Here is a 50,272-nt window from a genome sequence, read left to right as displayed (position 1 = left end):
GACCTCTCATAATGTCCGATCATGCGGCAGCCCTTTTATTTCAACTGGTTACGTCGATAAGTCGCGTTTTTGTCGCGTCGAACGTAGCTGCGACGGCGTGCGCAGCGGTCGAAATCCGGTCGTCATCCGGGAAAAGATGGGCGTAGATATCAAGCGTTGTGCTCACCCGCGTATGCCCGATCATCTTGGATACGTTCATCACCGGCAAGCCCGCGTCGATCAGGAGGCTTACCGCCGCGTGGCGCAGCGCGTGCGGCGTGAACATGCGTCTGCCTGTCTCGCCATCCACCAGCTTCGCCTTTTTCATCATGTTGTCGAATGCTGTGCGCATATAGTGTTCGCGGTGGCGCTCCTGCCCCTTGTCGTTAGCCCAAACCCATCCGTTAACTTCATCCATCGACCATCGGAAATCGGGGTTCTTCCACCAGCGGGCAATCCGCGACATGACGGTGGCCTCGACGTAGGATTTATGGCCCGGTGCTCGCGCTTGGTTGACAATGGCGCGGTGGCGAGCCGCGTTCATGAGGGCCGCGCGGATCGGGTGAGTTATCGGAATTTCGCGCTCACCCGCTTCGGTCTTGGGACACTTCAATCCGTCGAAACGGCTGAGTGTGTGGCGGATGGAGATGCTACCGCAATCAAGGTCCACGTCTTCCCATCTCAGGCCAAGTATCTCACCCGGCCGCAGCCCGCCGAACGCGCCAAGCGTCAAGATGATCTGCTGGTTGATGCGCGTGCTGATCGCCTGATTATCGAGACTCTCGTCAAACGCCTGCTTCAGAAGCAGCGTCAGGTTCTCGCGCGATGGTATCTCCTTCCGCTTTTCGAGCTTCGGCAGCCGGGCCGGATCGTCTCTCAGAATGTTCCGCTTGAGCCACTTCTTTTTGACCGCGAACGAAAGCAACATGTTGAGACTGATGTACACCCACCGGATGGTTCTCGGTTTCATGGTGGAACGCAGGCTGTCGATCCACTCCTGCGCGGCATCAGTCGTGATTGAGTGCGCCTGACGGTCTCCAAGGTCGGCTACAACCCTGCGAACACCGCCGCGATAGGATCGAAGCGTATTGCCCGCCAGATCGCCTATATGGTGGCGAAACTCGCATTGTTGCATGAACTGTTCGGCTACCTCGCGGATGCTCGCGCCCTCCATCCGGGCGACGTGCACGCCGCTATCAAGTTCGGCCTCGATTTCCCTCCGAAGTTTGTCGGCATCCTTTTTCAGTCCGCTCTTAGGTGTAGCGCGGCGGCGTTTGCCGTCTGCATCGGTGTATTCAACAACCCATGGGCTGTTGGGGTCGTTCGGTTTCAGTTTACGGACACTTGCCATAACTCTGGCCTCCTTCTCATAGGGGAAAGCCCGGCCGCCGGAGCAGCCGGGCCGGTTTGTCAGCCTGCCATGAGGCGCTGCGCGAGAAGCCCCGCGCTGATGGTGACGAGGAAAAGCACGTCGAAGTCGGTCATGTCCGCACCGTCCGGCGGGGCAGCTCAAGCTTTTCGTGGCAGATGCGGTAGACGCCATGGAGCGACATGCCGACCTGCGCCGCTATCTCCCGATACGGTGTGCCGGAGTTGTAAAGCGTCTCGATCCGGTCGTTTCTCGCGCGGTCCTGCCGCGCCTTCTCTTGCGCGGTCATGTCAGTGCACCGTCCGAAGTTCGGGGATAAGGACGACAGGCTCGTATCCCTCCTGCCGAATGACTGTCTTGGCGGCGCTGATCGTATGCGCGGCGAGAAGATGATCGGCTATGCGATGGCCTGATCCGTCGCCCGGCCATTCGGCAAAGAAGCCCTCTTCATAGGTGTGCATGGCATCACTGTCGCAGATGCCATGTTCCGTTGCGCCGCCGTCAACGCTGTCACTTCGGCCGTGCTCGTTCTCGTCCTCGCGGTCGTCGGTTTCCTCGCCCGCGCGCCAGCCGGTTCCGTGACCGACAAAGCCAAGGTCAGGCTCGCCGTCGCTGCACTTCCAGCCTTCTGAAACCTCGATCCGCCGAACTTGATCTAGGTCTTCGGTCGTCCCAAGGCCGGCCTCGTACTCACCCCACATATTCAGGGTCTCTTGACTGCCCTCATCCTGCCAGCCGAGCGAATATTCCTCGTCGCCCGAAACTGCACCCTCATCCTCGGAGACAAGTTCACGCTCGTCGTCGTCCTCGCGGTCCTCGCCGCTACTGTCACCGCAAGCCCAATCTTCCTGAGAGTGTTCGCGGCGCGCGGCCCCTGTCTCGTGTCCGAAGCCCCATCCGACGCCGGGATGCCGTTCGGCGGCGGCAAGCGCCGGCTCGTCGTCTCCCGTTTCCTCGAAGTCCTCGTCAAACCAACTGTCTGCCGAGTCCTCAAGATCGGGGTCCGGCTCCATCGCGTCGAGCATGTCGATAAGGCGCTGGATGGTATAGGCGACGGTTGCCCGGTCGTTGCTGAGCGTCAGGAAGAACACTCCATTCGCCTCTGCGAGGCGTGGCAGTTCTGTCATGTGTTCCATTGTAGTTCTCGCGGTTGGAACCGGCTTGCTACGGCCGGCGGCCGGCGATCCTTGCTACGGGACGGCGAGCCTGATCCGGGGTCGGCCCGGAGCCGGGGGTTAGCAACCTGCCGCGAGACAGGCCGAACGGTTTTAAGGTTTCCCTCTGGACATAGCGTTCGCCCCCGGCCATAAAAGCCGAGTTGGAACGCCCGCCAAGGCGTCACCTATGCGCATTGAGACCCGCCAAGGTCTCTCAGCGCGTCAGCAGCGCACATGACGCCAATCATGTCCTGCCTATCGCGGTCCGGGTTGCTAAGCCCACGGACACATTGCCCTGATTTGCTAAACAGTTCAATAACCCTGCCCTCCGGGGCGAAGGCTTGCCTATGGCTATCCTTTGCGTCACGTTACCGAAGTATGGGGTATGTTTATGGACAGTCGGCTACGATACACCGCAGACAAAATGAACGCGTCCACTCTGCGGAGGGCATACCTGAAATGGCGCAGTGCTAACTCTATGCCGGAGCGATGCGACAACGAGGAATGCGTTTTCCATTCCGAGCCGCTACTTTGGAATGGTCAGCCGCTTCCCTTAATTCTAGACCACATCGATGGGGTCAACAGTGACAATCGACCGGAGAAACTCCGGCTCCTTTGCCCGAATTGTGACTCACAACTCATTACTCGCGGTGGCAAAAATAGAGGCGTCGTAGAGAAATCACCGGGTGGATACGCGCATATGGATCGCGAAACGGGAAATCGGCATTATACTCTGCCTGCCGAAACGGCGCTTTTCTCAGTAGGAAAGAAGGGAAGATGATCTTCGGAGATTGGTCTGATCGCCATGACCGCAGTGTCGATAGGGCCTACCAGAGTGCCGCCGATCACAACGAGAAGCTTAGCGATCAGCAGGTCACGAACTTCCATCTCGTCGGCATTCGCCGCCGCCTCAACAATATCGAAGTGGGCGTTTGGCTGATCGTTATTCTGCTGGCGGCGGACATCTACCGCAACTGGTAGCGCTCCTAGACCAATCCAGCCAGGACGGCGAGGATGAAGGCGACGGACGCGGCTGAGACGATATAGGCGATCAATGGCGGCTCGCCTCCGTCGAGAACTCGCGGGCGTTTTCACCGGTCACGATTTCCAGCGCGCCCATTGCCCTTTTGAGCAGGGAAAGGGTCGCATACTGGATTTCTGTCGAGTACGGACCGCCGTTGAGATGGAACGCGTTGAGAAGCGCATGCGCCGTCGTGACAAGCGCCAGCGCGTCTACCGCGTCGTTCGCCTCGCTCTCCAGCAGGCGGCAGAAGGCATCCCATACAACCTCATCACCGATTGCCGTATTCGGTCCCCGTGACCGGATCATGGCCGCGATTTCCCGCCCTACGTCCGATGCGGTAATCTCTGTCATGCTCGACCCTTCGCTACTGGCGTCTTCGTCCGGGGGTGACGGTAAGCTCAAGCGGTGCTGACCGCTCGTTCATCTGCGCGGCCTGCGCGGCAAGAAGCGCCTCAACGACACGTTGCCGGATCGCCTCCGAAGTCTGGGGAACGATCTGAGAACCGTTGCGCGCCAGTAGCTCGGCAATCGAGGCGCTGCGCTTGCTGATATGATTGGCGGCCTCACGCGCCGCGAGGCCCGTTCCCATGGTGGCGGCGCTGAGTGTGGCACCAAGGCCGGGGCCGCCGAAGGAGTTGCCGATCATGTAGGGCACGCCCGCGCTGAGGCCCGTGCTGACAACACCCCTTGGGGCGAACTTCCCGAATCTCTCCGCAAGGCGCGATGCCGTCGTTCCCGTGGCGGCGCGCTTGATGGCCGCCTGCTGCTCGGGAGACCATCCGCCATCTTCGCCCCTGATTATGCGGCGATGTAGGTCCGCATACGCGGCACTCAGCGCATGGTCGCCTTTTCGCGTATCCGCAACCTCGCGTAGAGTTTCAAGTTGCCGGCCCTTGATGGCCCGCTGGGAAATGGCGCGGGCCTGCTGCAATTCCGGCGCAAGGGGCGTCGTAAACTCATCGAAGGCGTCGAGCATCATGCTCGCGATGCGCCGTTCCTTGCCCTCCGTCGCGTTCCTCGCATCCGCCAGCGTGTCGCGGATCACCTGCATCTGCGTCGGGTTCATGGAATAGCCGGCATAGTCGTCCAGCAGGTTCATCGCTTCCGAGGCGCGGGGATAGGCACCCGAGACGCGGCCCGTGGGCGTGATAAGCTCGTTGGTGCGGGCGATCTGCCGGATGCGCGTAGCAAGCGCCGTGGTATCGTCGGGAGAGGCTACCACGCCCCTCGCCTCTGCGGCGTCGTACAACTGCGATGCCTGTGTGCGCAGGTCTTCCACCGTGGGCACGGCCCGCTCCGCCGACAAGCGCGCGGAACGGTTGGCAAAGCCGCTGATAGCCGCGCCCGCCCCGAGACCGCCAAGCATCTCGCCGGCAATCTCGGCACCGATATTGTCAGGAAACATCTGCTGCGCAGCCGCCCCGCCGAGGCCGCCGGCCGCCGCTGTTCCGATACCGGCCGCGAACTGGCCCAACGATCCTGCCCCGGCCGCAGCCGGGAGAACCGCGCCGCCTACGGACTGCCCCACGCGCCGGGCGAACTGATGGCCCGTCTGATCGGACTCAGGCGCTATGGCAAGACCGCGGCGAAGACCGGCCGAGCCGCCAAGAGGTTCCTGAGAAGGCTGGAAATCGGTTCCGAACACCGCATTGACGCCCTGCATGGCGGGCGAGACGACGAAGTTGTTCATCATGTCCACGGGCGCGCCCAGAAGGCCCGTAGCGCCTTCCAGCATCCCCGAGAATATCTGAGACCCGTAGCCACCGGCCTCCGGGCGTTCGGCCTGCTGGGGCGCGGCCTCCTGCACGACAGGATCAGCCTCCCACCATTTGCGCCCACCGGATGCCGGCGCGGCGTCGTCCACAACCGGATCGTTCTCCCACCAGTTCGCCATCAGGGCTTTCTCCGAATACTGCCATCGGGCGCGATGTATTCCGCGCCTGTCGGCAGGTTCATGTAATCTTCTTCCTTGGCGATCCGGCGCGGGAACAGCGGGTTCCGCTCTGCCCAGCGGGAAAGATGATCATCGAAGCCGACGTCGATCCTGCCCTCATTGCCGGCGGCGTACTCACGTGCCTGCGTGGCGATATCGAGCTTGCGCCGGTTCAACCTGCGCTGCACGTCGATCAGGCGCTTGTTTCCCTGTGGCGTGTTGCCGAGGTTCGGAACCTGCTCCACCACGAAATCGCGGTCGGCATTCGAGAAGCCCGTGCCGAGCGAGCCGCCCATCACGTCGAGCGCGGCCTGTTTCGACATGGCGTTGAAGGTCTCGATGGACGTGATGCCGTCCGGGTCCATGCCGAGCGATGCCCCGATCCGCTTCAAGGACTGGACCGTCTCCCCGCCTGCGCCCGAATAGAAGCCGGGATCGGAAAGCTGCTGCTCCATGATATCCAGCGCCCCGAGCGCGCGCTGTGCCGCCTGCGCCTCGTTCCGTATGTCCAGGAAGACCTTGCCGTAGCCCTCGCCTATGGTCTTGTCGAAGCCCTTTTCCGCACCGCCGACGCTGATGCTGGTTGCGCCGGAACTGCGCAGCGCCTGTTCGTATTCCAGCGGGCCAAGCGGCTCCCGGCCGGCGGAACGCTCGTGCTGGGCATAACGGTCGTATTCCTGCATTCCCGAAGTCGGGCGCTGACCGTAATCCTGAATGACCTGTCCCGTCTGAGAATCGATCAGGCGGCCGTCCATCGTCGTCGTGCTGCGCTCGCCCACTTCGCGCTGAAGCTTCTGGATTTCAAGCTGGCGCTTCGGATCGTTCTGCTGCATCTGCTGGCGATACAGCATTTCCGCGACGGCCTTCACCTGTGGCGAGGCGGCGGGGTTCGTCATGGCCTCCATGATGGCCGGTGGCATTCCGCCGCTGGCGTCCGCGACCTGCATGGGACTGGCGGCAGACATCGGCATGCTTTCGCCTACAGCAAGGCCTTCCAACGTCTGTTGCGGCCCCTGTGCCGGTGCTGTCTCTAGGTCGGCTACAATCTGGCGCATCTGTGCATCAGGGACGTTCTTGAAGCCCGCCCACTCGGAACGCAGCGCGGAAATCTTGCCATCCATCGTGGAAGCACCAGCAATGCGTCGGCGGGCAAGATGGCCGGCGATTTGATCCTGGGTCTGTGCATTGAACGGAGTGGAAGGATCGATCCCCATCTCGCTTACGGCATTGCGCAGCGTCGAGCCAACGATCTGATATCGGCCCATCGGGGTTGCCACATGTCCGACCTTGCCCTTGACGTGCTGACTATACCGGCCATTCGGATCGGCAAATGCCAGCACATCGCTAATGGGCATTTCAGAGATGCGCGTACCAGCGAATTGGCCGCCGTCACGCTGGGCATGCCCAAAAAGCGTATCGTAAGCTCCTGCGCCCTCAGTCCTGTCCACTGCCGAGAGGAAGGAAGTGGGGAGAGCGCCGCCGCCCTGCGTGGTCGCCCCGGTCGCCCCGGTCGCTTGTGCCGGTGCTGACCGCACGCCGCCGCCCATAAGCCCCTGAAGACCCCGCATAAGGCCGGCGTTCGTTTCGTTGTTCGCCGTTTCGGCTTTATCAAGCCGCCCACGCCTGACCGACCCGGCGAGCGCGTTGGCAACGCGCGCCATACCCTGTGTCCAGTGTCCGACAGGCGAGGTATCGACGCCCTGCGCGAGTAAGGCATCTTCGATCTGTCGCCGCTGCGCGATCTGTTCGGGCGTGAGCGCCGCGCCGCCGGCTCCCCAGATAAACGGGGACATAGGCGATCTGGAAGACTGCAAGGCCATTATGCCGCCTCCGTTGCCATGAGGTAATTGACCGTCTTGAAGCCGTCAGGACGTTCCCCGACTGCCTCCGGCGCGATCTGCTCAACCTCGTCGGCCATGAGACCGATCTGGAAGCGGGGATCGCCCTTCATCCGGTAGCGATAGACCGTGAGACCGTTGTCGAGCTTGCCGACCGGCTCGATGTCTTCCTTGAGCCGGCGGTCGGACGTGAAGTTGAACATTCCGAACGGGGCTGACAGCAGCCCGAAGATGCCCCCCATCTTCGCCTGATGATTGGCTACTTCCGCTTGGTACTGCTGGTTTACCAGGCCTGTATAATCGACGCCGGCAACGCCTGTCTGAGGTGTATTGGTGAAATTCGGCTGGCTGACCTGAGAGCCAGACAATAGAGCCGTAATCTCGTTAATCGGCTGGTTTCGCAGTGCGAACTGCTGCTGCAAATATGCGTTCTGCGCCTGCTGCTGCGCCGATAGCCGCGCCTGCTGTTCGGTCATCTGGTTGCCGAACTGCTGTTGCGCAAGCTGGTTGTTCGCGCCCGTCACCTGAAACTGGTTAGCGAAATTCTGCTGGGTGGCGGCATTGCCGAATGTCGCCCGGCCAAGCAACTGATCGTAATTCTGCTGCTGCGCCTGATTGCCGAGCATCTGCCCCTGATGCCCGAACTGCGCCCGGCCAAGCAACTGATCGTAATTCTGCTGCTGGGCTGCGTTGCCTGCCATGAGCGCCTGATTGTAGAAGGCGGCATCGTTGGCGTTCTGGCCGTATTGCTGCGCCTGTGCGGCGTTCTCGAATACCGCCCGGTCGCGCTCCATGCCGACAAGGCGCGATTGCTCCTGACCGGCCGCGAGGATGTTGCCGAGAACGGCATCGTTGACCTGACGCCCGAAATCAGCCTGCCCAGAGCTATAGGCGTCGGAGCCGAGACGGATGCCCTGATTGGCAAGCGTGGTCTCAATGCCTCGCCGCTGGCGGTCCAGTTGGGGCTGCATCCGCGCCATAAGCGCATCTTCGACCCGCTGCCGGTCTTCCGAGAAATCGCCGTTGTAGGACGTGGTGATATCGCCAGCGTCGTCTATGCCGGTGCGGAAATTGCGATTGATCGAGCCAGCATCCCCGAAGCCCGTGGCGAAGTTCTGGTTGATCGCACCGGCATCACCGAAAGACGTAGCAAGCTGGGGAGCGTCAGCGAACTGCTGGAAGCCCGGCAGCCCAACCTGCTGCCACGAGTCAACCCCCGGCATGCCGGAAAGGTTGAACGGCGTCCCAAGCAGGCCGTCCAGCCGGTCAATCTGACTATTGGCGAACTTCGACAGCCCGAGAGACGCGGCGTCTTGCTGATCCTTGATTGCCTGCTGCTGGGGCGAAAGCGTCTGTGTCGAGGTATATTGCGGAACCTCAACCCATTTTCCTGATGAGTCGGTAAATCCGCCTGTCCCTGTTTGCTCATAGGTCAACGATCCATCAGGCGTGACCTGATTGACCATATTCACCATCTGCTGCGTGATGGCTGTATCCCGGTTCATGCCGGACTGAGCCTGAGCTGTCTTGTACGGATCGGGAGCTTTTGGCGAAGAAACCATCAGAATTTCCAATCGTCTCTGAGAATACCGATAACGAGGCCGTCGCGACCGCGACCGAAGTGGTTGCGCAGCCGGCCCTCGACCTTCCCGCCGAGGCGCTGCGCGATCCTGACAACCTTTTCCTGATGCGTGATCGCCGTCACCCGCTCTACCTTCAACTGGTTGAACAGGTACTCACCAACGTCCGCGAGGAAGCCGCGTGTCCAGACATGGCCGGCGATGGTCGCGTGCACGTCCGCACCGGTAAAGCAGTTGAAAACCGCGCCCGCGACGATCTTGCCGCGCCGGTCCAGCCCCATGGCGGTAAAGGGCGGGTAGATGATGCTGCCCACTGCCGTTCCGACGAACACCGGCACGCGGGCGTCGGTGACGGTGCGGTAATTGACGCCGGGGTAGGCAAGCGCCGCGAAGATGCCGGCATGCTCGGGCGGCAGATCAAGGATGGTTGTGTCCTGCGTATCCATGGCTACCGCGACCTCTCAATCGCAATGCGGATAGCTTCGCTTGCAGACATGGATCGCCCCTTGGCCGGCTTGAGATTGTCGGCGGATGGAGCGCCGCCGATGGATTTCTTTCCTGCTGAGACAGCGGGAGATTTTGGGGTTTCCACCGCTTGCGTCTTGCCGCTCAAACGCTCTGCGCGGTCATAGGCTGTTTGCAGATCGTAGCCGGCCGACAACTCACGTAGGATGTCCTCGTGCAGTTCCTCGAAGCGCGGATGCTTTTCTGCGAACGCCTGGACCTGCTGTTCCACGGTCATTCTCCGCATGCCATCTACCGCCTGCGCAATGTACGCCTCACTCTGCGCCATGCGGTTTGCGAGGCCGGCGACATGCTGCTGGGAACGCATCTGCTGCAACTGCCCCGGCCCCATGCGCGCGATCTGCGTTGCAAGACTGTGCATATCGATACCGAAGTGTCGGCAAATTCGGTCAAGACCATCGACGGGGTTCTGGTGAAACGCCCGTTCCAGTTCGACAACCTGCGAAAGCGACTGCTGCAAGCTGCCGCCATTCTGACGGGCTACGGCATCGAACTGGCGAACTCCCTCCCATGCCTGAGCGCCGGAACGGTATTTCTCGATACCGGCCTCAAGCTCGCGGGTGGCGCGAGTTACTTCAGCCCGAACGGCGGCGGGGGTGGTAGCCCATTCAGCCTTCGCGTCATCAGAAAACCGGCGCGGGGCTTCCGAGAAATGCTCATCGGTAGAAAGCCTGCCCGCCTCCTTATCTTTGATCTGAGCCGTTGCCTGTTTCAGCGCCCGCATTCGGTCTTCAGGACCGGATAGTTTGCCGAGCTTTCTGTTCTTGGCATATCGATCCTCAAGCCCATCCAACTCCTGCTTCTCGCGCGCCTTTTCGCGAGTAGTGCGTTCGGGCGCATGGGTTTTGATGGCTTTGTCGATAGCGTTGCTGAGCGACTTCGTATCCGTGCCGAGCGTTTTGGTCTCGGAACCATTCGCGGCGGTATGGGCCGGCGTTCCAAGCTGGTCCAGGGGCCCACCATCATCGCTCCTAAGCGCGGCTCCGGCCGGCTGCGTGATTGCTGCGTCAACCATCCGATGATTTCTCCTATCCGATCTCTATCCGGCCCCTGCGCTCGCGCGCATCCGGCAAGGGGGGCATCAGCCAGCATCCGGGCGGGATTTCCTGCTGCTTCCTGGACATGAACTCCGCGAAGGAAGTAGTATTTCGGGCCGCGATAGCGACCGCACCGGCGACCGCGTTTGCAATGTCGTCATGCCCGCCGCGTGGGTGATCAACGGAGTCACGGGAGCCGCGTTGCGAGCGCCGCTCAAGCGCGGTGAACTGGTTCACCATCTTCTTGTGATCCAGCAGCGCCACGGCCCCCGAGTTGGCGATGGGCAGGAAATCGAGGTAAAGGGCGGACTTCGCCCTGCCCGCCAGCTCATAGGCGCAACCGATCTTGCGGAACGCCTCCTGCACCCACTGCGCGCCGTAGTTGTCACCGAACACCATGGACAACTGATAATCGCGCAACGTCGCAACGAACTCGATCACCGCCGCCTGCGGCGAGAACGGCGGCGTGATCTCCCTGATGCAGTCCAGCACCACCGTCTTGCCTTCGATATGGGCGACCGCAAGCGTCATGCTGTCGCTCGATCCGCCCGAGGGGTCCACGAACCCGATGTAGCGCTTGTTGCGATCCGGCAGGCGCTCCCGCACGCCCTGATCAACGCACGCCTCGATAACCTCGCGGCTCAGGAATGCCTCGATATCGGTACGGAACTCCGCGCCATACTCTGCCGATGCCCAAGCCGGATCGGCGTCGAAAGCTTCCCCGATGATCTCGCTGTCACGCGGCACGGTCGGGTTCATGACCCATGTCGGGGCCTTGATGACGAGGGTGTTGCCGTCCTTGCCGTAGCTGTCCCGGTACTTGCGATACAGCAGCCCCGAACGGGCATGGGGCGAACTGATGCCGATCAGCATGGCTCCAGGCAGCATCGTCGCCATGGCCGGCTTGACGGCCTGATAGACCGCCTCATCGGGGTTGGCGGCATCATCGCCCCGCCAGTGCGCCACCTCATCGAAGATCACGGCCACGACAGTGCGGCCGCGCACCCGGCGCTGATCGTTCGTCGTGATCTCGACCGCCAGACCGTTCGTCAACTCTACGCTATCGGCGGAACTGGATTTCACCATCTGCTTGAGCAAGGGCAGTTCAAAGAACGCCAGCAGGTAGCCCATGCAGACCTTGGCCTGATCGCGGTCCACCGCCAGCACCTGCACGACACCGCGTTCGCCGGGCTTCAGGCGGCGCAGGAAGCCCAAGGGGCCGGCGGCGATGGTGGCGAGGTAGGCGGCGACGGATGCAGTCTTGATGTCCTTGCCGGAGCGGCGGCCGGCGATGATCCAGACCTCGCGGGCCTGCTGCGTCGGGGCAGCATCCCGGCCGGTCAGTTCGGTGAAGATGGCAAGCTCGGCATCGTCCAGCGGTTCCCCGAACATGGCCTTGTCGATCACACGCCACGTCGCCCAGCTATCGCCGGCAAACCATTCCCCGAACAGGTTCGGGTCACGGCAGGCTTGGGAATAGCTGATCGCGGGCATCGTCATCAGACGCGCTCCTGTGCCTTGGCATGGGCGGCAAGGTAGGCGTCCAGCGTCGGGGTGATGTCTCGCTGTCTGCGCTGAAGCCCGAGGCTTTCGAGGATGCGGCGCAGGTTGCCGGCCGTGCGCTGGTATAGCTCAAGGTCTTTCGGATCAGCCTCGCCCTTGACCGCGAATACGGCCTCCATGCGTTCAAGCTCTACCGTCATTGTAGCGGCGCGGCGAACAAGCGAGCGCTCGGCTTCGGAGATAGCTTCGTCCCCGCCAAGGTCGATAATGTGAAGCGCTACCAGATCGCGAAGGCGGCGAACCCAAGTCGAGCGCCCGTCCACTCCGGGCAGCACAACGGAACCGTTGGTTACTCGGCTGCGAGTTGTTGGCTTCCCATCAGCAATAGTGCTGCTTTCGACACTCAAGAGGCGGGCCTTTCCGCAGAATTTTTCCTGCGGGTAATATGGCCCTATTCGGCGTAAAACTCAACAATATCAATTAGTTGTGCGACGCTATGCGCAGCGGTGCGGATATGTGCGGGCCTGACTACGCCGACCGTTGCAGGACACGCGAAACCTGCTTGGCTGTCCATCGCCCGCCGCGCGCGGTTGCCACAGACATATCGTTGAGTGTGTCCGCAATGGAGTTGACCGATTGTCCGGCACCCCGGAGCGGGGCGATCACTTTCATAACGCGCTGCGCGTCGGCGTCCGCCTTGGCCTTAAGCGCCGCATTGCGAGCCATGGTCTTGTCGCGAGCGCCACCAAGCTTGACGCCGCGTTCCTTTGCGGCCCGGAGAGCGGCGCGCGTGCGCTCGCTGATGAATGTGCGCTCTTGCTCGGCAAGCGCAGCGTATATGTGAAGCTGGAACTTGTCGGCGTAGGGCATCTGCGCCACACGCAGCGAAAGCCGCTTGTCGTCCATCAGGGCCGCGATAAATGCCACCTTGCGGCTCAAACGATCCAGCTTCGCCACAAGAAGCTCAGCCCCCGTTTCCCGCGCCATCCTGAGCGCCTTCGCCAGTTCCGGGCGATCATCGTCCTTGCCCGACTGCACGTCGCGGAACCGGCCTATGACCTCGTATGGAACTTCGGAGAAGTTGGCGAGGAAGATGGCAATATCCCGCTCCTGAGCTTCAAGCCCAAGGCTGCTCTTGCCCTGATCTTCAGTCGAAACACGGGTGTAGATGACGTAGCGCTTCATCGCATCGGCTCCATATCGACCCGATAATAGGAGCCTTGTGTCAAATGTCAACGTTCGTTGTGCATGACAATTTGTTCAAGATTGAACAGTATGTATGCTCACTTTTTACCGTTTTCGCCGCGACGCAGCGATGAACGTTCCGCGAACCATTCCTCTACCTCCTGCATGATCCACCCCACTCTGCCCCTCGTAATCTGGATTGGCTTCGGAAACTCGTCAGCCCGGATCATGGCGTAGAGGGTCGAGCGGCTGACGCCGAGCCTGTCCATCACCTGTCTTGCCGTAAGCAGGGACACATGAGAGTCGGTCATGCCTTTTCCCTCCTGTGTACCTGCCGATGATGCAGCCGGCATAGCCACCGCACGCGCATAGGCTGGTCGTAATCGTCGTGGTGGCCGTGGATCACTTCTCCATCTACACCATGGACAGCTCCGCATACTTCGCAGGGTCCGCGTTCTATCAGCCCCTTCTTGATCGCGGATCGCAATGCCTGGTGCGCCCACATGGCTTTCGGGTGTTCCATGTTCCATTTCGCTTGGGAAGAAAGCGGCTTTGGATCGGACACGGCTTCGCCATCCGAGTTGATCGGTTCTGTCATGCTGATGGTCCTCGTGAATATTTCGACGTGGCAGATTTAGGTGCTGCCGGTAGTGACAGGCTCCATCCTCAAGAGCCTCGGAACATCGCCGCCGCGATGCCCTGCGCGATTTTCGATTTCGCGCCGTTTCAGTTTTCTTTTTTTTTTGAGTTTCGGTGTGCTTTTCCGTCTACGTTTCCGTTTGTGTTTACGTTTCCTTATATCGATAGGGTCGGCATACTGTATCGATAGGGTATCGAAACCCTATGGCCTGCCGCCCCGGAAAAAGGCCGTGTCGGTCAAGCCGTTTCCGCCACGATGCGACGGGTGATTGTCGAGCGGGTTCGGCTGCCACGCATCGCGGAAGTCGGCTTCTAGCTTCTCGCGCAGACGGTCGCTTTCGATGCCGTAGATCAGGTTGCGGATGCCGGTCGCGTGCTTCTGGTTCCGCGGCGGATTGTTCGCCAGCCACTTCTCGACATAGATCTCGTCCGTCTCCGGGTCGTGATCGATCAGGCCAGCCCCAAGCACCGCCGCGCGGGCCGCGAGGTAGTCTTCCATCGTCCACGCAAGGTCGGCTATGGCGTAGCCGTCAGGGAGCCGGTAGCAGCCCGTGGCGGTCATGTGCTCGCACGTCAGGTAGTAGAAGTAGGCGAGCTTGTCCCGGTGCGCCGTCAGGGTGCCGAAGCGAGTAGATCGCCAGATGGTTCTAGAGACCATGCTGAACTTCCCTCCTTTGCTCATTCCAAACCTACCGATCTCGCGACCTCGTTGGCGGCGCGGATCGCATCGCAGGCGTCCTTGGCGGTAAGATCGAACCTGCGCTGCAATTCAGGAACAAGCGGATGGGGGCGTTCGGCGGTGTCGATCAGCCATTGCGCGGCCAACATCACCTTGCCATCAGGGTCGCGATCCTCGCTCATTTCATCCATCCCTGCGCCTTGGCCTGCATCAGCCCGGTCGTAACCGCCTCGGCAAATTCCTCCATCTTGTCGAGCTTGAAGGCGATGCCGGCTTTGCCCGGACGCATCTGCCCGTCTTCGGCCTCAAACCACACGCGGGCGTTGAACAGGCGATGGCCGTTGAAGGTGGAAAGCACCACGCGGATTTCTTCGCGCTGGTTCTTCTTGATGGTGGCGATATGCAGGTCACTCATCAGCACCGCCCTCCACCGCTTTCCGGGCGGCATGATTGAGCCAGTCGTCTAGAGCCGAGCGCTTTGCACACACCGACCGGCCGATGTGGAATGTTGGGATCAATCCCTGCTCATGCATATGGAAGCCTTGCCGGATCGTAATGCCGAGATGCTCGGAAATCGCCTTCATGCCCTTTGCAAGATCGCCCGCACGGCCTTGATTCTTCGTCATGTTTGCTCGCTCCTGAATGTCGCATTTATGTCGCATCGAATGTCGCACGGACTTGCGGTGCCGTGATGTAAGCTATTGATTCTATTGATAGTCTGCGGAATGAATGGACAAAGAAAAGCCACCCCGAAGGATGGCTAGAAAAATCCTCTATCGCGTTGATTATGTTGATCTTTCTTGCCGGAAAATCACAAATACCGGCGCTATGTCCGAGAGGCCCATGATCTGGTAGACGTCTTCGATGATCTGCCGGCGAAGCTCGACAAGCTGGGCAATCGTGGTAGCGATCATATCGACCGGAAGCCAGACAATCGTATCTTTCGCCGCACCGCTGCCGAAAGCAGCCCAGTTTGCCACCGGGACCATAACCTGCCGGTTGTCCTGCGATTTCAGGGCTGTCTCAATCGCATCCCCAATCTCGCCCGCGCCGGCCGGATAGAAGCCCCGCGCCTGAACAGCCTCGGAAAGCGCATGAATGCGACCCGTAAGCTCGTTGATTTCCTCAAGCTGGTCCTTGTAAAACAGCACGTCAGGCACGGGGACAAGAGAACCCCGCCGGACCGTGGCGTAAGCCGGCTGGGGACAGGGGAAAAAGCCCTCAAGCTTCAGGTGCGGCTCACCATCGTCAAGAAGATCGTCAACGCCCTCCGTAACCCACACAACGCGGTTTTCGCTCTTGCACCAGATTTCCCAAACAGCGGCCTTCTGCTGGCTGTTGGCTGCGCCCCTGTCGCGCTCGGTGCGCTGGACCTCATAGGCGGCCTGCGCCCATACCTCGCCAAACCGCTCCTTCATTTCAATGCGCGTCAGGTAGGCCCTGCGCGCAACCCAGTCCACATCGCACCATTTGCGCGCCGGATCGTGCAGAAAATCGCGCCGGTCGATATGCTCGACCACAATGCGCTCGGATTCGCTCTCGCTCTCGCCCTTGGTTTCGTAGCGCACCCATGCGCAGCCGCGCCCGACAACCGCCAGATCGTCACGCAGTAGCAGCATGACCGAGTTGATGTCCGCCAGGTCGAAGGCGGTATTCGATGCCCGCTCCAGAAGTTCGGAAGTCACCCGATAGAGCGGACGGCGATCCTTGAACTTCGGCACGACAACCGGGACAGGCGGCCGCGCGTAGATCGACGGCTTCAATACCTCGACGTTGGCCCAGAAAAGCTGAAACCTCCTGTCACGAGCGCTATTGGCGAGCGTGGACAGGTCAGCGTAGAGCCGGTCGATATCATCGGCCTTGCGGTGATAGTCGGCAAAGGCCTTCTCGGCATCCTTGATGAGGTTGAGCCAGACCTTGGAGCTTTTCGGCTCTGCGGCCGGCTCGAAATCCTGATCGAACTGGACAGGGTTTTCAGCCATAAACTACCCGATCTTTATCCGGCCTGAACGCTGTCCATGGTCCAGCGGCGGCAACTGCCAATACCCGGGGGGCAGTTCGGCAGGTTTGTCATCGTTCCCATCCTTGCGGACCCACGGGCGAGACATGCAGGCATATCGCGTCTCATCCGCGGCGTGGTCTTCGCCGTCCGTATCAAGGTCTTCGGGTTTGTCTTCGTCGTGTTGCAACGCCGGAATTGTTCGGATCGAATGAACGCACGTCGAGAAGAAGAACAGCATAGGAAGCCCTTCTTCATTGCCACGCAGTCTTGCGCGCATCTGGTCCCAACCGCCCATTGCGCCACGCTGCGTAACGCGCTTGTTGTCAGCGGGCCTGAACACGATGCCACTGGCGCTCATGATCCGCTCGGCAATCGATGGTCCGCCATCAGAGGCGAAGGCGGCCGGGTCGAGAACGCCATAGGAAATCTTGTCGCCAAGATCACGCGTCCTGATCCCCTTGCCGACCGCCGCCGCATCAAGCTTCAGGCCAACGTTCGGCATGAACTTTCCATGCTGGTCTTTCTTGACGCCGTACCACTCGCGATACTTGACCATCGCGCCGCGAGGGATCACCGCGCCATCTGGCGTTACAAACCTATCACTGGCTACGGCATACCAGCCGAAGCAAAACGGCCTCGCACTACCCCAGTCACCCGCCCTGAACATCAGCCAATCGTCGGGGAACTCGAATGGCCGCAGGACATGCCTCTTTGGATCGAAGTTGTCGAAGAATGCACCCTCGACAACATCCCAGTCTCCCCAGCGCATGGCGCGCACAAGGCTTTCGCTGCCAAGACCCGCGAGTCTCTTTTCATAACCGGGATCATTCGCGGCCATGGACGGGTTGTCTTCAAGACGCGCCGGAATGTACTGCCGGCGCATGCCACCCTCGCTGTCGGGTGCAGTAACAACCGCCAGCGGAACCACGCCGTCAATAAACGTCGTCTTGACGAACTGATGGCCGATGCCGCCGGGGTTCGCTCCACAAACAATGCGCGGAAACTTGCCTCTGTACTTTTCCGGTAATCTGATGCCGACCATGCGCACGCGGTTGCGCAGGAATCGATAGATTACCTCGCTGAAGTGCGTAAGCTCGTCAATGAGAAGGACATGGATTTCAGCGCCCTGGTATTTGAATCGGTCCTTCTCGTCCTTGCAGTGGCAAAGATAAATCTTCGACCCGTTCCAGAAGCGAATTTCGTCCTCAACGATGGTGACGAAGCCGCATTCAACCCAGCCGGCGAGGAACTCGCGGAATCCGCTCGGGCCTTCCATGTGGTTCTTGACAAGATCGTCCCGAATGCGCCGGAACAGATAAACCTGAAGGCCGGGGATTTCTGAGCACCAGATTATCGCAGCCATTCGCATGAGATGGCTCTTTCCGCCACCCGCCGCGCCGCCGTACAATATCTCTGTCGCCTCGCTCCAAAACGCTACCTGCTGCTTTTCGTGCAGGTTTATGTCGAGCGCGGCGTCATTCGGCCTTGGCATTGAAGTTTATGACAGGGGTCAGCGTCATCTGACCTTTGATCTCGTGCTCCTGCTTGTCGCGCCACTTGTCTGGCTGACGGTTTTTCAGCCAATTCATCGCGGCTGACGGGTCGGGAGCAACATGCTCAAGCATAGGAGCACGGACAATCGAGCCATCGCGCATAACCTGTATCTTCTCACTTTCGAACGTATATCCAACGGCGCGGTTATAGAGCGCCCTAGCAACTCGCTCGTCAGCCTTTTCCTTTCCGCACGTGACTGCCTCGCAAAATTCAGGATGAACATTGCGCCAACGATAGATTGTTGCGGTGTTCACCTGAAAGAAATCGGCAAGCTCGAAATCAGTCGCGCCGAGGGCGCACAGCTTTGCTGCCTGCTCCGCAAATTCCTCGCGGTAGGCTGTCGGCCTGCCAATGTCTGCCATGATTTCCTCGGCTGTCTGAGAGCCTGTGATTAGCGCGGCTCGCGATCCATTAGCCCTTTAGCACCATGACTGGCCCACCACAGGCTGCGCATGGATCGCTATTCGACATGCTTCCAAGTTTCTCGGCGAAAAACCCGAGCTACCGTTGTTGGGTCGCAGCCAAAACTCCGTCCAATCCGACGCGCACCCATACCGCTTTCATGCATCGCTCGGATTTGGCGAACGTCATCTTCTGAAAAACGGGCCGTGAACACCATCGCGCCCACCCGGCGCTTACCAGTCGCGCGCTTTCTCACGCGCTTTTTGGGTTCTCGTGCGGTGCCGTGCAGTATCATATCTGCGCGGTTCTCTTCCTGCGTCGCCCACCTGAGATGTTTGGGGTTAACGCACCCGAGATGCCCCTTCCCGCAGGAGTGAGCGGCTTCATATTCGGGGGATGGAGCGCGCCCATGGGCCAATTCGCAAACAACGCGGCTCGCCACCTGTTTGCGGCCATCCACGATCACTCTTCCATACCCGTTAGGTGTGCGCCCGTAAGGCCACGCGATGCATTGGTCTTCGTGAGGGCCGCTGGCAAGCGTCTCCAGGAACGCTATCGCCTCCCCCGGCGCATGGCGGGTGGCGTCCAACGTTCCGTGACGCTTGTTCCTGTAGTAGTGCGCCAAGCAATATCCCTTTGCATAAAAGGGCTTGGTGCACCCCTGCGCCTCACATATACGTTGAGCAGCCATTCGAGCCTCCAGTAAGGTTCGTTTCGGTTAGGGCCTCGCGGTGGTGCAAACACCGTTTGAGGCCCGATCTATTTGTACCTCATCTTTGCCCGAAAGTGAATCGTGCCGCTTCGGCTTGAAAGGTGTGGTGGCTTGGAATCAAAAAGCCCGCCGCGATGACGCAAGACGGGCAGCATAATCAGATGTCACAAAATATGGGTGATTTGCGAATGCTTGTCAAATGCGAAAGAACCGACCCAGCGCATTCGTCAACAGCCTTAGATCGCCTACCATATGGTACATCGCCTGATCTTGGTGGATGCAAAGATCAAGCGCAGCCCATAGGTTCGCGGACCTGTTCTCGCTCTGCGCGTCTTGGATGGCCTTTCGGCAGTCGGCATAGACCTCCTTGGTGTCCATCACCCATTCTTCGTAGGCGTCGGTCACGTCCGAGGCGGGAATTCCCGTTTCGCCATCAACCAAACAGCCTGGCGCTTTGATGGCCCGTAGGTATGCCTGCCGAAGGTTGAGGTAGTTCGTTGCCGCTTCGTATTGCCGATCCGACAGGCCGTCATCCGGGCCGATAAGGTTGAGGTAGCCGATGAAGCTGCCAGCCTTCTGGTCCTTTGCCTGATCTTGTTTCAAGCCGAGGTGGCGGGCGCGAGCATCAAGCGCCACCTTGTCCGCCGGCCCGTGGTCAATACCGGATCGGCTCACCCTTCCGCTTGGCTCCCTCGCAACACCTTCCATCTTCGGCCTCCCTCGTTTCAGTTTTCGTTTCGCCGCCGCTGTTCTCGCCTTCGCCATGCCGCCTACCTCGTGTTGCCGCTACCTGAATTTCGGATGCGTGATCGCGGTCAGAATCATGTCTTCCGCGATCATTTTGTTGACGTGCTGGGAGCGACCGATGTTGACGATGGCGGTGATGCCGGAAGGCTCGTGAATGGCCCTGACACCGCCGTGCGTGCCTACCATCTGCCCGCCCACGCGGTTGCGCCCGCCGTCCGGCCATGCCTCGAATTTGATCGGCCCGAGGTCGCTCATTCGCCTTCCTCGCTTAGTGCTGTGTCGATCATTTCGTGGTATGTTTCGAGTGGGCGTCCAAAGCAGTATCCCTTGTGCGCATTTTTGAGCATGGATTCGGTCGGCTCTCGCATTTCATGGATCGCGTTCAGCGCATCCAGCCTGTACGGCTCACGATGGGCCTTCGGCAGGCGCGACCATGCCTTGCAGCCTGTTCCGTTGCGGCCCTCGTAGATCGCCCGAGCAACGTCCTCGACCTTGCTCATGCCGCGCCCCTTTCCTGAATCGTAATCTCGTATCCGAGGACGTGAGCCACATTCTCGAAGTCCACCCAGCGAGGCGCGTTCTTGCCGTGCTTCCAGTAGGAAAGCGTCACGACGCTGACCCCGGCCTTCTTCGCGATCTGGCCGTATGAAAGCCCGCTCCTGTCGATGGCATCGAACAAGGCGCGAACCAGCGGAGAGGCGGCGCGGGTTGGTTTCTTGATGGCGACCCGGCTCATGCTGCTTCTCCTCGGGCTGCCTTTCGCACCACATGCAAGATGCTGGAATGGTCGCGCCGGAATATGTGGCCGACTTTCGGGTAGCTGAGGGCCGGGTATGCTTCGATGACGGCGAGGATCACAGCATGCCGCACCTTCACGAGCGGCTGCCCACGACCGTCAGAGATAATCTCATCCCACAGAAAGCCATGTCGGGCCGCGAGCCTGACGGCAAAGTCCTTCGGCGTGATGACTTCCATTGAAGCCAGCCGCGCCAGCTTCTTGTCGCGCTCGCTAACGAGAACGGTGATCGCCTCGTTGGCTTCCGCCTTCGCAATCGAGCGTTCTTCCTTCTCGCGAGCTAGGTTCTCGCTATGGGTTGGCCGATCGCGCCTTGCATGTTCCTTCGCCTGTATCAGCGCCATCTGGCGCACCTGCTCTCGCTTCTCACGAACGCGGCGGACAAAGGCTGGATTGTAGCCACGATAAATTCGGTGCATGTCTTCGTTATCTACGAACATTGCTCACTCACTCGCTGCTTTGCGCCGCTCGAACTCGCGGAGAAATGCCGTTTGTCCGCGCTGCGGCGTGATGCTGACGACGTTCTCGGCCGGCCGCTCGTTGAGCCGGGCCTGATAGGCGCGCTCCTGTTCGCAATCGTCGGCCCAGCGTTCGGAGCGAAGCCACGACGCAGCGAGAGGAATGTATGGGGCGTCGCGCTCCGACAGGTTGCGGAGATACCATCGCGCACCGTCGAGCATATCCGCCGGCTCTACACCAGCATCGAGCATCTGCTGATAGGCAGGCCGCGCCTTGCCTCGGCCGTCCGTCTTGCGCATGTGCTTGCGCCATAAGGTCCAGAACTCGAGAAAGGCGGCTTCCGCGTCCTCGCGGGCGAAGCGGTGTGATAGGCTCATGCCACACCTGCCAATCTGTCGGCAGTCAGTTTCGCGTAGCCGGAAATGTCCCTCCAATGGTCATCGAAGTTCGGGTCGCCAGCGAGGATGCGCCCAATTTTGTGGGCGATCATCTCCAGTGTCTCCTTCTGGTGATCCTGCAAAGAAGACCAGTTATCCGACGAACGGCAGAGCGACTTAATCGCCTGCGTGTAAGCAGCGTGATCGCGGTATTCGCCATGCGTCGACTTCCGCTCGGCAAGAAGCTGCTCCAACGGGGCAAAAGTGGTAGAAATCGTCCCTGCGTCTATCATGCTGCCAAACTCTCCTGCGCCTCTTGAACGATGACGACGACAGCCGGGCCGCCAAGGTCATCCGCCCATTGCGCAGTGACGCGCTCAGCAAGGCTGTCATCTGTGACGACCCCGGCCTTGACCAATGCGTCGGAGACCGGCTTGATGATGTTGTCGATGTCTCTGGCGCGCTTAGTGCGCCAGTTGCGTTGGGCCGCAATGGAAAGGCTGTAAGGGCCATCTATCCGCCCTGCCCGCTGACTGGCTATTTCCCAGATTGCAGCTTCACGCCATGCCGAATACGCATCGGTCTTGGCGCTCACCACCTTGCCATTGCGGACGAAGCTCTTGCGCAGGCTGTTCGCGGAAGGCGGCATGTCGGCAAGCTCGATGCGCACCGCCGCCCTCGCCTCTTGTCTGGTGAGGGAGGTCATGATGGCCTCCTGATTTTCAGCATGCCGGTTGGAACATTGGTTCCAGCCTCAGCAAAGGAACCGACAGGCAGGTCGCGCCATTCTCCATCCAGCTCGCCATGATCGTAATGCGCTGTAGCAGGCAGGATCGAAACGAGCGTGCCTCCCGGCTTTAGGAAATGGAGCGCATGCCGAACATGCTTGACGTAGTGGCGCCCGTAGAAAGGCGGGTTCATCACCACGATGTCGAAATCCGGCTTGGCTGGCTGTTCGAGGAAATTGGCCGTCAGGACATTGTGGCCCTTGGCCCGCGCCTCGGCAGCGCGTCCGGCGTGATACTCAATGCCGAACACCTGATGCCCGCGCGCTCGAATGGCGTCCATGATCCGGCCATCGCCGCACGACGGCTCCAGAATGCGCATCGGATCAGGCGGGTTGTGCCGCCATCCCTTGAGATTGTAGACGCCGGCAAACTCCATGGCACGGTCAATAACGGCGTCTGGCGTCCAGTAGAACTGGAGGTCTTTGGAGACTGCCGTGCTTTGGCGCGGCTTGGCGTCGTCTTCCTCTGCGTCCGGCAGCACGTCCCCGTAGAACTCGGCCAGCGCCATGTTGATGTCGCGAAGCGTGTCAGGACCGAAATACAGGTGCCCATTGCCGTTACCGTACCGTTTCAGCCAGACATCGCGGCCAATGATGGTTTCGGTTTCGTCGCTCGCTGCGCGCTGGCGTGCCGTGTCGCCTTTCGGAACTTCGCGGGTGACGCGCAGAGCGTCGCCGTCTTCGAGGATCAGCGATAGCTCATGATATTCAATCAGCGGCTTGCCCTGATAGGCAGCCAGCGCGTTGAGAATATCGCGCAGGCGGTCGCGACCATACCCGTGAAGACTGCCAAGCCCTGATATAATCACGCGCTTCGGCAGGCCCTTGACGCCGATTTTGACCTTTGAATGAGACTTATAAGCCGGGTCGAGATCCGCAAACGTCTCAGCGAGGCCGCGCAAGATATGTGCGCGCGGGTTCTCCAAGTAAGGGCCGAACGTCGCCTTGGCATTGTCGAAGGTCAGTTCCGGCGGATCAGCCAGCGTGCGCTCGAATAGTCGCTTGTCTTTAGCGCTGGCAATGCGGTCGATCTGACAACGATTGTATAGCGCCTTCCAACCAGATGCGCGCAGGTTTGTTCGCATGTCGCGGGCGCTGACGGTAGCGCGGCCCCGCAGCACCGGATTGACGAAAGTGCCCATGATCGTGCCCGCCATTTCAACAGCGGTGCAGGCGTCCTCATAGGCCTTGATGGCCGCCTCGACGTTTTCAGATTTGCGCTCGTATTCCGCGATAATATCGAGAACCGTGCTTTGTCTGGCGAGTGTGTGCGCCGTCATCTCCACACCACCCACGTAAACACGCCGATAGCCGCCACCTCGATTGCAGCGAGAGCGATTATCAGACGCCAGTTGAAAGGACGGGCGGCAGGCTCCACGTCATCAACACCCGGATCGTCGGGCTGGCGAAGGTAGTAGTCATCACCGCGAAGCCGTTTGTGCTCGATGGCGGCATAGTATGATCGCACTCCATCGTCGGCCGCGTCGTAATCGAGAGGGGCGCGGTTCATTCCGCCACCAGCCTTGACAGCGCCAGTTCGGCGGAATCCCGCAGCCGCTTATCGGCGGCGATCTGCCGTGCCGCATGATCCTTCGATGCCAAAATCTCCCGCGACAGCCGCGCCATTTCCGCGTCATGCCTGTCCCGTTCGGCCTGCATGTTCGCCTCGATGCTGGCGATGGTGGCCTCCCGACTGCGCACCGTGTCGCTGATGCGCTGGTCATGCCGGGCGATGGAACGGCGGTAGACGCCCGCGAGCCGGTCGGCCTCAGCCTCCGCGTCCGTCATGGCGAACGGCGTCACCTTGCCGTTCAATTCCGCGTCCAGCGCGGTCGCCAGCTTCCGCTCCAGGTTCATGTCAATCGCGTTCATTGTGTCCTCCTTTTCGCGCCTTCTGGCGCTTCCTCCACGCGCGCCAGAGTTGGCGCAGCGCCTTTATCAACCGCATGGGATGCCTCGATTTCCTGCGCCTCCCGCTCCATGGCGTCGGCAGCGTTTTCAATTTTGATGCAGGCTGCCTCATAGGCATTGCGGAGCGCGCGATAGACATCGCCATTGACCGTCCGCATCGACTGCCAGCGCTTCCAAACCCGCTCGGCTTGAGCCGGTGTGATCCCGGCTTTACGCGCCACCCTGTCACGCGCGGCAGTGGCGGTGTCACCCCAGCCGCGATACTCGACTTTCTGCAACTCGTTCAGGTAGCTGAACGCTTCCTGCGCTGCGGTACTCATGCACTCGTCCTCAAATGGGGCGGATTTGCCCCGAACGGGGTCCGACATGACCGATCCTCTCGTCTATCCTTCGTTTTATGGAAGGATCGACCGATGGAGGTCAGGAAATGGAAAGTTTGGGCGCTGCGGCTGTGAGACTTTTGGCGAAGCTGGACGCGCGCAGAGCCAAGGAAATTGATCGGGACAGGCTGTCCGTGGTTTGTCCTTCTGCACCCCCGTGCAGCAGTGATGCCCAGCCTGCCCCTGACGCGGTAACCAGCATCACCCACAAGATCGCGAGCGGCGAACCGACGCCCCGCGTGTTTGAAGATCGGAATAGCGCCGCGTCCCCGGCGCTCGGCCGGGAGGGGCTGTTTCCTCGTCGCCTCTCCCGGCCTTCTGGCGCTCAGGTTGCCGCCGCGAACTGTAACCGCCGTCATGCCGACACCTTGTCGTCAAGCACGGCGGGCACGAGGCTGGCCCGTGCGATTTTAGAGAGCAGCAGCGCAGACAGTTCGGCTACAGTTACGCCACGCGCCTCCGCGTCTGGACGCAGCGCGTCCGCGACATGATGATCGAGGACCAGCCGGCACTTTCTGCGGCCCGTCCTTCGGGCAAGGCTTATGCCGTTGCGGCGGAAAGTCGCTCTGACATATTCGGGCATGCAGTCGAGCGCAGCGCCAATCTCTACGGAGGTCGCGAGCGGATTTGCGCGATGATAGGCGAGAACCTTGTCTTTAAGGCCGACACGCATCTAAACAGCCCCCGCTTCGCGCTTCGGATAGCCGCGACCTTCATCGCGTCTCAGGAATGCGAGTATCGTCAGGTCGATGTCATCGGAATGGCGCGCCGGGGAAGCTGGAGAGGAGGACGGGGCTCCCCCGGCGCTGTTCGCCGCGCCAAGGGGGATGGCATCGGGCGAATTGGAATGGACGGGGCCGCCGACCGGGAACGAACCCCGATCCTTATCCCCTTGCTTATCTGCCGCCAGATCGCCAGCGGGCTTATGAGCGGTTGCGGAATTGGTGGACGACGCAGTGGCCCCTACGTCGTCCTGCTCGCCGTCGTCTTCGGCGGGCCATTCGGCATCGCACTTCGGACAGCGGTAATATTCGCCAGCGGGCGCACGGTCGGCGCAGTAGTCGCACCTGTCGTCCTCGTCTGGCTGTTCCTGGTTGTCTGTGAGTTCGCCGCCAACGAGGATCGAGTTGACGAAGGCGGCGTCTATGCCCCTGCCCTTCGCTTCGGAGTAGCTGACAGAAAAACAATTGTTTTCGTTCATCTTCGCGGAGCCGTAGCCGAGCATTTCCGCATAGGCGGCGGTGCAATCCAGCCGATCCATGATCTTCGCAACGCGCTTGCCGTCGCCGCTCTCGTCGCGGTCATCCTCGACGCGCGCCTTCTGGAGCGACTTGAACGCCATCCAGTCCAGACCGGCATCGGAGAACTTCTTTCGCCAAGCAGCGTATATTTCGCGCTTGTCGATATCGTCTTCGATCATCGGGCGGATGGCGGTGGCAGCTTCGCGGAGAAGGGAGGCGTGGTCGGTCATGGCCTATTCGCTCTCCCCTGCTTCGGAGAAGATGGCGGCGGCCATTTCTTCCGCTCGCCGGTTCCCGCCTTTGAGTTCGTCGTCAACGCGCCCCCACTGAGACGCGGAATAGATATGCTCTCGCGCTATCTCAGCCGCGCGCTTCATGCCTTCACGCTCGAAGTCGGCCAAGGCGATTGCGATCAATTCGCCAGCATCCGGTGTTCCGTCGTTGAGGCAGATTTCCCAAAGCTTGCGGCCTGCCTCGCGGTGTTTCTCTGTCGGGGTCATGGGCTACTCGCCTCCCTTCTCTTGAGGGGCGGGAGAACGCCAGCATTCTTCACGCCGCACCATTTCTGCGGCATGTTTCGCGCGGTACTCAATCCAGACAGAACGGGGGATGACGAAATGAACGGGACCGGACGAGAGCAAGAACTGGAAAGCGTCGTGGGCGCTCTCAGGATCGCGCTTCAGAAGACCATCGCCCGGATTTATGTACTCAACCCGGACGTAGCGGGTCGGGAGATCGAAGCGTTGCGCGACGATCTGATTGATAAATTCAAGAACTCGGACGTGCCCGCTGAAGCCGATATGCGTCACGCAGAGCTGAATGCCCCCGCCATCAACGCAATCGAAGTGATCTTCAACGGGGCGCTCGCTCGACGGGGAGAATACTAGATCATAGCGATCAAGGGTTTTGCGGCTCATGAGCGTGTCGCCAACAAGCCAGCAATCCTCGTATCTGATGGAGGGGATCATGCTGCTTCCTCAGGGTTGGGATGGACTCCCGATCCGCCTGCGCGCATGATTTCTCCCGCAGTCATGTTCAGAAGGGAGGGATGATCTTGGCCGATGAAGACGGTGGAGTTCCGGCGCAGGTCGCTATCAAGAGCGGCAAGATACTCGCCGTAGGAGACAGGCGGTTCGACATTCGCGACGATGGCGTTCAGCCCCTTTTCATTGATCTGGTCACGGAACACCGGCACAATCTCGGCGTCGTGTACCTGAGTTTCGCCAGCCTCACGGCGGACGCCGCAAACCCGGCAGAAGCCACCATCTGCTCCCGTATCCGGATGAGCATGGTCATGGCGCAGAACCTTCGCGACCTGCTTACGAACATCATCGATGATGCGATGAAGCCGGTCGACAAATCGCAGGCGAACTGAATGGTAGCGCGTCATGCCGTCTTCTCCTGCTGGGGAGAGGGTCGGGGGAGGAAGTCGGGACGAGAGCGCACGCTTTCGATAACCTTGATCGCAGGGCCGCGCGGTCTGGTTTCTCCCTTCTCCCAATTGGAGACTGTGCTTTGATCTACACCGACGAGTTGCCCGAACTGAGCCTGTGTCAGCCCGAGGTCTTCCCGGATCGTCTTAACGTCGATTACCTGTTCCATCTCATGATTATGGGAAACTCATAGGTCATTGTCAATGAGTTTCTCATAGCTGTTTATGGCAAAATCAGAACCATGGAACTGCATGAGAGATTGGTGGCCGCTCGCGAGCATGCCGGCTACAAGACCGCAACCGAGGCCGCCGCAGCAATCGGTGTGCCCTACGGTACGTATTCAGGTCATGAAAACGGAGCTTCGGGCTTTCGGGCGGACAAGGGCGAGCTTTATGCTCGCCGCTTCAAGGTCCGATTTGAATGGCTTATGCGCGGAACTGGACCAATGGTTGACCTCGCGACAAAGCATCGGGAAATCCTGGCTATTTTTGACAGTCTTCCCCCGGACTTGCAGGAGTCCTACGCTGATGTTTTACGCAAGCTTGCAGCGCCCTTCCGAGAGCAAGAAAGTCCTCAGCAGCCTCGCTCGAAAGACACTGGAGCAAGCGAATGAAATTCTCCCTCATGCCATCCTCCCACCGAAACCCTAATAGGGCCATGGCCCGCAACGGATAGTCAAGAACGAAGCGAGAACATGGTTTCGGCTTGTGAGTAGCGGGGAATCTCGGCAGGATCGGCGTAGCCACGGGAGGGGATGGGGATGACGGATATACCCGTCTATCTTGTCGGCGCGGCGGGGACGCCGGATGCAGACAACCCGCACTGCTCTCCCTGCATCACATGCGCGCTGCACCATGAAGCCAGCGAGACATATGAGGGCGGCCTTCTCGGAATGCTGGATTCCGGCGCATTCCCAAATGCGATTGATTATGGCGTGTGGCAGCGGTTGAACTTGCCGATTGTCGGCAAGGATACTTTGCACACTGTCAGCGGCGTTCAAGAGATTTACATCTGCGAGGGAAGGCTTCTGATCGGGGCGCTCGATACGACGATTCCTATACAGGAACGTTTCTCAATCTCTCCGATGCGGCAGAATGGGCATATGTGCGATCTGATCCTTGGTCGCCGTATTTTGACGCTTTTCGATTTTGGATATTCGGTTGCGGATGGCTGGTATTTACGGACACCAGATGACCCCGCCCATCGGGGATAAGCTCGCCGGCAATAACACCTTCGATCATTTTTCGAAGCCGGATGACCTCATTCAGTAGCGCGTCATTGTTCGCCTGAAGCCTTTCGGCTTTCCATCTTTCTTCGTTAGCCAGTTCCCATCCGCCCATTGTCGCCCTCACTGTTTTCCAAGCTTCTGAAACCGGTTCAGACCTCGTATCTGGCAAAGACCCCCCTACCCCCTATTAGCCGAAGCTAATAAAGGCCAGGAGGTCGTTTGCCGCTCTGAAACTCGGACGAGCCTCTGTAGAGCTGGCGCGGTCCTTTCGGTTTCCCGCATCCCTATAGTTTCTGGCAGCACCTTCGGGCTTACGACCCCGCGCCTGCCGCTTCACCAGCCGGAATTGCACCGGTCGCGGCTCGATCTTGTCAGCCCCGGTTCACAGCCGGGGCTTTTCTTTTGCCACCTATCGACTCTCCCCTTGCAGGGGTTAATCTGGCGGCGGCTGCGGGGCGGTCGGTGACAGTCCCGCAGCAAGGCCCATGTCGGGGCCTGTGTCCTCCCCAGACAGGGAGGGCTAAGGCAGGCGACAGATCAAACCTGCCGCCTGCCGAGGGTCGCCGGCATCACAGCCCTGAACTGACCTCGAAGCCCTCGCCATGCGCGGGGGCTTCTTGCGTTCCGGCACCCTCAACATGCCACGTGATTCGACGCGAGGCAATCTTTTTTATGACTTTTCCATATTTCTTGTTGACATAGTGGTATGAGTTTCCCATAATCCATCTTGTCGAAACGGCAATGAGCCAATCACCCCACGGGGCGGCTGAGCCAGATGGAGGGCAAAATGGCAGGGCAGCAGGAAGCGATCTACAACAGCTACGTCGCATCGACGACCAAGCACAACGTCAAGCCCGTTACGTTCAAGGGCGACAGCGAGGTCTTTGAAATCCTCCGCGCCAACGGCGTCGATTTCGACAAGCCCTACAGCCATTCGACGCGGTTTTGGGACAATGACGCCCGGACCAGGGTTTTCAAGTTCGACGACGGCAGGATCGCCGAATACGCGACGACGAACTCGGCGATGGGAACCGCACTGCTGGCGGTCTTTGAGACCCACGACGACTGGTTCAACTACCGCAAGCCGATGGGTCGGTTTCACTACTTCAACGCATGAGCCTTCCGGTTTCCGGCGTCCGCGCCGGTTTCCCGAGCACTTACCCGGCAGGCCAGCGAGGCCAAAGCCAAACGGATGGAGGAAGCGATGAGCAAGATGACGAGGCAGAAGGCACTGGACGCGATCCGCGCCGCCGGCACGACCAGCAATCATCGCGACTTCATGCGCCTCTATGTCGAGAACCGGATTTCCTACCCGGTCGCGCTCGCTGAATACCGAAAGTGCGTCGAGATCGCCAAGCGCATCACTGCCCGAGACCTCGCCCTTTCCGAGATTGCCCATGAGCGCGGCCTTCACGCCGACGACGATGCGGACGTGATCGAGGAAATCTACGCCGAGCGGGCCGTCATCAACAACGCGCCCGCATCCTAAGCCCCTTCCACCCACCCCCACCGGATAGCCCCGGTGCATGGAGGATAAGACAGATGACACCGAACGACCGCGACATGATCGTCATCTTCGATCCGAACGACTGGTCTGGCGCTGCCCAGGTTTTCACCGACAAGCACGAGGCGTTCGACTTCTTCCGCGACCACCCGCACCGGAAGTCGTGCCGTGTGACGGAAATGAACGCTGTCGAGGGCTGGTCCCGTCCTCTTGAGGATGAGTTGGACGACGAGCTTTCGCACACGCTGATGGCCGCGGAGTGACCGTCATGAACCGCGATCCTCTCATAGACAGCCTCGCCGGCTTCCTCTCCGACCTCGCCAAGATGGTTGTTGGCTTCGGCGTGTTCGCGATCATCGCAATCGTTTTGGTCGGGGCGGCGTGATGACTGACGTGTTTGTCTTGGTCTGTCTGAATGACGACGACAGCATCGGAGAGATCATCTCCGCTCACCCCACGCACCAAACCGCCATCAACGCCGAACGGTACTATTGGCAGAACGTGCGGGAGAAGCACAGCGGCGTGCGTACGCAAATCCAGCGTGTGGAGTTTGAGGCATGACCCGCGCCCGCCACGAGCACCAGATCAAGCTCAACGAATACACCCTCGGCGGCGGCAACACGTTCGACGCCGCATTGCACCGGGTCATCTCGCGTTGGCGCGGCTTGGACTGGTTCACCGACGAACAGATTGCGGAAATCCGCGCCGAGATGATCGGCCGAGAATGGTTCCGCCACGGCCTCAAGCGCGAAAACCGCAAGGCGCGCAAGCAGGCGATGGCAATCAAGGAGGAAGCGTAGATGGCTTCCACCGCAACCTACAAATGCAAATGTTGCGGTTCGCCTTTTGAGGCGCGGACGGCAGACCGCAAGCGCGGATGGGCAAAGTTCTGCTCGAAATCCTGCAAGGCCATCAAGCAGACGTACGGCAAGGCTCACCGCAGATCACTGCCTCGCCATGATGGGCTTTCGGAGATGAAGTTCAAGCACTGCGCACAATGCGGCGAAAAGGCTGTGAACGGTCTGCGTGGGCTTGATGGCTCCGTCGAATGGTTATGCCTCGATCATATGGCCGAGAACAGCGCTCACCCTTTCAGTGAAGAAGCGCTGGGGCAGTGGTCATGAACCCGCTCGACCGCGCCCTCTACCTCACCAGCGAGGCGCTAGTCGCCCGCTTCACACCAACTCGATTTGCGCTCCTGCTGCTGGCGGTAATCGCTGGGGTTGGGGCTTGGGAGATGCCGATATGAGCGGGACCCCGCGAATTGTCGATTTCGACAGCATCGATTTCTACGAGGATGACAACTCCTGCCCGAACTGCGGCGGCGAGGGCATCGTCTACTCGTGCTTCGAAGAATTCGCGTGCATCGACCCGGAAGGCGGTTGCGACCTTTGCGAACGTCGCTGCGATTGGTGCCGTCCCGCCCGCTCTAACAGAGGGGAGGAAGACAATGGGTGAGAAGGTCGATTTCAGCAAGAGAACGCCGGGGCCTTGGTATGTGACAGCTATCGGCTCGCACTGGCAGGTTATCACGCGAACGCATCCCGATATTCGCCCTGCCGCGCTTATCGCTCAGGTGCGCATCCCAGGCAAAGACGGATGGCCGGCACAGTCGCCGCTTGGACTGGACGAAGCGACTGCCAACGCCGCCTTCATCGTCCGCGCGGTCAATGCGCATGACGATCTAGTCGATGCGCTGAAAGACATCGAAGGGATGATCGACAACTGCCCAGACGTTCCTCGCGACCCGGCGAGCCTCCCCATGGCAGTCCTTGCCCACGTCCGCGCCGCCCTCGCCCGTCACGGAGAAGGCAAGCCATGAGCAAACCGACCAAGCAGGAAATCCGCGACGTTATCGAGGAAGTTGAGGAACTGGACCTTCCCGATGGAGCGCATTGGGCGCTGATCCATGATCGCCTTGGCCTCGAATACGGTGACGTGTTCGACCTGATCGCGGAAGACCTGGAGTTTTTCGGAGCGGAGCCGTCACCATGACCCTCCTCCCCGACCCCGAACTCGCTCTTGCTGTCGCCTCTCTGGACGACAGGCATGCATGCAAAGAGCTGGTGCTGTCCGCTCTGACCGAGATCATCAAATTCGAGACCGATCCTGTCTTCGCCAAGCTGGCGCAGAGGCGGTTTCTCGACATCACCGATGGAGAACATCATGTCCAGCACCGCGCTTGATATCCAGGAACCGCAGAGCCGGGGAGTCGTCGCGCCTGCATCGGAAAGTGCGGCCATCTTCCAAATCATCGAACGAGCCGCCCGCGATCCGAACGTAGACCTCGACAAGATGGAGCGCCTGATGGCGATGCGGGAGCGCGAGCTTAGCCGGCAGGCGGAGCAAGCGTTCAACGAGGCCATGAAGGCAGCGCAGGCTGAAATGCGCGCAATCTCGGCTGACGCCACCAATACGCAGACGCGCAGCAAGTATGCGACCTACGCCAAGCTCGATGCTGCGCTGCGCCCGATCTACACCAAGCACGGCTTTTCCGTCAGCTTCGATGAGGACGGTTCCCCGAAGCCTGACCATATCCGCTGTCTCGCCTATGTCGCGCACACAGGCGGACATACTCGCACCTATCACAAAGACATGCCGGCGGACGGCAAAGGGGCAAAGGGGGGCGACGTGATGACGAAGACGCACGCTACCGGCGCAGCGTCATCCTACGGGCAGCGTTATCTCATGAAGAATATCTGGAACGTGGCAGTTGGCGAGGACGATACAGACGGGAACCCTCCCCCCGACATGACGACCATCTCCATTGAGCAGCGAGACCAACTACTTTCGCTCATTAGCGATACGGGCACGCCGGTCGATAAGTTTTGCGAGTGGGCAAAAATTGAAGCGGTCGCAGACTTGCCGGCCAGACATTTCGATAAAGCGGTGCAGGTGCTGAACGCGCGTCGGAGGAAGCCATGATGCAGGTTTTCACCGATCTTGAGCAGGGCAGCCCCGAATGGTTTGCGGCCCGCGCGGGAATCCCGACCGCCAGCAAGTTCGCTACAGTCATGGCGAAGGGCGAGGGCAAGACCCGCTCCGAATACATGCGCAAGCTGGCGGGCGAAATCCTGACTGGAGAGCCTTCGGAGCAATTTGGCAACGTCCACACAGATCGCGGCAACGCGATGGAGGATGAAGCCCGCGAAACCTACGCCTTCATCAACGATGCCGAAATTCAGCGCGTCGGCTTCATACGCAACGGCAATCGCGGGGCTTCGCCTGACAGTCTGGTTGGCTCGAATGGCGGGCTGGAGATCAAGACCGCCCTTCCTCATATCCAGATCGACCGGCTGGAGCGCAACCGCCTGCCGCCTGAACACAAGGCGCAGGTGCAGGGCAATCTCTGGATTTCCGAGCGTGAATGGTGGGATTTTTGCTCATACTGGCCCAAGCTCCCCGTCTTGACGGTTCGCGTCTATCGCGACGAGGAATACATCAAAACGCTTTCCGACGAGATCGACCGCTTCAACGACGAGTTGGCGGCGCTGGTCGAGCGCATCCGAAACTATGGCATCGAAGAAAGGGCGGCGGCATGAGCCTGAACCGTTGTGAGTTCATCGGGAACCTTGGTGCCGACCCGGAAGTCAGGAGGCTTTCCAGTGGTGATCCTGTCGTCAATCTTCGCCTCGCCGTTTCTGAGACATGGCGGGACAAGACTTCGGGCGAACGGAAGGAAAAGACCGAATGGGTATCCGTCGTGATCTTCAACGAGGGTCTGGCGAAGGTCGCTGAACAGTACCTTCGTAAGGGGTCCAAGGTGTTCGTTGCCGGGCAGCTTCAAACACGTCGTTGGCAGGACCAGCAGGGCCAGGACCGCTACTCGACCGAAGTCGTCCTCCAGAAGTTCCGTGGCGAATTGCAGATGCTCGACACCCGCAACAGCGATGACGGCGACCGCGAACAGCGCCCCGCACGTCAGGAACGCTCGACCAGTTACGACCGCGACGATAGCCGCACACACGGCAGCTACGGCAACCAGCGCGAGCTTGACGACGAGATTCCGTTCTAACCGCGTCCTCCCAAGCGCCACCCTCCCCGTCCTGTCACAGACCGGCAGGACGGGGGAAGAGAGGAAAGAGACATGGCCCGCAAGCCCGAGAAGTCAGTGTATGCGTTCCGCAGGCGCGGCAATGCGCTTGTGCCAGATATGGATATGGACCTTCGCGCACTCGACGGTGTTGCGAACGGCCAGCTTGTCCGCGTCGAGGTCAAGGAGTTTCGCAACGTCGCCCGTCATCGCGCTTATTGGGCGATGCTGCATGAAATGGTGGCGGCGACCGAATGCGCCCTGACACCGGAGCGGCTTCACGAAGTCATCAAGCTCGAAACCGGCGTTGTCGATCTAATCCGGCTACCAAATGGTATGACTGTCGCAATCCCCGGCTCCATCAGCTTCGACAAGATGGCAGAACCGGAGTTCGTGGCGTTTCTGGAAGCTGCGCAGAAATGGCTTGCGCAGACTTATGGCTGGGTTCCCGAGCGTGAGCGGAGAGCGGCGGCATGACCTTCCCCTACGTCTATTTCTGGCACCGGCAAGGCCGCAAGGGCCAGCGATGCGCCGTCACGGCGCGCGGCAAGATGAACAGCATCCGCGTCGTGTTCGAGGATGGATTTCAGATGATTACCAGCGGTAACGCGATCAGGAGGGCAGCATGATTATCCGCCTCATCCGCCGCCACCGTGCCCGTCGCAATCTCGAAGCCGCGAAAGCCCGCGTGGCCACCCTGTCACGCCAGATCGACCACAGGCGCAAAAGCAAGCAGGCATGGCGTCCGCTGCTCGGCAGCCTGGCTGATGCTCGTCGCGACATGCTCCGCGCTGAGATTGAATTGAAGGGGTGGTGATGGCCCGTCGCCGCTTTACATACAAGGACCGTGCGCGCATTTTCGCCGCGAATAATGGCACCTGCCATATCTGCAAGCAGAAGATCGACGGGGTTCGCGAGGCTTGGGAGATCGAGCATGTCATCGCTTGGGAGCTAACCCGCGACGACAGCGACGAGAACCTGCGCCCGGCTCATATCGCCTGCCACAAGCAGAAGACGCACAAACAGGACCGCCCCGCCATCAACGAGGCGAAGCGCCGCGAAGCCAAGCACACCGGGGCCAAGCGTCCGTCCTCGAAGCTTGCGGCACGACAGAAGCAATCGAAGCAGTCGCGGCATCCCTATCAGGCACCCCGCCCCCTATTCCAGGAGATACCCCAAAATGAAATACATCGTGACGGTTGAATACACCACCAAGCGACAGGAAAAACTGACGATATACGCCCGCGATGAAAGCGAGGCCGAGGACAAGGCTTGTGACATCGTTCTTGGTTGGAATGACGTTGACGATGCTGAGGCTGTCTCCGTGGAGGAAGACGACTGATGGCATCCCTCCGAAAAGACAACCCGGCGCTATGGGCCGAATTTACCGCGCACATCCGCGATGTGGTGGGCGACTGGACAGATGATCAGATCGCCGCCGTTGCAAGCAAGGTCCGTGCTAGATCGCCTGGAGCCTTGATGGACAGTATCGCTGAGGTGTTCGTCTATTGCGGCGCGGCGCTGAAAAGCGGCGACGAGGAAGCCATTGCCGCCGTCGAACTTTGGCAAATCAAGGAAATGCCTATCGAAATCATGGTTGATGAAAGCGGCGTTTCGCACCGCCTGTCTCCAGATGCAAAAGTGGAGATTGTGCAATGAGTGACAGGGCCTCTGAACTTCGTGCGATTGCGGATGGCCGCTTGATGCTGCACGTGCGTAACGGCGTGACCGTATCGCGCTCGATGCTTGCGAGGATTGCAGACGAATTTGAAACCATGTCCACCGCCCTCGCCGCGAAGGATGCGGAACTGGCAGCGGTACGGGCGGAGAGGGATGAAGCAGTAGCAAAATGGAATGACGCGGACGGCGATATGGCGGGCGCAGCCCTGCATGCTATTCGTGAAACGCTCTATGCCGGAGAAGTCCCGCTCGCTGCTTTTATTGACGATCACGTCGCCAACGCGATTGTCCAGCGTAATCAGGAGCGAGAGCGCGCCGAATACGCCGAAGCCCAGCTTGCCGAGGCTAACAAGGCGCTGGAACAGGTCGCGGAGCAACTCTCGAAGTCTGCAACCGCCGCGAGGGAGGGCGCTGATAAATGCACGCCCGCCGAACGCGACACATATCTTGCGTTTGCCGAACACCTTTCTGGTTTTGCTCAAGCCGCCCGCCGCGCCCTCGAAGCACAGGGAGGCGAGAATGGCGAGTGATCTGACGCGCCCGATAATCGGCATCGAGAACCGCACCGCTCAGGAAGTGTTCGACATCATGTGCGACCGCTTCCGCATGCCCGAAGCTGAAGCCGAAGCCCTCTCCCGCACAGGCGCGGTGAAGGTGCTCGAAGCAAAGCGGATCACAGAAGAACGGCTATCGAGCCTACTAGCTCGTATCCATCGCGACGGCGGCCACTACGAGGCCGAACATGGTACAGAGAAGGCATGGGCTGACGCAGACGCTATCGTAGCCAGCATCTACGCAGATACGACACATCCTGCTCATTCGACGCTCGCCCTTGAGCCAGCCGCACCGGAAGGAAGGCAGAATGCGGTGGAAGAACTTGCGGCATTCCTTTGCAGCGAGTTCGACTTCGATCTTGACCCTGTAACTGGAGCGTCATGGCCGGAACACGAAAAAGATGACGGCTATCGTGGCAACGGTTACGTGCGGTTGCAGCCATCCGACGTTCAAGCCCGCGCCCGCGAGAACGCAGCACGCATCCTCACATTCATCAGCCAGCGATCCACCCGCCCCTCAGAACAGGCGGTGACGGATGAGATGGTCGAGGCGGCCGTGAGGGCCGTGAAGTATCACCTGTACAACAATGGTGACGGCAAGGCGTCGTTCATTCGCGAGTGCGACATCCGCGCCGCGATACGCGCCGCCATCAAGGCCGCTATGGAGGCAGGAAGATGAGCGAGTGCCCTTGCCCACACCATCCAACCAACTGCTACGGCCACCCGCATTCATGCGGATGCGCTCAATCTACTGTGGCTGACGCACGGGAGATTATTGCGCAGGAGTTCAGGCGAGCACATCGCGATACATGCTACCCAGATGCATCCACTGGCGAGTGTGAGATTGCCGCATTAGCCATTGTTGCCGCCCTTAACGCAACTGGTGTCCGACTTGCCGGTCCTGATGACCGCATCCTCAGCCCGGATGAAGTCGCAGACGTGCGGCGCATCGTGGAAATCGCCAATCGAAACGAATGGAGCGCGGAAGGTGATCGCCTCGCCCGCGCCCTCGGGAGGAAGGCATGAAGCTGACAGCCTATGAGATTTCGATCCTGCGCATGATGGACGGCGGCCCTTCTGTACCGTGGGGTGCTGCGATGTCAGCCTCCTTGGAGTTCCTGAAAGGTGACGGCCTGATCGAGCAGGAAGGCACGAACTACTGGATCACACAAGCCGGCCGCCAAGCCCTCGCCACAAGCAAGGGAGGGGAGAGGTGAGCGGACCGAAGTGCATTTCGTGCGGCGGGACAGGATGGTGGCTCCTCTCCCGGTCCTGGTTCAGAAGCGACGGCTTCTACCGTGAAAGATGCCACATTTGCGCCGGAACAGGCATCAGCCCCTACAAGGACGATCCGTCATTTGTGCGTGAGCAGGCAATCCGCCGCTCCACCCGCCCCGGAGGCAGGACATGAGCAGGGCGGCCGTATACACGCCAGCCACGCTTGCCGAGCGCTGGGCTTGCTCCGAACGGAAAATTCGGCTCATGATTGAGCGCGGGGAGTTGCCTGCCTTCCGGCTGGGCAAGCTGCTGCGCATCAGCAAAGAAGTCGTGGAGAGCATCGAATGCCAGGATGGCGCATCACTCGACTACGAGGCGAGTTCGTCCTCACATGGGATGACGCCGAAGGCATCCGGCGACGTTATCGACTTGGAACAGATGACCGCCAAGAAGCGGAGCGCCGCGCCCCGGCTCGATACGCACAACTCACGCGCCCGAGAGGCAAGACGGTAGCCGATCTTTGGAAAGGCTACGAAACCGATATGGCCGGCCGCGCCGTTGTCGGAACGATGAAGTTTACGTGGCGGGCACTCGAAAGCCGTTTCGGCCCGATGGAGGCCGACGCCATCACGATAGCTGATTGCCGCGCTCATATCGAAGCGCGCCGGAAGGCCGGGATCAAGGACGGTACGATCCATACCGAATTGGGCCATTTGCGCATGGTCCTGCTTTGGGCCGAGCGGCACGAGTTGATCGACAAGGCCCCGGCCATCGAGCGTCCAACCAAGCCTGAGCCGAAGGACGCGCACCTGACAAAGGATGAGGCGCGGGCACTGATCGACGCGGCGAACGTGCCGCACGTCCGGTTGGCGATCATGCTCATGGTGGGGACCGGAGCGCGCAACGAGGCCGCGATGCAACTGACGTGGGATCGCGTCGATTTCGACCGACGTATGATCCAGTTGCGCAACCCTTTCGACAAGCAGCGGCGCAAGGGGCGCGCCACCGTGCCGATGAATGATCGGCTCTACGAAGCCTTGGAGGAAGCGAAGAAAGGGGCGCTGTCGCCCTTTGTGATCGAGTGGGCCGGCAAGCAGGTCAAGTCGATCAAGAAGGGTCTGAAGGCGGCCGGGGAGGCCATCAATCGCCCTGACGTGTCACCGCACATGCTTCGCCATAGTGCGGCTGTCTGGCTGGCTGAAGACGGCCATTCTATGCACGAGATTGCGCAGTTTCTCGGCCATGACGACGTGAAGACCACGACCAAGGTCTATGCGCGCTATTCGCCCACTCACCTACGCAAACTCGCGGACAGCCTGGCCATCTGAGGGGCACATAGTGATCTCTGGCACAATGAACCTGAAAACAGGGAACGAAACATGAAGCTGTGCCGAAAACGGTCCCGGACATAGTGCTCTTTTCCCAGAGTTCCGCGCTATTCCGGCAAGGGAACGATGTTGACATCGTAGGGGTCACAGGTTCAATCCCTGTCACGCCCACCATCCACCCACAAAATTGCATTGCAGTTTCATGCGCTTATCGGCGCCGATCCTAACTCGACGCTCAAGGTGTTGCAAGCGGACGGTCGCAAATCGAAGGCCCGTTGTGACTGTGGTGTGACACGTTGGTGCTGGTTTTCAAAACTCGCCGCATGGAGATTGCGTACGCCTGCGGCGTGGAATGCACGACACTTCGATCCGAGATAGCGCCGCCTGTGCATAAACTGCCGGGGCAATCCCCCGCCCAAATCCAAACACGGCGCTCGTATTGCGCGGCGAGGTGCGGTTATGAGCCGGATCGCCCCACATTCTCTTTTGCGGTAGGTATCCAGATTGCAGCATCATCATCGCCATAGGGTATCGCGCGATCTTCGAGTGCGCAGATGCCAACCCATGCGCAGATGACGGCATCAAGCGCATCCCCGAACGCCCTCAGTTCCCATATACCGTTGGTCCCCGGCGACTTGTGGCGCTGACTAAAACTTGCGCTCCACGACTTGGCATGTGCCAAGATAAGCAATCTCTTGAAGGAAATTGTCGCCCAAATATCGAGTGCTGCTGTAGATGCCCTTCACCCGGTCAATTTGGATATTATGGGTTTCTCTAGGCTGACCTTGCCTTTCATTTATGCATCTAATCTCGATACGGCCCGGGCTAATTTTTATAGAGCGGCCCGCACTGCACTCGAGTTCGTCCTTTACTGTCCCGGAATCGTCAATACCGATCTCAAATGTTAGCGTTTCGATAGGAAACTGTCAACGGCGGTCGGAATCCGGACCAGCGTGGCGGAGTAAAAGCAGGCCATTGAGGTCTTGGCGCTGGCCGCTCGCGAGCGCGCTTCCACATTGCGCCGTAGCGAGCGAGCGGCCCTTTGAATCTGGAAGAACGAAGCTCAGGCGGTGGCCTGGTTTTGCTCCGCCCCGTTTGACGCGGCGGCGGCCCTGCGACCTGCGGATTGCTTGAGGCGATAGCTGTCGCCGTTCATGGTCAGGATATGAACGTGGTGGGTCAGGCGGTCGAGCAGCGCGCCGGTGAGCCGCTCAGGCCCAAGATGGATGTCCAGTCCTCGAAGGGCAGGTTCGAGGTGACGATGGTGGAGCCACGTTCATAGCGTTGGGAGAAGACCTCGAACAGGAGTTCCGCACCGGTGGGTGACAGCGGCACGTATCCGAGTTCATCGACGATGAGCAGCTTCACGGCCTGGAGTTCGCGCTGCAGCTTCAGCGATCGTCTCTCGTCGCGCGCTTCCATGAGCTGATGCACGAGGGCTGCCGCGGTGGTGAAGGCGACGGCGAAAGCCCTTCTGGCAGGCGGCAAGGCCAAGGGCGAGCGCGATATGGGTCTTGCCGGTTCCGCTATTGCCGAGCGCGATGATGTTCTCGCGGCAGGATGAACTCGCAGCGGGCAAGCTCCAGCACCAGCATCTTGTTGAGCGAAGGGATGGCGGTGAAGTCGAAGGTGTCGAGGCTCTTCACAGCCAGGAACCTGGCACCTGCTTGATCCTGCGCTCCACGACACGCCGTTCCCGGTCGATCAGTTCGAGTTCGACGAGACGCAGCGGGTAGCGGGGATGATCGACACCGTCGCGGGCGCACTCGCGGGCGACCTTGTCGTACTCGCAAGGACCGTCGGCAACTTCAGCTGCTTGAGATGATGGGCCAACGGCACCTGCGGCGTGCCGCTCGTCGTTCCCGCCGGCATCGTGTCCATCGGCTTCCCGCTCATGCGGCTCTTCCCGGGATGAGGATGGGTGTAATCGGCCGCCGAGGTCGTCTTCACTGTGGTCTTTGGCGGGTGCGGATAGGCGGCGAGATCGAGACGGGGCGGGCGGCGCTCGGTGAGCGCGAGCCAGGTGCGATCTGCGCCCGACCGCATCGAAGCCGATGCGCGCCCAGCCTGATCGCCTCGGTGACGGCATGGGTCACCACCTCTTTCGGGATCGCCTCCATCAACCGCAGCACCTGGATGAACTCGCGCTTGCCGCGTTGCCCATGCGGGCTTCCATGAGGTGACGCAGATGCTGGAAGGCTTCGGGCAGATTCAGTCCTGCAGGGTGCCGCCTGGTCGAGCGCATTCGGCTTGGTCTCGAGCAGCGCCAGATAATGCAGAGGATCGGGCCGAAGGTGCCCGAGCCATAGCAGCGCTGATGCCGGGCGATCTCCTCGCCGCCGAACAGGATGACAATCTCGTCGACAAGCCCTTCACCATCACATCCTGGAAGCCATAGGCAGTCGGAACCGAAGTAGTCGTTGCCGCGGTATCGCACCAGGCCCGTCGAGGAGACGCGGGCCGACGCTTCTCGCAAGGCTCCAGCGGCACGGCAGGCAACTCCCGGAACGCGGCAAGATCGGCGGCAAGGCGCTCGCCGATGGTCGTGGCATGGCGGCCGGCTCGTTCTGCCTGTCGCGACCGGCATCGCTCGGCCAGTATGGCGTTGAGATCGTCGAAGCTGGCGGCCATCGGGATCGGCGTCATGAAGTTCGAGCGGGCATACTTCACCAGCCCTTCGACCTTGCCCTTGTCGTTCCCCTTGCCCGGTCGGCCGAACCGGTCGCGGAACAGATAGTGGCTCACCAGCTCGGTGAACGCACGCGTTCGCTCCGCTTGCCGTCGCCGCAGATCTTCGCCACCGCGATCCGGGTGTTGTCGTAAGGATCGACAGCGGCACGCCGCCGAAGAAGGCGAAGGCCGAGACGATGCCCGTCCAGGAACGCCTCCGTCGTCTCCGCCGGATGAAGCGCTTCACGAGAAGGGTGCGTCCGACTGCGGCAGGTCCATGCAGGAAAAGTGAGATCTTCTGCCGGACCCCGCCGATCACACCAATCGCCTCGCCAAGTCCACCTGCGCATGACCCGGCGGATGCGACAAGGGCACGAACGTCTCGCGGCCCTGGCTCGGGCAACCCGGACATAGTCCTTCACCACCGTGTAGCCGCCGCCATAGCCGTGCTCGTCACGAAGCCGCTCGAAGATCCGCTTCGCCGTATGCCGCTGCTTTACAGGCCCGGCGCGATCGGTTTCCAGGATCGCATCGATCACCCGGCAGCAGCGGACAAGCTTCGGCTTCACGACGGGCTTCGTGCGCGTGTAGCCCGGCGGAAGCGAGAACCGGCACATCTTCAGAACCGTCTCCCGGCTCAACCCGAAAACGCGAGCTGCCTCACGACGACTGTTGCCCTCGACAAACACGAAGTGCCGGACAGCGGCATAGACTTCCACGGCAAACATTCCCGGCCGATCCTCAAAGGGATCAGCCTAGCCAATGGACGGTTTTTACTCCGCCCGCACCAGCAGCACGCCGGCGCTCCATGGCCTAATTTGTCACCGCCCTACACACGCCGGCCAGTCGTTGGCTGAAACCCCATCCGAGAGCGGCTATGATCGCGGCGAGGATGGCCACCAGCCCGTTGCCGCCCGAAAACAGGCCGATGATCAGTCCGATTATGTCAGGCATTGACCGCCCTCCTGCCAGCTTTGACGCGGATGCGCGGCTTGGAGCGCGTGATCAGGTCAAGCACCATTTCGCCCATCTTGCGACGGTTGTGATCCGGCATCAGGCATGGGCAAACGGGGTTGCCGTTCTGCGGGCCGATGCAGTTGCACGAGTGGACAAGGCCGGGTTGTGGGCCAACGATGAATTCTGGCCAGCGCATCATGACCGGTTTCTCAGTTCCTCATCGCGAAGCCGGCGCGCGATCTCTGTCACGAGCCCTGACACCACCATGTAGATCGGCAGCCAGCCGGTCGGGATGCTGTCGGCAAACATGTTCGGATCGAGAGTGGCCAGCACCGTAATCACGGCAGCGCCGAACATCTGGAGTCGGGCGACGAAGATGGTTTCCGAGCGCTTGAAAAAACGTTTGATGCGATCCCACATGATCATTTCCTTCCGAATAGAGCCGCAAACAGCCTTGCCCAGAAGCCCATGGCGGGCTCAGGAGCGGTGGGAGCGGGTTGCGTGGGCTTTGGAGCTGGAACGGGCTTCGCGGGCGCTGGCGGGGCGCTGTGTGGCGCTGGCTTGCCAATGAGCGCGTTAAGCTGCGCCTCGGATGCCGGGAGGGGCGTTATCTTCTCCGAATCTGGTCGACGCGCATAGGCCGCCGCCAGTTTCGTGTGATAGCCGTGCTTCGCGTACCCAGAGCCGTTGTAGCCCTTGGCGAACGATGACCAGTTCTTGGCCTTCAAATGCCGCTGCAACCCCTTGCTGACGATGAACCGGGCGATGGCGTAGAGGTGCGCGCCCTCGGAATACTTCATGGCCTCGACAAAGGCTTGAACGGTGTCGAAGCCGCAGACCTTGTGGTTGAAGCCCATAACTTGGCCGAGACCCCACGAGCAGGACTTGAGCGCCGCCGCTTCGTCGATCGTCATGGCCTTTTTCAGCCATGCGTAGCGTTCAGGCTGTGAACGCGGGTATGGTTTCGCGCCCCACTTGGCATAGGCAAGGCCTTCCCGTACGGCGCGATCCCGCTTTGCGTCGGGACCAAGCTCGCGATAGAAGACATGCGGCTCATTGAGGATGATTGGTCGCTTGTCATTACCAAAGGCGCGGCCCGCGCTCTCGACCTGAATCACGGCGCGCACCGCTGCGACATGGCAGCCGAGATAGCCCGCAATGGTTCTCACGTCGCCGTCCGACAACGGCAACGCCTTGCCTGCGAAGTTCATGGCTATTTCCTTCCCCCGCCTGTTGGCAGGTGACTGGAGGTTTCAGGGGAGGCTGCTGCCCTTTAACGAAGGCCGCGGGGCCAACGCAGGGTCAAGTGCGCGAACAAGCCAATCTCGCACGGCGCGGTTGAATCTTCGGGTGTGTCGGTTCATGGTTCACCATCGTGAGATGGAAAGGCTTAAATGTTGAACACTAAGCTGAAGCAGTTAGCGTTGCGGGTCCCGCCGCTGAGGCGACTTTGGGAATCCCACCGTTCCGTACTCAGGGAGAACGAGCAGTTGCGGAAAGGGCTGACGGCCAAGGATTTCAACCATCTGCTGCACTACGCACGTTCAGCACGGTTGCGGCGCCTCCCCATCAGGCCGGATACCATGCTCAGCGCCGGATGCGCTGGCCTGTGGTATTTTGAATGGATCGAGTCCCGATTGGGGCACCTGCGCGAGCACATCGGCGTCGAGTACTACACGCCGAAGCCAGAGGGGCTTCCGGCGAACGTTCGCTGGATTGAGAACACGGTTGGCGACATGTCAGATGTCCACGACGCCTCCTGCGACGTCGTTTTCTCGGGACAGAACATCGAGCACATCTGGCCTTATGAGGCGGTCGATTTTCTCATGGAGGCGTGGCGGGTCTTAAAGCCCGGCGGGTTCTTGATCATGGATAGCCCGAACCGTCTAATTACTCGGCAACTCAATTGGTCGCATCCAGAACATACGATTGAGCTTACACCCGACGAAGCCGCAACTCTATGCGAACTAGCCGGATTTGATCTCCGGAAAACCTACGGCGTATGGCTGTGTGACCCGCCCGGTGGGACGATCCCTACCTTGCCACTGGTCCCAGACGAGAACGAGACAGAATGGACGGTTCCCGAGCGGATCATCTGTGCTGAGGACTGCCCGTCCGGTTCCTTCGTGTGGTGGCTCGAAGCCACAAAGTCCGAGCGAAAGCCCGATCGCGGCGCTCTAGCCGAACATATGCGGCAAGTTTTCGAGCAATCGTGGCCCGAGCGCGCAGCGCGCTTCAAATCCCTCGTCGGCACGCGTCATTACGACAATGGGCGTCTTGTGGTCTCGGCCACCGCTAACGAAAGTGGCTTTCTCCTGTATGGACCATACCTTCCATTGCCCTGCGGAGACTACGAAGTTGTCTTTGAGGCCGTCGCGATAGGTGGACAAGGCACCCTCATTTTCGACGTTGTTGCGGCTGGCGAGGTTATTGCCAGCGCGGAACGTTCAGTCGCTGACCTCTCCAGATCGAAAGAGGTTCGACTATCATTTTCGCTGTCGGAAATGCGGTTCGGCCTGGAGTTTCGAGCCCAGTCTCGGGGCGGCGCCGCATTCAAGGTGTGGGCTCCGATCATCGACATTCCGCCGGATGTTTTGCCGAAGTAGATGGCGTGGTGCGGCACCTATGGTTTGTGGGGAGCCGGCTTCTGTGCCGCTTCCCAAAGCTCCCGCAGTCGCTCAATCGGCACGTGGGTCGCATCCGCTGCATCCTGCCAGCTCGCGCCTGAACGAAGCATGGCGAGGGCGGTGCGTTCTCTATCGGTCATGCAGTCGCACTCCAGTTGACGAACCAGCTGCCGGTCGAGTTCGCATCGGTCGTTGTGTTGCGAATCCGCACCGTGATGTTGGCACCGTCCACGCTCTTCAGAGTTGCTTCCGCGGCACCTCCATTGACGACCAGCAGCGTCACCGCCCTCGGCGTGTAGCTCAGGCCGTGGGCGATGGTGCCCTCGCCGCTTGTCAGGGACACCTCCGCCGTGCCGTCATTCTCGGTGATAACGCCTATGCAGTCGCGAACCCGCTTCGTGCTGGACGGCGTGTGCCCGGCAATCGGCGAGGCCAGGTTGCCGTCGAATCGTGCGCCCTGCACCAGGTAATTATCGTTAGAGCCCAAGAACAGGATGCCGTTTGACTGCGTTGCGGGGAATAGCCCGGCGTTTCCATAATAGCCGCCAAAGAAACGAATATGACTGGCGCCTGATGCAAGGACGATGCCGGAAAAAGAGTTCGAAGCCGACTGCGAGTTGCTGTCTGCCGTGAATCCGTAGAACTCGAAGTCCACGCAGCCGTCCTCAAGAATGAAACCGTGGTTGTCGCAATTGACGGCGCCGCCGCCAAAAAACTTGACGATCTTGCTGTCATCAAAGGTCGCGCCCGTTTCGCGCTGCGACCACCAGCAGCCGTGAAACTCTACATCGCGCAGGTATTGGTAGGATGCCGGGGCGGCCGAACTGTCAAAGAAGCAGTTGAACAGTTGCGAGAATGCGATGGTATCGGTCGAGGCGGCCTGCCCTATCCGTCATCTGATCGCCATAGCCGGCGCTGCGCTTGATTTCAGCGGCGCTAGGCGGCTTTGGAGCCTTTGGCGCACCGATGCGAGACCCGACAGCGCCGCCTACCAGAGCACCAGCAACGCGCGCGTATGGCTCAAAGGCAGTATCTTCCGTCAACTGGCCGGCCGCCTCGCTACCAAGCGCCGGGGCCACGCCGTAACGTACCGCGTTCAGCAGACCGCCACCGCCGAGTGCCATCGCGCCGGGAAGGAACTCGCCAACCGTGCGGGTCCATTCGCCGGCCGTTGTCTGCGGCTGATAATCGGTCGCACCGTCTGTCACAGCATAAGGCCAGAGCGCATCTGCTGCCCGCTGAGCGGCATGGAGCCGCCACCGATCAACGCTTGCTCTACCTCCGGCGAAGGGCCAGCGAAAAAGCGTTCAACCGCGCTGTCGCTATTCGTCTCCGGCCAAGCGCCCGTTGCAAGTCGATAGCCGCCAGAAAGTCCAGCCTGCAATCCGGTGCGGGCTAGATCTCCAATCGTGCCGGGAAGACCGACCAGATCATTCTGGCGGCTTTTGCCGGGCCTGTCTCAGTGAGGGTTTTTCCGTGTCCACTATGTCGGGCCGGCGATGGTGAGCTGTTCGCATGGATGAGGTTTGGCAAACCTCAGATGCCGAGCACTTTGCTCTGATCTGCCCATGCGATTGGCAGCTCGATGTTGCGGGCCAGATGACGCACACTGAGATCGGCAGGCTGCTGACCAGTCAGGACCGCCTCAACGATGCGTGGGGAGAGGAAGGCGAGCGGCAACACGCGGCTGACATCCTCGGGATGAACGCCAAAGCGTTTCGCAACATCCTTACGACCCAACCCCTGCCCATTCGTTAGCGTTTCCAGATAGGCATGGGCCCGAGCAACCATGTCGATCAGCGGCTGATCATAGCGACGCAGTGATGCGCCCTGCCCTTCGATCACCAGCCGCCGCTCGACACCGCGCTGGCGGATGGACAACGGCAGATTGAGGATGTGAAGATCGGCATCGCTTGCCGTGGCTTGCGATGCAGCGCCCGCCAGCCAGGAAGCGATAGCGGTTCCGTCGAACGCAATGCGGATGCGATTGCTAGCAAGGTCGATGCGGCGGATCGCTGTGCGGATGATCGCATGCGTTTCCTTTGATGATGCTGTCGCCTTCAGAAGACAGGAAGCTTCCCCGGCCCTTGCCAATCCCAGCTCGATGCTGGCTGCGTGGCCTGCGTTCTGCAACCAGCCTGACAACATGGACCTGTCGGCAAGGAGCTCCCTGATATGCTGGAGGACGATCGCCTCGATCTCAGAAGCAGGAATCCGCCAGCCATCCGTTTGACCTGAGTTGCCTGCCTTCAGCCGGCTGGAGATGTAGTAGCGGTAGCGTTTCCCAGCCTTGCCGGCATGGATTGGACTGAGCCGATCACCGGTCTCGTCGAACAGCAGACCATTGAGAAGATGGATGTCACGCTGAACTGGCGTTCCTCTTTCGCGAGGCGCCTGTTCGGCGAGCTTACGCTGAACCGCTTCGAAGACATCCTTCTCGATGATCGGCTCGTGCTCGCCCGGATAGACGTTCCCACCATGCCGGACGCGACCAATGTAGATCGGGTTCGACAACATGTAGTAGAGCTTGCCCTTGCCGATCGCCTTCGCCGGCCGACGACGGCCCTGACCGGTATCTGCATGGAGCAAGGATAAGAAACGCCTGTCCGTTGTCGTGCCCCGGTCGTTCAACTCCCGTACCAACGCGGGGACGGAACCAAGCTCCAGATAGCGCCTGAACAGCTTCCTGACTTCCGATGCCGCGGCTTCGTCGATGACGAGCTTCCTGTTCTCGACACGGTAGCCGAACGGCACCGTGCCGCCCATCCACATGCCCTTCTTCTTCGACGCCGCGATCTTGTCGCGGATGCGCTCGGCCGTCACCTCCCGCTCGAACTGGGCAAATGACAGAAGCACGTTCAGCGTCAGACGACCCATCGAGGTGGTGGTGTTGAACTGCTGGGTGACCGAGACGAAGGAGATGGTGTTGGCGTCGAATAGCCGGCGCCCTACCCTTCTTGGTTCCTGCGGACTTCTTCTCACCCTGATCGACGGTGTGTTCGTCCGCCAGAACCGGCTCATCCTTGTCGGCAGGAGTGACGGTGGTGATGCTGGTCGATGACATGGTAACTCTCCCTCGGTTCCGCCCCCGGACCACCCGGCGGCTGTACTGCCGAAAGCCCGCAATCCCAGCGGGCGGAGAGTTTTGTGGAGCCGTGAGCAATCCCGGCCCGGCGTTACAACCCGACTACTACTTCCAAAGCGTCAACAGTCAAGCGGGTCCGGCTGCCCATCAGCGGCTGCCTGCTGCATCGCGCGCGTCTCGCCAGCATGCCGTGACCTGCTCCACAGGCTCCCCCGTCAGATGGGCAAGAGCCTCGAGAGCAATCGGCTCGATCGAATCCGTCGTTTCGGAAAGAGCACGCAGAACCACTACCGCTCCTTGGAGCAATCTCAGCTGTGGCTCCATGCGGTGGAGAAGATCCTGCAACCGTGTCGCCTGATCTCTCTGAAAAGCTCTTTTATCTGCACCCATACCGCGCCTCCACATCATGAAGTCACGACACACATGCTTCCTTCCCACCACAAGTCCACTTCTTCCTAGCCGATATCACGCCAAACCCGCTTTTCTCCTGGTTGGGCAGGACCAGAGCTGGACGTTTGCTGACTGTCCGGTTTTGATGGAAATAGGACTACAGCTGCCGTTCGGTTGCCGACCTCATTATCGCCGTTCGGGGCGCTTCTGTTGCCGACCGAAACTTGCCATTCGTTCGACCCTTTACCAGCGGCAGAGCTGGGGCCGGAAGCGGAACGGCAGCTTGATCGTAGGCGAAGCGGAAGAGCGGACATCGTTTCTCGACTGCAAATGTCTAGTCAACAGATGGACGTATCGGCCCCGGCAGAACATGCTTAGGATGGGGAATATTATCGATTCGGGCGTAGTACTTGGATATAAGGCAAACTCTCCTGAAGGAACCTCAGCGCGAGCAGGGTGGCAAGCTTGCGGTAGAACGCTTTGAATACCAAGCGGCTTGGGGACTGTCCCGAATACTCCAGCTTTACAAGAGTGGCGCCGACTTCGGGATCGCGTTTGAATTCCACGACGACCTCCTCGAACTCGACAGCATGAGCAGCCCGACGAAGGTCACCTTCTTCCAAGTGAAGACGCAGAAGACCGGCACGTGGACGCTCTCCAGCATCTCTGCCTCATCGGGTACCAAAGGGAACAAGACTGCGGTCAACGGGAGAAGTCGTCGAGCACCGTCGACAGGTAGAACCATCCCCAGCCGATGACCTTCAGATAGGTGAAGTCGGTCTGCCAGAGCTGGTTCGGCGCTGTCGTCTTGTCATGGAATTCGTCGGCGGCCTTAATGACGATGAAGGCCGGGCTGGTGATCAGGTCATGGGCCTTGAGCAGGCGATAGACCGAGGATTCCGAGACGAAGTAGCCCTTCGTGTCGGTGAAGGTGACCGCCAGTTCGCGCGGGGAGCTGCTTCGGCCACCTGCTGGGCAATCATGTCGGCCGGTCGACAAGGCACCAACGTAAGGGAAAGAGCATTGAGCATCGACGACGACGAGATAGTTCAACGCATCAGCGCCAGTTTTGAGAAGCAAGGCTTGATGCGCACGATCGGAGCGACACTGGGCTCTGTCAGGCCGGGTCAAGTCGAGATCATTCTGACGCCGCATGCCGGTGTTTCCCAGCAGTATGGTTTCGTCCACGGTGGCGCGTTGGGTACCATAGCCGACAGCGCTGTCGGTTTTTCAGCCATGAGCCTCATGCCTTCGGATAGGGGCGTCCTCACGACCGAGTGCAATATGAACTTCCTGGCACCTGCCGAGGGCGACCGGATCATCGCGCGCGGCAAGGTGGTCAAGACAGGTCGCACCTTGACCTTCTGCCAATGCGAGCTCTTCGCGAAACGTGACGATCAGGAGCAACTGATTGCGCTGTTCACGGCAACGCTCATCGCCGTGGATGGCCGCGACGGCATCTCAGACTAAAGCACGTCGCGTTTAATTGGCCTCATATCCGGCAGCCTTGAAGAAGTTTCGGCACTGTGTTGGATCGAACAGGTCGCAGATTTCGCCGAGCGCGTCGCATAGGGCGTCGAAGGTTCTGGCGGCCTTTTTTCGCAGCAAGGCCTTGAGCTTTGAGAAGGCCATCTCGATCGGGTTCAGGTCGGGCGAGTACGGCGGCAGGAACAGCATCCACGCGCCTTGGCTGCGCACCAGATCGGCCGCCCGCTCGCTCTTGTGGAAGCCGACATTGTCGAGGATGAC

Annotated in this window: 80 protein-coding genes and 3 pseudogenes (1 of these 83 cut by a window edge); 30 read left to right on the top strand and 53 right to left on the bottom strand. The window is 60.3% G+C overall.

What is annotated here, in order from left to right:
* The 4 genes from M9945_RS12765 to M9945_RS12750 form a co-directional block, all read right to left on the bottom strand.
* On the bottom strand, window positions 1-10 hold the 5' end (the start) of the coding sequence (locus M9945_RS12765; RefSeq protein ID WP_367944911.1) for a hypothetical protein. 1,082 nt of this gene lie to the left of the window's left edge; 10 of the gene's 1,092 nt are visible here — the first part of the coding sequence; the start codon lies at window positions 8-10; the stop codon falls past the left edge of the window.
* Between the two features lie 30 nt (window positions 11-40).
* On the bottom strand, window positions 41-1,330 hold the full coding sequence (locus M9945_RS12760) for a tyrosine-type recombinase/integrase (protein WP_367944910.1): 1,290 nt from the start codon (window positions 1,328-1,330) through the stop codon (window positions 41-43).
* Window positions 1,331-1,460: 130 nt separating this feature from the next.
* The gene (locus tag M9945_RS12755) at window positions 1,461-1,637 is read right to left on the bottom strand and encodes a helix-turn-helix domain-containing protein (RefSeq protein ID WP_367944909.1); all 177 of its coding nucleotides are present in this window, start codon (window positions 1,635-1,637) and stop codon (window positions 1,461-1,463) included.
* A 1-nt stretch (window position 1,638) separates the two neighbouring features.
* Window positions 1,639-2,484, bottom strand: coding sequence for a hypothetical protein (locus tag M9945_RS12750; protein ID WP_367944908.1), 846 nt, complete (start codon window positions 2,482-2,484; stop codon window positions 1,639-1,641).
* Window positions 2,485-3,282: 798 nt separating this feature from the next.
* Between M9945_RS12750 and M9945_RS12745 the strand changes: the two genes are divergently transcribed.
* Entirely contained in the window at window positions 3,283-3,486 is a 204-nt protein-coding gene (locus M9945_RS12745; protein ID WP_367944907.1) for a hypothetical protein, read from the top strand.
* A 70-nt stretch (window positions 3,487-3,556) separates the two neighbouring features.
* On the opposite strand, the gene M9945_RS12740 is transcribed toward M9945_RS12745, so the two are convergent.
* The 37 genes from M9945_RS12740 to M9945_RS12560 form a co-directional block, all read right to left on the bottom strand.
* Window positions 3,557-3,880: a hypothetical protein gene (locus M9945_RS12740; RefSeq protein WP_367944906.1), complete on the bottom strand. Its 324-nt coding sequence runs from the start codon at window positions 3,878-3,880 to the stop codon at window positions 3,557-3,559.
* Window positions 3,881-3,893: 13 nt separating this feature from the next.
* The gene (locus tag M9945_RS12735) at window positions 3,894-5,423 is read right to left on the bottom strand and encodes a hypothetical protein (protein ID WP_367944905.1); all 1,530 of its coding nucleotides are present in this window, start codon (window positions 5,421-5,423) and stop codon (window positions 3,894-3,896) included.
* Entirely contained in the window at window positions 5,423-7,282 is a 1,860-nt protein-coding gene (locus M9945_RS12730) for a hypothetical protein (RefSeq protein ID WP_367944904.1), read from the bottom strand. Before M9945_RS12730 ends, M9945_RS12735 begins: the two co-directional genes overlap by 1 nt.
* Window positions 7,282-8,862: a tail fiber domain-containing protein gene (locus M9945_RS12725; RefSeq protein WP_367944903.1), complete on the bottom strand. Its 1,581-nt coding sequence runs from the start codon at window positions 8,860-8,862 to the stop codon at window positions 7,282-7,284. The genes M9945_RS12730 and M9945_RS12725 overlap by 1 nt, the downstream gene beginning before the upstream one ends.
* Window positions 8,862-9,326, bottom strand: coding sequence for a GNAT family N-acetyltransferase (locus M9945_RS12720; protein ID WP_367944902.1), 465 nt, complete (start codon window positions 9,324-9,326; stop codon window positions 8,862-8,864). Before M9945_RS12720 ends, M9945_RS12725 begins: the two co-directional genes overlap by 1 nt.
* A 2-nt stretch (window positions 9,327-9,328) precedes the next feature.
* Entirely contained in the window at window positions 9,329-10,420 is a 1,092-nt protein-coding gene (locus M9945_RS12715; protein ID WP_367944901.1) for a hypothetical protein, read from the bottom strand.
* Window positions 10,421-10,433: 13 nt separating this feature from the next.
* Complete coding sequence (locus tag M9945_RS12710) at window positions 10,434-11,942, bottom strand: hypothetical protein (protein ID WP_367944900.1); 1,509 nt, start codon at window positions 11,940-11,942, stop codon at window positions 10,434-10,436.
* Window positions 11,942-12,352 (bottom strand): hypothetical protein, encoded by a 411-nt coding sequence (locus M9945_RS12705; RefSeq protein ID WP_367944899.1) that lies wholly within the window; start codon window positions 12,350-12,352, stop codon window positions 11,942-11,944. The genes M9945_RS12710 and M9945_RS12705 overlap by 1 nt, the downstream gene beginning before the upstream one ends.
* A gap of 121 nt (window positions 12,353-12,473) precedes the next feature.
* On the bottom strand, window positions 12,474-13,130 hold the full coding sequence (locus tag M9945_RS12700; protein ID WP_367944898.1) for a recombinase family protein: 657 nt from the start codon (window positions 13,128-13,130) through the stop codon (window positions 12,474-12,476).
* A 98-nt stretch (window positions 13,131-13,228) separates the two neighbouring features.
* Window positions 13,229-13,441 (bottom strand): helix-turn-helix transcriptional regulator, encoded by a 213-nt coding sequence (locus tag M9945_RS12695; protein WP_367944897.1) that lies wholly within the window; start codon window positions 13,439-13,441, stop codon window positions 13,229-13,231.
* Window positions 13,438-13,653 carry a hypothetical protein gene (locus M9945_RS12690; RefSeq protein ID WP_367945578.1) on the bottom strand — a complete coding sequence of 72 codons (216 nt, stop codon included), beginning with the start codon at window positions 13,651-13,653 and terminating at the stop codon, window positions 13,438-13,440. Before M9945_RS12690 ends, M9945_RS12695 begins: the two co-directional genes overlap by 4 nt.
* Window positions 13,654-13,971: 318 nt before the next feature.
* Window positions 13,972-14,427: a hypothetical protein gene (locus M9945_RS12685; RefSeq protein ID WP_367944896.1), complete on the bottom strand. Its 456-nt coding sequence runs from the start codon at window positions 14,425-14,427 to the stop codon at window positions 13,972-13,974.
* A gap of 20 nt (window positions 14,428-14,447) precedes the next feature.
* Complete coding sequence (locus M9945_RS12680; RefSeq protein ID WP_367944895.1) at window positions 14,448-14,630, bottom strand: hypothetical protein; 183 nt, start codon at window positions 14,628-14,630, stop codon at window positions 14,448-14,450.
* Window positions 14,627-14,863, bottom strand: coding sequence for a transcriptional coactivator p15/PC4 family protein (locus M9945_RS12675; protein ID WP_367944894.1), 237 nt, complete (start codon window positions 14,861-14,863; stop codon window positions 14,627-14,629). Before M9945_RS12675 ends, M9945_RS12680 begins: the two co-directional genes overlap by 4 nt.
* Complete coding sequence (locus M9945_RS12670; RefSeq protein WP_367944893.1) at window positions 14,856-15,074, bottom strand: DNA-binding protein; 219 nt, start codon at window positions 15,072-15,074, stop codon at window positions 14,856-14,858. The genes M9945_RS12675 and M9945_RS12670 overlap by 8 nt, the downstream gene beginning before the upstream one ends.
* 159 nt (window positions 15,075-15,233) lie before the next feature.
* A complete protein-coding gene (locus M9945_RS12665) occupies window positions 15,234-16,430 on the bottom strand; it encodes a hypothetical protein (protein WP_367944892.1) in 1,197 nt (398 codons plus the stop codon).
* Between the two features lie 3 nt (window positions 16,431-16,433).
* Window positions 16,434-17,942, bottom strand: coding sequence for a terminase family protein (locus tag M9945_RS12660; protein ID WP_367944891.1), 1,509 nt, complete (start codon window positions 17,940-17,942; stop codon window positions 16,434-16,436).
* Window positions 17,926-18,366 carry a helix-turn-helix domain-containing protein gene (locus M9945_RS12655; RefSeq protein ID WP_367944890.1) on the bottom strand — a complete coding sequence of 147 codons (441 nt, stop codon included), beginning with the start codon at window positions 18,364-18,366 and terminating at the stop codon, window positions 17,926-17,928. The genes M9945_RS12660 and M9945_RS12655 overlap by 17 nt, the downstream gene beginning before the upstream one ends.
* 98 nt (window positions 18,367-18,464) lie before the next feature.
* The gene (locus M9945_RS12650; RefSeq protein WP_367944889.1) at window positions 18,465-19,097 is read right to left on the bottom strand and encodes a helix-turn-helix domain-containing protein; all 633 of its coding nucleotides are present in this window, start codon (window positions 19,095-19,097) and stop codon (window positions 18,465-18,467) included.
* Between the two features lie 216 nt (window positions 19,098-19,313).
* Complete coding sequence (locus M9945_RS12645; protein WP_367944888.1) at window positions 19,314-19,883, bottom strand: hypothetical protein; 570 nt, start codon at window positions 19,881-19,883, stop codon at window positions 19,314-19,316.
* Window positions 19,884-19,904: 21 nt separating this feature from the next.
* A complete protein-coding gene (locus M9945_RS12640; protein WP_367944887.1) occupies window positions 19,905-20,120 on the bottom strand; it encodes a hypothetical protein in 216 nt (71 codons plus the stop codon).
* Entirely contained in the window at window positions 20,117-20,365 is a 249-nt protein-coding gene (locus M9945_RS12635) for a hypothetical protein (RefSeq protein ID WP_367944886.1), read from the bottom strand. Before M9945_RS12635 ends, M9945_RS12640 begins: the two co-directional genes overlap by 4 nt.
* Window positions 20,362-20,601 (bottom strand): helix-turn-helix domain-containing protein, encoded by a 240-nt coding sequence (locus M9945_RS12630; RefSeq protein WP_367944885.1) that lies wholly within the window; start codon window positions 20,599-20,601, stop codon window positions 20,362-20,364. Before M9945_RS12630 ends, M9945_RS12635 begins: the two co-directional genes overlap by 4 nt.
* On the bottom strand, window positions 20,598-21,101 hold the full coding sequence (locus tag M9945_RS12625; protein WP_367944884.1) for a hypothetical protein: 504 nt from the start codon (window positions 21,099-21,101) through the stop codon (window positions 20,598-20,600). Before M9945_RS12625 ends, M9945_RS12630 begins: the two co-directional genes overlap by 4 nt.
* Before the next feature lie 3 nt (window positions 21,102-21,104).
* A complete protein-coding gene (locus tag M9945_RS12620; protein WP_367944883.1) occupies window positions 21,105-21,419 on the bottom strand; it encodes a hypothetical protein in 315 nt (104 codons plus the stop codon).
* A gap of 74 nt (window positions 21,420-21,493) precedes the next feature.
* Entirely contained in the window at window positions 21,494-21,790 is a 297-nt protein-coding gene (locus tag M9945_RS12615) for a hypothetical protein (protein WP_367944882.1), read from the bottom strand.
* The gene (locus M9945_RS12610; RefSeq protein ID WP_367944881.1) at window positions 21,787-22,203 is read right to left on the bottom strand and encodes a RusA family crossover junction endodeoxyribonuclease; all 417 of its coding nucleotides are present in this window, start codon (window positions 22,201-22,203) and stop codon (window positions 21,787-21,789) included. Before M9945_RS12610 ends, M9945_RS12615 begins: the two co-directional genes overlap by 4 nt.
* On the bottom strand, window positions 22,200-23,564 hold the full coding sequence (locus tag M9945_RS12605) for a DUF4942 domain-containing protein (RefSeq protein ID WP_367944880.1): 1,365 nt from the start codon (window positions 23,562-23,564) through the stop codon (window positions 22,200-22,202). The genes M9945_RS12610 and M9945_RS12605 overlap by 4 nt, the downstream gene beginning before the upstream one ends.
* The gene (locus M9945_RS12600) at window positions 23,561-23,794 is read right to left on the bottom strand and encodes a hypothetical protein (RefSeq protein ID WP_367944879.1); all 234 of its coding nucleotides are present in this window, start codon (window positions 23,792-23,794) and stop codon (window positions 23,561-23,563) included. The genes M9945_RS12605 and M9945_RS12600 overlap by 4 nt, the downstream gene beginning before the upstream one ends.
* The gene (locus M9945_RS12595) at window positions 23,791-24,156 is read right to left on the bottom strand and encodes a hypothetical protein (RefSeq protein ID WP_367944878.1); all 366 of its coding nucleotides are present in this window, start codon (window positions 24,154-24,156) and stop codon (window positions 23,791-23,793) included. Before M9945_RS12595 ends, M9945_RS12600 begins: the two co-directional genes overlap by 4 nt.
* Entirely contained in the window at window positions 24,153-24,515 is a 363-nt protein-coding gene (locus tag M9945_RS12590) for a hypothetical protein (RefSeq protein ID WP_367944877.1), read from the bottom strand. Before M9945_RS12590 ends, M9945_RS12595 begins: the two co-directional genes overlap by 4 nt.
* A gap of 415 nt (window positions 24,516-24,930) precedes the next feature.
* Window positions 24,931-25,248 carry a hypothetical protein gene (locus tag M9945_RS12585; protein WP_367944876.1) on the bottom strand — a complete coding sequence of 106 codons (318 nt, stop codon included), beginning with the start codon at window positions 25,246-25,248 and terminating at the stop codon, window positions 24,931-24,933.
* Window positions 25,249-26,046 (bottom strand): hypothetical protein, encoded by a 798-nt coding sequence (locus M9945_RS12580; RefSeq protein ID WP_367944875.1) that lies wholly within the window; start codon window positions 26,044-26,046, stop codon window positions 25,249-25,251. It abuts the gene before it with no gap.
* Window positions 26,047-26,049: 3 nt separating this feature from the next.
* Window positions 26,050-26,316, bottom strand: a complete 267-nt coding sequence (locus tag M9945_RS12575) for a hypothetical protein (protein ID WP_367944874.1) — start codon at window positions 26,314-26,316, stop codon at window positions 26,050-26,052.
* A gap of 3 nt (window positions 26,317-26,319) precedes the next feature.
* A complete protein-coding gene (locus M9945_RS12570; protein WP_367944873.1) occupies window positions 26,320-26,784 on the bottom strand; it encodes a hypothetical protein in 465 nt (154 codons plus the stop codon).
* Window positions 26,781-27,206 carry a hypothetical protein gene (locus M9945_RS12565; RefSeq protein WP_367944872.1) on the bottom strand — a complete coding sequence of 142 codons (426 nt, stop codon included), beginning with the start codon at window positions 27,204-27,206 and terminating at the stop codon, window positions 26,781-26,783. The genes M9945_RS12570 and M9945_RS12565 overlap by 4 nt, the downstream gene beginning before the upstream one ends.
* Window positions 27,203-27,418 (bottom strand): helix-turn-helix domain-containing protein, encoded by a 216-nt coding sequence (locus M9945_RS12560; RefSeq protein WP_367944871.1) that lies wholly within the window; start codon window positions 27,416-27,418, stop codon window positions 27,203-27,205. The genes M9945_RS12565 and M9945_RS12560 overlap by 4 nt, the downstream gene beginning before the upstream one ends.
* A 72-nt stretch (window positions 27,419-27,490) precedes the next feature.
* Between M9945_RS12560 and M9945_RS12555 the strand changes: the two genes are divergently transcribed.
* The 26 genes from M9945_RS12555 to M9945_RS12430 all read left to right on the top strand — a co-directional run bounded on the left by M9945_RS12555 (window position 27,491) and on the right by M9945_RS12430 (window position 38,794).
* On the top strand, window positions 27,491-27,862 hold the full coding sequence (locus M9945_RS12555; RefSeq protein WP_367944870.1) for a helix-turn-helix domain-containing protein: 372 nt from the start codon (window positions 27,491-27,493) through the stop codon (window positions 27,860-27,862).
* 147 nt (window positions 27,863-28,009) lie between these two features.
* Window positions 28,010-28,462, top strand: a complete 453-nt coding sequence (locus M9945_RS12550; protein ID WP_367944869.1) for a hypothetical protein — start codon at window positions 28,010-28,012, stop codon at window positions 28,460-28,462.
* Window positions 28,463-29,264: 802 nt separating this feature from the next.
* Window positions 29,265-29,594: a hypothetical protein gene (locus tag M9945_RS12545; RefSeq protein ID WP_367944868.1), complete on the top strand. Its 330-nt coding sequence runs from the start codon at window positions 29,265-29,267 to the stop codon at window positions 29,592-29,594.
* Window positions 29,595-29,681: 87 nt separating this feature from the next.
* Window positions 29,682-29,966, top strand: a complete 285-nt coding sequence (locus M9945_RS12540) for a hypothetical protein (RefSeq protein WP_367944867.1) — start codon at window positions 29,682-29,684, stop codon at window positions 29,964-29,966.
* A gap of 53 nt (window positions 29,967-30,019) precedes the next feature.
* Window positions 30,020-30,244: a hypothetical protein gene (locus tag M9945_RS12535; RefSeq protein ID WP_367944866.1), complete on the top strand. Its 225-nt coding sequence runs from the start codon at window positions 30,020-30,022 to the stop codon at window positions 30,242-30,244.
* Between the two features lie 121 nt (window positions 30,245-30,365).
* Complete coding sequence (locus tag M9945_RS12530; protein ID WP_367944865.1) at window positions 30,366-30,542, top strand: hypothetical protein; 177 nt, start codon at window positions 30,366-30,368, stop codon at window positions 30,540-30,542.
* Entirely contained in the window at window positions 30,539-30,781 is a 243-nt protein-coding gene (locus M9945_RS12525) for a hypothetical protein (RefSeq protein WP_367944864.1), read from the top strand. Before M9945_RS12530 ends, M9945_RS12525 begins: the two co-directional genes overlap by 4 nt.
* A complete protein-coding gene (locus M9945_RS12520) occupies window positions 30,782-31,105 on the top strand; it encodes a hypothetical protein (RefSeq protein WP_367944863.1) in 324 nt (107 codons plus the stop codon).
* Between the two features lie 121 nt (window positions 31,106-31,226).
* Entirely contained in the window at window positions 31,227-31,439 is a 213-nt protein-coding gene (locus M9945_RS12515; RefSeq protein ID WP_367944862.1) for a hypothetical protein, read from the top strand.
* Entirely contained in the window at window positions 31,432-31,803 is a 372-nt protein-coding gene (locus tag M9945_RS12510) for a hypothetical protein (RefSeq protein WP_367944861.1), read from the top strand. The genes M9945_RS12515 and M9945_RS12510 overlap by 8 nt, the downstream gene beginning before the upstream one ends.
* Window positions 31,800-31,976, top strand: a complete 177-nt coding sequence (locus M9945_RS12505; protein WP_367944860.1) for a hypothetical protein — start codon at window positions 31,800-31,802, stop codon at window positions 31,974-31,976. Before M9945_RS12510 ends, M9945_RS12505 begins: the two co-directional genes overlap by 4 nt.
* On the top strand, window positions 31,973-32,167 hold the full coding sequence (locus M9945_RS12500) for a hypothetical protein (protein WP_367944859.1): 195 nt from the start codon (window positions 31,973-31,975) through the stop codon (window positions 32,165-32,167). Before M9945_RS12505 ends, M9945_RS12500 begins: the two co-directional genes overlap by 4 nt.
* A complete protein-coding gene (locus M9945_RS12495; RefSeq protein WP_367944858.1) occupies window positions 32,148-32,906 on the top strand; it encodes an ERF family protein in 759 nt (252 codons plus the stop codon). Before M9945_RS12500 ends, M9945_RS12495 begins: the two co-directional genes overlap by 20 nt.
* Window positions 32,903-33,523 carry a lambda exonuclease family protein gene (locus M9945_RS12490; protein ID WP_367944857.1) on the top strand — a complete coding sequence of 207 codons (621 nt, stop codon included), beginning with the start codon at window positions 32,903-32,905 and terminating at the stop codon, window positions 33,521-33,523. Before M9945_RS12495 ends, M9945_RS12490 begins: the two co-directional genes overlap by 4 nt.
* A complete protein-coding gene (gene ssb, locus M9945_RS12485) occupies window positions 33,520-33,996 on the top strand; it encodes a single-stranded DNA-binding protein (protein WP_367944856.1) in 477 nt (158 codons plus the stop codon). The genes M9945_RS12490 and ssb overlap by 4 nt, the downstream gene beginning before the upstream one ends.
* Before the next feature lie 72 nt (window positions 33,997-34,068).
* A complete protein-coding gene (locus tag M9945_RS12480; protein WP_367944855.1) occupies window positions 34,069-34,491 on the top strand; it encodes a hypothetical protein in 423 nt (140 codons plus the stop codon).
* Window positions 34,488-34,643 (top strand): hypothetical protein, encoded by a 156-nt coding sequence (locus M9945_RS12475; RefSeq protein WP_367944854.1) that lies wholly within the window; start codon window positions 34,488-34,490, stop codon window positions 34,641-34,643. The genes M9945_RS12480 and M9945_RS12475 overlap by 4 nt, the downstream gene beginning before the upstream one ends.
* Entirely contained in the window at window positions 34,640-34,831 is a 192-nt protein-coding gene (locus M9945_RS12470; RefSeq protein ID WP_367944853.1) for a hypothetical protein, read from the top strand. Before M9945_RS12475 ends, M9945_RS12470 begins: the two co-directional genes overlap by 4 nt.
* Window positions 34,831-35,217, top strand: a complete 387-nt coding sequence (locus M9945_RS12465) for an HNH endonuclease (protein WP_367944852.1) — start codon at window positions 34,831-34,833, stop codon at window positions 35,215-35,217. Before M9945_RS12470 ends, M9945_RS12465 begins: the two co-directional genes overlap by 1 nt.
* A complete protein-coding gene (locus tag M9945_RS12460; RefSeq protein ID WP_367944851.1) occupies window positions 35,195-35,356 on the top strand; it encodes a hypothetical protein in 162 nt (53 codons plus the stop codon). The genes M9945_RS12465 and M9945_RS12460 overlap by 23 nt, the downstream gene beginning before the upstream one ends.
* Window positions 35,356-35,673, top strand: coding sequence for a hypothetical protein (locus M9945_RS12455; RefSeq protein WP_367944850.1), 318 nt, complete (start codon window positions 35,356-35,358; stop codon window positions 35,671-35,673). The genes M9945_RS12460 and M9945_RS12455 overlap by 1 nt, the downstream gene beginning before the upstream one ends.
* Window positions 35,670-36,224, top strand: coding sequence for a hypothetical protein (locus M9945_RS12450; protein ID WP_367944849.1), 555 nt, complete (start codon window positions 35,670-35,672; stop codon window positions 36,222-36,224). Before M9945_RS12455 ends, M9945_RS12450 begins: the two co-directional genes overlap by 4 nt.
* The gene (locus tag M9945_RS12445; protein ID WP_367944848.1) at window positions 36,214-36,927 is read left to right on the top strand and encodes a hypothetical protein; all 714 of its coding nucleotides are present in this window, start codon (window positions 36,214-36,216) and stop codon (window positions 36,925-36,927) included. Before M9945_RS12450 ends, M9945_RS12445 begins: the two co-directional genes overlap by 11 nt.
* Before the next feature lie 343 nt (window positions 36,928-37,270).
* Window positions 37,271-37,465: a hypothetical protein gene (locus M9945_RS12440; protein ID WP_367944847.1), complete on the top strand. Its 195-nt coding sequence runs from the start codon at window positions 37,271-37,273 to the stop codon at window positions 37,463-37,465.
* Between the two features lie 190 nt (window positions 37,466-37,655).
* Entirely contained in the window at window positions 37,656-37,979 is a 324-nt protein-coding gene (locus tag M9945_RS12435) for an excisionase family DNA-binding protein (RefSeq protein WP_367944846.1), read from the top strand.
* 29 nt (window positions 37,980-38,008) lie between these two features.
* Window positions 38,009-38,794, top strand: coding sequence for a tyrosine-type recombinase/integrase (locus tag M9945_RS12430; RefSeq protein ID WP_367944845.1), 786 nt, complete (start codon window positions 38,009-38,011; stop codon window positions 38,792-38,794).
* A gap of 1,063 nt (window positions 38,795-39,857) precedes the next feature.
* Here M9945_RS12430 and istB read toward each other — a convergent pair.
* From istB to M9945_RS12400, 6 genes and pseudogenes are all read right to left on the bottom strand, one after another.
* Window positions 39,858-40,690: pseudogene (gene istB, locus M9945_RS12425) on the bottom strand (IS21-like element helper ATPase IstB).
* Between the two features lie 24 nt (window positions 40,691-40,714).
* A pseudogene (gene istA / locus M9945_RS12420) lies at window positions 40,715-42,192 on the bottom strand (IS21 family transposase); the annotation flags it as partial.
* Between the two features lie 85 nt (window positions 42,193-42,277).
* The gene (locus M9945_RS12415) at window positions 42,278-42,418 is read right to left on the bottom strand and encodes a hypothetical protein (protein ID WP_367944844.1); all 141 of its coding nucleotides are present in this window, start codon (window positions 42,416-42,418) and stop codon (window positions 42,278-42,280) included.
* On the bottom strand, window positions 42,411-42,620 hold the full coding sequence (locus M9945_RS12410) for a hypothetical protein (protein ID WP_367944843.1): 210 nt from the start codon (window positions 42,618-42,620) through the stop codon (window positions 42,411-42,413). Before M9945_RS12410 ends, M9945_RS12415 begins: the two co-directional genes overlap by 8 nt.
* Complete coding sequence (locus M9945_RS12405) at window positions 42,617-42,841, bottom strand: hypothetical protein (protein WP_367944842.1); 225 nt, start codon at window positions 42,839-42,841, stop codon at window positions 42,617-42,619. Before M9945_RS12405 ends, M9945_RS12410 begins: the two co-directional genes overlap by 4 nt.
* 2 nt (window positions 42,842-42,843) lie before the next feature.
* Entirely contained in the window at window positions 42,844-43,632 is a 789-nt protein-coding gene (locus tag M9945_RS12400; protein ID WP_367944841.1) for an N-acetylmuramidase family protein, read from the bottom strand.
* A 183-nt stretch (window positions 43,633-43,815) separates the two neighbouring features.
* Between M9945_RS12400 and M9945_RS12395 the strand changes: the two genes are divergently transcribed.
* Window positions 43,816-45,027: a methyltransferase domain-containing protein gene (locus M9945_RS12395; protein ID WP_367944840.1), complete on the top strand. Its 1,212-nt coding sequence runs from the start codon at window positions 43,816-43,818 to the stop codon at window positions 45,025-45,027.
* A 157-nt stretch (window positions 45,028-45,184) separates the two neighbouring features.
* Here M9945_RS12395 and M9945_RS12390 read toward each other — a convergent pair whose 3' ends face one another.
* From M9945_RS12390 to M9945_RS12375, 4 genes are all read right to left on the bottom strand, one after another.
* Entirely contained in the window at window positions 45,185-45,703 is a 519-nt protein-coding gene (locus M9945_RS12390) for a hypothetical protein (protein ID WP_367944839.1), read from the bottom strand.
* A gap of 172 nt (window positions 45,704-45,875) precedes the next feature.
* Entirely contained in the window at window positions 45,876-46,256 is a 381-nt protein-coding gene (locus M9945_RS12385; protein ID WP_367944838.1) for a hypothetical protein, read from the bottom strand.
* A 328-nt stretch (window positions 46,257-46,584) separates the two neighbouring features.
* Window positions 46,585-48,069, bottom strand: coding sequence for a recombinase family protein (locus M9945_RS12380; RefSeq protein WP_367944837.1), 1,485 nt, complete (start codon window positions 48,067-48,069; stop codon window positions 46,585-46,587).
* A gap of 843 nt (window positions 48,070-48,912) precedes the next feature.
* Window positions 48,913-49,089 carry a hypothetical protein gene (locus M9945_RS12375; protein WP_367945610.1) on the bottom strand — a complete coding sequence of 59 codons (177 nt, stop codon included), beginning with the start codon at window positions 49,087-49,089 and terminating at the stop codon, window positions 48,913-48,915.
* Between M9945_RS12375 and M9945_RS12370 the strand changes: the two genes are divergently transcribed.
* Window positions 49,027-49,281, top strand: a complete 255-nt coding sequence (locus M9945_RS12370) for a dsDNA nuclease domain-containing protein (RefSeq protein ID WP_367945577.1) — start codon at window positions 49,027-49,029, stop codon at window positions 49,279-49,281. The genes M9945_RS12375 and M9945_RS12370 overlap by 63 nt on opposite strands.
* On the opposite strand, the pseudogene M9945_RS12365 reads toward M9945_RS12370, so the two are convergent.
* Window positions 49,229-49,477 (bottom strand): annotated as a pseudogene (locus tag M9945_RS12365) (DDE-type integrase/transposase/recombinase); the annotation flags it as partial. The gene M9945_RS12370 and the pseudogene M9945_RS12365 overlap by 53 nt on opposite strands.
* 69 nt (window positions 49,478-49,546) lie before the next feature.
* On the opposite strand from M9945_RS12365, the gene M9945_RS12360 reads away from it, so the two are divergent.
* Window positions 49,547-49,993, top strand: coding sequence for a PaaI family thioesterase (locus M9945_RS12360; RefSeq protein ID WP_367944836.1), 447 nt, complete (start codon window positions 49,547-49,549; stop codon window positions 49,991-49,993).
* A 12-nt stretch (window positions 49,994-50,005) separates the two neighbouring features.
* Here the strand turns inward: M9945_RS12360 and M9945_RS12355 are convergent.
* Window positions 50,006-50,272 (bottom strand): transposase (locus M9945_RS12355; RefSeq protein WP_367944835.1); only part of this gene is annotated, 267 nt, incomplete at its 5' end.

The sequence above is a fragment of the Aquamicrobium sp. genome (assembly GCF_023954335.1).
Lineage (GTDB): Bacteria > Pseudomonadota > Alphaproteobacteria > Rhizobiales > Rhizobiaceae > Aerobium.
Note: the sequence above shows the minus strand (reverse complement) of the source record. Positions and strands in the feature narration are given on the sequence as shown.

Excerpts from the sequence above, each read along its gene's own strand:
- M9945_RS12760 (WP_367944910.1), bottom strand. The coding sequence starts at position 1,330 with ATGGCAAGTGTCCGTAAACTGAAACCGAACGACCCCAACAGCCCATGG.
- M9945_RS12755 (WP_367944909.1), bottom strand. The coding sequence starts at position 1,637 with ATGACCGCGCAAGAGAAGGCGCGGCAGGACCGCGCGAGAAACGACCGG.
- M9945_RS12750 (WP_367944908.1), bottom strand. The coding sequence starts at position 2,484 with ATGGAACACATGACAGAACTGCCACGCCTCGCAGAGGCGAATGGAGTG.
- M9945_RS12745 (WP_367944907.1), top strand. The coding sequence starts at position 3,283 with ATGATCTTCGGAGATTGGTCTGATCGCCATGACCGCAGTGTCGATAGG.
- M9945_RS12740 (WP_367944906.1), bottom strand. The coding sequence starts at position 3,880 with ATGACAGAGATTACCGCATCGGACGTAGGGCGGGAAATCGCGGCCATG.
- M9945_RS12735 (WP_367944905.1), bottom strand. The coding sequence starts at position 5,423 with ATGGCGAACTGGTGGGAGAACGATCCGGTTGTGGACGACGCCGCGCCG.
- M9945_RS12730 (WP_367944904.1), bottom strand. The coding sequence starts at position 7,282 with ATGGCCTTGCAGTCTTCCAGATCGCCTATGTCCCCGTTTATCTGGGGA.
- M9945_RS12725 (WP_367944903.1), bottom strand. The coding sequence starts at position 8,862 with ATGGTTTCTTCGCCAAAAGCTCCCGATCCGTACAAGACAGCTCAGGCT.
- M9945_RS12720 (WP_367944902.1), bottom strand. The coding sequence starts at position 9,326 with ATGGATACGCAGGACACAACCATCCTTGATCTGCCGCCCGAGCATGCC.
- M9945_RS12715 (WP_367944901.1), bottom strand. The coding sequence starts at position 10,420 with ATGGTTGACGCAGCAATCACGCAGCCGGCCGGAGCCGCGCTTAGGAGC.
- M9945_RS12710 (WP_367944900.1), bottom strand. The coding sequence starts at position 11,942 with ATGACGATGCCCGCGATCAGCTATTCCCAAGCCTGCCGTGACCCGAAC.
- M9945_RS12700 (WP_367944898.1), bottom strand. The coding sequence starts at position 13,130 with ATGAAGCGCTACGTCATCTACACCCGTGTTTCGACTGAAGATCAGGGC.
- M9945_RS12695 (WP_367944897.1), bottom strand. The coding sequence starts at position 13,441 with ATGACCGACTCTCATGTGTCCCTGCTTACGGCAAGACAGGTGATGGAC.
- M9945_RS12690 (WP_367945578.1), bottom strand. The coding sequence starts at position 13,653 with ATGGAACACCCGAAAGCCATGTGGGCGCACCAGGCATTGCGATCCGCG.
- M9945_RS12685 (WP_367944896.1), bottom strand. The coding sequence starts at position 14,427 with ATGGTCTCTAGAACCATCTGGCGATCTACTCGCTTCGGCACCCTGACG.
- M9945_RS12680 (WP_367944895.1), bottom strand. The coding sequence starts at position 14,630 with ATGAGCGAGGATCGCGACCCTGATGGCAAGGTGATGTTGGCCGCGCAA.
- M9945_RS12675 (WP_367944894.1), bottom strand. The coding sequence starts at position 14,863 with ATGAGTGACCTGCATATCGCCACCATCAAGAAGAACCAGCGCGAAGAA.
- M9945_RS12670 (WP_367944893.1), bottom strand. The coding sequence starts at position 15,074 with ATGACGAAGAATCAAGGCCGTGCGGGCGATCTTGCAAAGGGCATGAAG.
- M9945_RS12665 (WP_367944892.1), bottom strand. The coding sequence starts at position 16,430 with ATGGCTGAAAACCCTGTCCAGTTCGATCAGGATTTCGAGCCGGCCGCA.
- M9945_RS12660 (WP_367944891.1), bottom strand. The coding sequence starts at position 17,942 with ATGCCAAGGCCGAATGACGCCGCGCTCGACATAAACCTGCACGAAAAG.
- M9945_RS12655 (WP_367944890.1), bottom strand. The coding sequence starts at position 18,366 with ATGGCAGACATTGGCAGGCCGACAGCCTACCGCGAGGAATTTGCGGAG.
- M9945_RS12650 (WP_367944889.1), bottom strand. The coding sequence starts at position 19,097 with ATGGCTGCTCAACGTATATGTGAGGCGCAGGGGTGCACCAAGCCCTTT.
- M9945_RS12645 (WP_367944888.1), bottom strand. The coding sequence starts at position 19,883 with ATGGCGAAGGCGAGAACAGCGGCGGCGAAACGAAAACTGAAACGAGGG.
- M9945_RS12640 (WP_367944887.1), bottom strand. The coding sequence starts at position 20,120 with ATGAGCGACCTCGGGCCGATCAAATTCGAGGCATGGCCGGACGGCGGG.
- M9945_RS12635 (WP_367944886.1), bottom strand. The coding sequence starts at position 20,365 with ATGAGCAAGGTCGAGGACGTTGCTCGGGCGATCTACGAGGGCCGCAAC.
- M9945_RS12630 (WP_367944885.1), bottom strand. The coding sequence starts at position 20,601 with ATGAGCCGGGTCGCCATCAAGAAACCAACCCGCGCCGCCTCTCCGCTG.
- M9945_RS12625 (WP_367944884.1), bottom strand. The coding sequence starts at position 21,101 with ATGTTCGTAGATAACGAAGACATGCACCGAATTTATCGTGGCTACAAT.
- M9945_RS12620 (WP_367944883.1), bottom strand. The coding sequence starts at position 21,419 with ATGCGCAAGACGGACGGCCGAGGCAAGGCGCGGCCTGCCTATCAGCAG.
- M9945_RS12615 (WP_367944882.1), bottom strand. The coding sequence starts at position 21,790 with ATGATAGACGCAGGGACGATTTCTACCACTTTTGCCCCGTTGGAGCAG.
- M9945_RS12610 (WP_367944881.1), bottom strand. The coding sequence starts at position 22,203 with ATGACCTCCCTCACCAGACAAGAGGCGAGGGCGGCGGTGCGCATCGAG.
- M9945_RS12605 (WP_367944880.1), bottom strand. The coding sequence starts at position 23,564 with ATGACGGCGCACACACTCGCCAGACAAAGCACGGTTCTCGATATTATC.
- M9945_RS12600 (WP_367944879.1), bottom strand. The coding sequence starts at position 23,794 with ATGAACCGCGCCCCTCTCGATTACGACGCGGCCGACGATGGAGTGCGA.
- M9945_RS12595 (WP_367944878.1), bottom strand. The coding sequence starts at position 24,156 with ATGAACGCGATTGACATGAACCTGGAGCGGAAGCTGGCGACCGCGCTG.
- M9945_RS12590 (WP_367944877.1), bottom strand. The coding sequence starts at position 24,515 with ATGAGTACCGCAGCGCAGGAAGCGTTCAGCTACCTGAACGAGTTGCAG.
- M9945_RS12585 (WP_367944876.1), bottom strand. The coding sequence starts at position 25,248 with ATGCGTGTCGGCCTTAAAGACAAGGTTCTCGCCTATCATCGCGCAAAT.
- M9945_RS12580 (WP_367944875.1), bottom strand. The coding sequence starts at position 26,046 with ATGACCGACCACGCCTCCCTTCTCCGCGAAGCTGCCACCGCCATCCGC.
- M9945_RS12575 (WP_367944874.1), bottom strand. The coding sequence starts at position 26,316 with ATGACCCCGACAGAGAAACACCGCGAGGCAGGCCGCAAGCTTTGGGAA.
- M9945_RS12570 (WP_367944873.1), bottom strand. The coding sequence starts at position 26,784 with ATGATCCCCTCCATCAGATACGAGGATTGCTGGCTTGTTGGCGACACG.
- M9945_RS12565 (WP_367944872.1), bottom strand. The coding sequence starts at position 27,206 with ATGACGCGCTACCATTCAGTTCGCCTGCGATTTGTCGACCGGCTTCAT.
- M9945_RS12560 (WP_367944871.1), bottom strand. The coding sequence starts at position 27,418 with ATGGAACAGGTAATCGACGTTAAGACGATCCGGGAAGACCTCGGGCTG.
- M9945_RS12555 (WP_367944870.1), top strand. The coding sequence starts at position 27,491 with ATGGAACTGCATGAGAGATTGGTGGCCGCTCGCGAGCATGCCGGCTAC.
- M9945_RS12550 (WP_367944869.1), top strand. The coding sequence starts at position 28,010 with ATGACGGATATACCCGTCTATCTTGTCGGCGCGGCGGGGACGCCGGAT.
- M9945_RS12545 (WP_367944868.1), top strand. The coding sequence starts at position 29,265 with ATGGCAGGGCAGCAGGAAGCGATCTACAACAGCTACGTCGCATCGACG.
- M9945_RS12540 (WP_367944867.1), top strand. The coding sequence starts at position 29,682 with ATGAGCAAGATGACGAGGCAGAAGGCACTGGACGCGATCCGCGCCGCC.
- M9945_RS12535 (WP_367944866.1), top strand. The coding sequence starts at position 30,020 with ATGACACCGAACGACCGCGACATGATCGTCATCTTCGATCCGAACGAC.
- M9945_RS12530 (WP_367944865.1), top strand. The coding sequence starts at position 30,366 with ATGACTGACGTGTTTGTCTTGGTCTGTCTGAATGACGACGACAGCATC.
- M9945_RS12525 (WP_367944864.1), top strand. The coding sequence starts at position 30,539 with ATGACCCGCGCCCGCCACGAGCACCAGATCAAGCTCAACGAATACACC.
- M9945_RS12520 (WP_367944863.1), top strand. The coding sequence starts at position 30,782 with ATGGCTTCCACCGCAACCTACAAATGCAAATGTTGCGGTTCGCCTTTT.
- M9945_RS12515 (WP_367944862.1), top strand. The coding sequence starts at position 31,227 with ATGAGCGGGACCCCGCGAATTGTCGATTTCGACAGCATCGATTTCTAC.
- M9945_RS12510 (WP_367944861.1), top strand. The coding sequence starts at position 31,432 with ATGGGTGAGAAGGTCGATTTCAGCAAGAGAACGCCGGGGCCTTGGTAT.
- M9945_RS12505 (WP_367944860.1), top strand. The coding sequence starts at position 31,800 with ATGAGCAAACCGACCAAGCAGGAAATCCGCGACGTTATCGAGGAAGTT.
- M9945_RS12500 (WP_367944859.1), top strand. The coding sequence starts at position 31,973 with ATGACCCTCCTCCCCGACCCCGAACTCGCTCTTGCTGTCGCCTCTCTG.
- M9945_RS12495 (WP_367944858.1), top strand. The coding sequence starts at position 32,148 with ATGTCCAGCACCGCGCTTGATATCCAGGAACCGCAGAGCCGGGGAGTC.
- M9945_RS12490 (WP_367944857.1), top strand. The coding sequence starts at position 32,903 with ATGATGCAGGTTTTCACCGATCTTGAGCAGGGCAGCCCCGAATGGTTT.
- ssb (WP_367944856.1), top strand. The coding sequence starts at position 33,520 with ATGAGCCTGAACCGTTGTGAGTTCATCGGGAACCTTGGTGCCGACCCG.
- M9945_RS12480 (WP_367944855.1), top strand. The coding sequence starts at position 34,069 with ATGGCCCGCAAGCCCGAGAAGTCAGTGTATGCGTTCCGCAGGCGCGGC.
- M9945_RS12475 (WP_367944854.1), top strand. The coding sequence starts at position 34,488 with ATGACCTTCCCCTACGTCTATTTCTGGCACCGGCAAGGCCGCAAGGGC.
- M9945_RS12470 (WP_367944853.1), top strand. The coding sequence starts at position 34,640 with ATGATTATCCGCCTCATCCGCCGCCACCGTGCCCGTCGCAATCTCGAA.
- M9945_RS12465 (WP_367944852.1), top strand. The coding sequence starts at position 34,831 with ATGGCCCGTCGCCGCTTTACATACAAGGACCGTGCGCGCATTTTCGCC.
- M9945_RS12460 (WP_367944851.1), top strand. The coding sequence starts at position 35,195 with ATGAAATACATCGTGACGGTTGAATACACCACCAAGCGACAGGAAAAA.
- M9945_RS12455 (WP_367944850.1), top strand. The coding sequence starts at position 35,356 with ATGGCATCCCTCCGAAAAGACAACCCGGCGCTATGGGCCGAATTTACC.
- M9945_RS12450 (WP_367944849.1), top strand. The coding sequence starts at position 35,670 with ATGAGTGACAGGGCCTCTGAACTTCGTGCGATTGCGGATGGCCGCTTG.
- M9945_RS12445 (WP_367944848.1), top strand. The coding sequence starts at position 36,214 with ATGGCGAGTGATCTGACGCGCCCGATAATCGGCATCGAGAACCGCACC.
- M9945_RS12440 (WP_367944847.1), top strand. The coding sequence starts at position 37,271 with ATGAAGCTGACAGCCTATGAGATTTCGATCCTGCGCATGATGGACGGC.
- M9945_RS12435 (WP_367944846.1), top strand. The coding sequence starts at position 37,656 with ATGAGCAGGGCGGCCGTATACACGCCAGCCACGCTTGCCGAGCGCTGG.
- M9945_RS12430 (WP_367944845.1), top strand. The coding sequence starts at position 38,009 with ATGGCCGGCCGCGCCGTTGTCGGAACGATGAAGTTTACGTGGCGGGCA.
- M9945_RS12415 (WP_367944844.1), bottom strand. The coding sequence starts at position 42,418 with ATGCCTGACATAATCGGACTGATCATCGGCCTGTTTTCGGGCGGCAAC.
- M9945_RS12410 (WP_367944843.1), bottom strand. The coding sequence starts at position 42,620 with ATGATGCGCTGGCCAGAATTCATCGTTGGCCCACAACCCGGCCTTGTC.
- M9945_RS12405 (WP_367944842.1), bottom strand. The coding sequence starts at position 42,841 with ATGTGGGATCGCATCAAACGTTTTTTCAAGCGCTCGGAAACCATCTTC.
- M9945_RS12400 (WP_367944841.1), bottom strand. The coding sequence starts at position 43,632 with ATGAACTTCGCAGGCAAGGCGTTGCCGTTGTCGGACGGCGACGTGAGA.
- M9945_RS12395 (WP_367944840.1), top strand. The coding sequence starts at position 43,816 with ATGTTGAACACTAAGCTGAAGCAGTTAGCGTTGCGGGTCCCGCCGCTG.
- M9945_RS12380 (WP_367944837.1), bottom strand. The coding sequence starts at position 48,069 with ATGAGCCGGTTCTGGCGGACGAACACACCGTCGATCAGGGTGAGAAGA.